The organism is Scytonema millei VB511283 (assembly GCF_000817735.3).
GTDB lineage: Bacteria > Cyanobacteriota > Cyanobacteriia > Cyanobacteriales > Chroococcidiopsidaceae > Chroococcidiopsis > Chroococcidiopsis millei_B.
Map to the genome: position 1 here is coordinate 1 of NZ_JTJC03000010.1, position 57,671 is coordinate 57,671.

At 44.2% G+C, this 57,671-nt stretch carries 47 protein-coding genes, 1 tRNA gene and 1 riboswitch (1 of these 49 running past the window's edge); of the genes, 23 read left to right on the plus strand and 25 right to left on the minus strand.

What is annotated here, in order from left to right:
- Positions 1–162 precede the first annotated feature (162 nt).
- Positions 163–1,332, minus strand: coding sequence for a glycoside hydrolase family 10-like protein (locus tag QH73_RS23860; protein WP_201278323.1), 1,170 nt, complete (start codon positions 1,330–1,332; stop codon positions 163–165).
- A gap of 246 nt (positions 1,333–1,578) precedes the next feature.
- Here QH73_RS23860 and QH73_RS23865 point away from each other — a divergent pair, with 246 nt between their 5' ends.
- The 3 genes from QH73_RS23865 to moeB all read left to right on the plus strand — a co-directional run bounded on the left by QH73_RS23865 (position 1,579) and on the right by moeB (position 4,407).
- Positions 1,579–2,559, plus strand: coding sequence for a 3'(2'),5'-bisphosphate nucleotidase (locus QH73_RS23865; RefSeq protein WP_039713093.1), 981 nt, complete (start codon positions 1,579–1,581; stop codon positions 2,557–2,559).
- Between the two features lie 15 nt (positions 2,560–2,574).
- Positions 2,575–3,054, plus strand: a complete 480-nt coding sequence (locus QH73_RS23870) for a M67 family metallopeptidase (protein WP_039713092.1) — start codon at positions 2,575–2,577, stop codon at positions 3,052–3,054.
- A 180-nt stretch (positions 3,055–3,234) separates the two neighbouring features.
- The gene (moeB, locus tag QH73_RS23875) at positions 3,235–4,407 is read left to right on the plus strand and encodes a molybdopterin-synthase adenylyltransferase MoeB (protein ID WP_039713091.1); all 1,173 of its coding nucleotides are present in this window, start codon (positions 3,235–3,237) and stop codon (positions 4,405–4,407) included.
- A gap of 169 nt (positions 4,408–4,576) precedes the next feature.
- On the opposite strand, the gene metK is transcribed toward moeB, so the two are convergent.
- The 5 genes from metK to QH73_RS23900 form a co-directional block, all read right to left on the minus strand.
- On the minus strand, positions 4,577–5,836 hold the full coding sequence (gene metK / locus QH73_RS23880) for a methionine adenosyltransferase (RefSeq protein WP_039713090.1): 1,260 nt from the start codon (positions 5,834–5,836) through the stop codon (positions 4,577–4,579).
- Positions 5,837–6,097: 261 nt separating this feature from the next.
- Positions 6,098–7,465: an aldehyde dehydrogenase gene (locus QH73_RS23885; protein WP_039713089.1), complete on the minus strand. Its 1,368-nt coding sequence runs from the start codon at positions 7,463–7,465 to the stop codon at positions 6,098–6,100.
- 273 nt (positions 7,466–7,738) lie between these two features.
- Positions 7,739–8,833, minus strand: a complete 1,095-nt coding sequence (locus tag QH73_RS23890; RefSeq protein ID WP_039713088.1) for an ATP-binding response regulator — start codon at positions 8,831–8,833, stop codon at positions 7,739–7,741.
- A gap of 261 nt (positions 8,834–9,094) precedes the next feature.
- A complete protein-coding gene (gene ureC / locus QH73_RS23895; protein ID WP_201278324.1) occupies positions 9,095–10,813 on the minus strand; it encodes an urease subunit alpha in 1,719 nt (572 codons plus the stop codon).
- Positions 10,814–10,908: 95 nt separating this feature from the next.
- The gene (locus tag QH73_RS23900) at positions 10,909–11,220 is read right to left on the minus strand and encodes an urease subunit beta (protein ID WP_039713087.1); all 312 of its coding nucleotides are present in this window, start codon (positions 11,218–11,220) and stop codon (positions 10,909–10,911) included.
- Positions 11,221–11,467: 247 nt separating this feature from the next.
- On the opposite strand from QH73_RS23900, the gene QH73_RS23905 reads away from it, so the two are divergent.
- Positions 11,468–17,392: an EAL domain-containing protein gene (locus tag QH73_RS23905; RefSeq protein WP_052289708.1), complete on the plus strand. Its 5,925-nt coding sequence runs from the start codon at positions 11,468–11,470 to the stop codon at positions 17,390–17,392.
- Between the two features lie 123 nt (positions 17,393–17,515).
- On the opposite strand, the gene QH73_RS23910 is transcribed toward QH73_RS23905, so the two are convergent.
- Positions 17,516–18,562, minus strand: a complete 1,047-nt coding sequence (locus QH73_RS23910; protein ID WP_039713086.1) for a M42 family metallopeptidase — start codon at positions 18,560–18,562, stop codon at positions 17,516–17,518.
- A gap of 99 nt (positions 18,563–18,661) precedes the next feature.
- Positions 18,662–19,669 (minus strand): SGNH/GDSL hydrolase family protein, encoded by a 1,008-nt coding sequence (locus QH73_RS23915; RefSeq protein WP_052289707.1) that lies wholly within the window; start codon positions 19,667–19,669, stop codon positions 18,662–18,664.
- 331 nt (positions 19,670–20,000) lie between these two features.
- On the opposite strand from QH73_RS23915, the gene QH73_RS23920 reads away from it, so the two are divergent.
- Together QH73_RS23920 and QH73_RS23925 are read left to right on the plus strand one after the other, a co-directional pair.
- Positions 20,001–20,939: an ABC transporter ATP-binding protein gene (locus QH73_RS23920; RefSeq protein WP_039713085.1), complete on the plus strand. Its 939-nt coding sequence runs from the start codon at positions 20,001–20,003 to the stop codon at positions 20,937–20,939.
- Positions 20,936–21,715 carry an ABC transporter permease gene (locus QH73_RS23925; protein ID WP_039713084.1) on the plus strand — a complete coding sequence of 260 codons (780 nt, stop codon included), beginning with the start codon at positions 20,936–20,938 and terminating at the stop codon, positions 21,713–21,715. Before QH73_RS23920 ends, QH73_RS23925 begins: the two co-directional genes overlap by 4 nt.
- Positions 21,716–21,772: 57 nt before the next feature.
- Here QH73_RS23925 and QH73_RS23930 read toward each other — a convergent pair.
- The 4 genes from QH73_RS23930 to purE form a co-directional block, all read right to left on the minus strand.
- Positions 21,773–21,846, minus strand: a tRNA-Pro gene (locus QH73_RS23930).
- Positions 21,847–22,663: 817 nt separating this feature from the next.
- Positions 22,664–24,070 carry an ammonium transporter gene (locus tag QH73_RS23935; protein ID WP_039713083.1) on the minus strand — a complete coding sequence of 469 codons (1,407 nt, stop codon included), beginning with the start codon at positions 24,068–24,070 and terminating at the stop codon, positions 22,664–22,666.
- A 233-nt stretch (positions 24,071–24,303) separates the two neighbouring features.
- On the minus strand, positions 24,304–25,863 hold the full coding sequence (locus QH73_RS23940; protein ID WP_286194179.1) for an ammonium transporter: 1,560 nt from the start codon (positions 25,861–25,863) through the stop codon (positions 24,304–24,306).
- Positions 25,864–26,768: 905 nt separating this feature from the next.
- Entirely contained in the window at positions 26,769–27,287 is a 519-nt protein-coding gene (gene purE, locus QH73_RS23945; RefSeq protein WP_039713081.1) for a 5-(carboxyamino)imidazole ribonucleotide mutase, read from the minus strand.
- 138 nt (positions 27,288–27,425) lie between these two features.
- On the opposite strand from purE, the gene nagA reads away from it, so the two are divergent.
- From nagA to QH73_RS23970, 5 genes are all read left to right on the plus strand, one after another.
- Positions 27,426–28,631 carry an N-acetylglucosamine-6-phosphate deacetylase gene (nagA, locus tag QH73_RS23950; RefSeq protein ID WP_039713080.1) on the plus strand — a complete coding sequence of 402 codons (1,206 nt, stop codon included), beginning with the start codon at positions 27,426–27,428 and terminating at the stop codon, positions 28,629–28,631.
- Positions 28,632–28,827: 196 nt separating this feature from the next.
- Positions 28,828–29,520, plus strand: coding sequence for a magnesium protoporphyrin IX methyltransferase (bchM, locus tag QH73_RS23955; protein WP_039713079.1), 693 nt, complete (start codon positions 28,828–28,830; stop codon positions 29,518–29,520).
- Positions 29,521–29,609: 89 nt separating this feature from the next.
- Complete coding sequence (locus QH73_RS23960; protein ID WP_039713078.1) at positions 29,610–29,993, plus strand: DUF423 domain-containing protein; 384 nt, start codon at positions 29,610–29,612, stop codon at positions 29,991–29,993.
- Positions 29,994–30,205: 212 nt separating this feature from the next.
- Positions 30,206–30,661, plus strand: coding sequence for an orange carotenoid protein N-terminal domain-containing protein (locus QH73_RS23965; RefSeq protein WP_039713077.1), 456 nt, complete (start codon positions 30,206–30,208; stop codon positions 30,659–30,661).
- A 124-nt stretch (positions 30,662–30,785) separates the two neighbouring features.
- Positions 30,786–32,264, plus strand: coding sequence for a CoA-acylating methylmalonate-semialdehyde dehydrogenase (locus QH73_RS23970; RefSeq protein ID WP_039713076.1), 1,479 nt, complete (start codon positions 30,786–30,788; stop codon positions 32,262–32,264).
- A 121-nt stretch (positions 32,265–32,385) separates the two neighbouring features.
- Here the strand turns inward: QH73_RS23970 and petE are convergent, their stop codons facing one another.
- Entirely contained in the window at positions 32,386–32,805 is a 420-nt protein-coding gene (gene petE, locus QH73_RS23975) for a plastocyanin (RefSeq protein ID WP_015157412.1), read from the minus strand.
- Between the two features lie 537 nt (positions 32,806–33,342).
- On the opposite strand from petE, the gene QH73_RS23980 reads away from it, so the two are divergent.
- Entirely contained in the window at positions 33,343–33,867 is a 525-nt protein-coding gene (locus QH73_RS23980; RefSeq protein WP_039713075.1) for a retropepsin-like aspartic protease family protein, read from the plus strand.
- Here QH73_RS23980 and QH73_RS23985 read toward each other — a convergent pair.
- Both QH73_RS23985 and QH73_RS23990 read right to left on the minus strand, forming a co-directional pair.
- Positions 33,864–35,510 (minus strand): bifunctional pantoate--beta-alanine ligase/(d)CMP kinase, encoded by a 1,647-nt coding sequence (locus QH73_RS23985; RefSeq protein ID WP_039713074.1) that lies wholly within the window; start codon positions 35,508–35,510, stop codon positions 33,864–33,866. The two genes, QH73_RS23980 and QH73_RS23985, sit on opposite strands and share 4 nt — an antisense overlap.
- 158 nt (positions 35,511–35,668) lie before the next feature.
- Positions 35,669–36,727, minus strand: a complete 1,059-nt coding sequence (locus QH73_RS23990; protein WP_039713073.1) for a septal ring lytic transglycosylase RlpA family protein — start codon at positions 36,725–36,727, stop codon at positions 35,669–35,671.
- A 485-nt stretch (positions 36,728–37,212) separates the two neighbouring features.
- Between QH73_RS23990 and purM the strand changes: the two genes are divergently transcribed.
- Positions 37,213–38,244, plus strand: a complete 1,032-nt coding sequence (gene purM / locus QH73_RS23995) for a phosphoribosylformylglycinamidine cyclo-ligase (RefSeq protein ID WP_039713072.1) — start codon at positions 37,213–37,215, stop codon at positions 38,242–38,244.
- 213 nt (positions 38,245–38,457) lie between these two features.
- Positions 38,458–39,717, plus strand: coding sequence for an MFS transporter (locus QH73_RS24000; protein WP_039713071.1), 1,260 nt, complete (start codon positions 38,458–38,460; stop codon positions 39,715–39,717).
- A 29-nt stretch (positions 39,718–39,746) separates the two neighbouring features.
- Here the strand turns inward: QH73_RS24000 and QH73_RS24005 are convergent, their stop codons facing one another.
- Both QH73_RS24005 and QH73_RS27925 read right to left on the minus strand, forming a co-directional pair.
- Positions 39,747–40,019 carry a hypothetical protein gene (locus QH73_RS24005; RefSeq protein ID WP_039713070.1) on the minus strand — a complete coding sequence of 91 codons (273 nt, stop codon included), beginning with the start codon at positions 40,017–40,019 and terminating at the stop codon, positions 39,747–39,749.
- Entirely contained in the window at positions 40,016–40,348 is a 333-nt protein-coding gene (locus tag QH73_RS27925; protein WP_201278333.1) for a hypothetical protein, read from the minus strand. The genes QH73_RS24005 and QH73_RS27925 overlap by 4 nt, the downstream gene beginning before the upstream one ends.
- Here QH73_RS27925 and QH73_RS24015 point away from each other — a divergent pair.
- The gene (locus QH73_RS24015) at positions 40,340–42,091 is read left to right on the plus strand and encodes an ABC transporter ATP-binding protein (RefSeq protein WP_039713069.1); all 1,752 of its coding nucleotides are present in this window, start codon (positions 40,340–40,342) and stop codon (positions 42,089–42,091) included. The genes QH73_RS27925 and QH73_RS24015 overlap by 9 nt on opposite strands.
- A gap of 98 nt (positions 42,092–42,189) precedes the next feature.
- On the opposite strand, the gene QH73_RS24020 is transcribed toward QH73_RS24015, so the two are convergent.
- Positions 42,190–42,384, minus strand: coding sequence for a hypothetical protein (locus QH73_RS24020; RefSeq protein WP_039713068.1), 195 nt, complete (start codon positions 42,382–42,384; stop codon positions 42,190–42,192).
- Between the two features lie 223 nt (positions 42,385–42,607).
- A riboswitch (cobalamin riboswitch) is annotated at positions 42,608–42,820 on the plus strand.
- A 22-nt stretch (positions 42,821–42,842) separates the two neighbouring features.
- Here QH73_RS24020 and QH73_RS24025 point away from each other — a divergent pair.
- From QH73_RS24025 to QH73_RS24050, 6 genes are all read left to right on the plus strand, one after another.
- Positions 42,843–43,511, plus strand: a complete 669-nt coding sequence (locus QH73_RS24025) for a HupE/UreJ family protein (protein ID WP_201278326.1) — start codon at positions 42,843–42,845, stop codon at positions 43,509–43,511.
- Positions 43,512–43,762: 251 nt separating this feature from the next.
- A complete protein-coding gene (locus tag QH73_RS24030; protein WP_039713067.1) occupies positions 43,763–43,996 on the plus strand; it encodes a hypothetical protein in 234 nt (77 codons plus the stop codon).
- A gap of 33 nt (positions 43,997–44,029) precedes the next feature.
- Positions 44,030–45,085, plus strand: coding sequence for a cobalamin biosynthesis protein CobW (gene cobW, locus QH73_RS24035; protein WP_039713066.1), 1,056 nt, complete (start codon positions 44,030–44,032; stop codon positions 45,083–45,085).
- Positions 45,086–45,321: 236 nt separating this feature from the next.
- Positions 45,322–47,637: an ATP-binding protein gene (locus QH73_RS24040; RefSeq protein ID WP_052289706.1), complete on the plus strand. Its 2,316-nt coding sequence runs from the start codon at positions 45,322–45,324 to the stop codon at positions 47,635–47,637.
- 138 nt (positions 47,638–47,775) lie between these two features.
- Positions 47,776–48,228 carry a response regulator gene (locus QH73_RS24045; RefSeq protein ID WP_039714408.1) on the plus strand — a complete coding sequence of 151 codons (453 nt, stop codon included), beginning with the start codon at positions 47,776–47,778 and terminating at the stop codon, positions 48,226–48,228.
- A gap of 2 nt (positions 48,229–48,230) precedes the next feature.
- Positions 48,231–50,246, plus strand: coding sequence for a hybrid sensor histidine kinase/response regulator (locus QH73_RS24050; protein WP_132867512.1), 2,016 nt, complete (start codon positions 48,231–48,233; stop codon positions 50,244–50,246).
- Here QH73_RS24050 and QH73_RS24055 read toward each other — a convergent pair.
- The 7 genes from QH73_RS24055 to QH73_RS24080 form a co-directional block, all read right to left on the minus strand.
- Positions 50,212–51,192 (minus strand): ribokinase, encoded by a 981-nt coding sequence (locus tag QH73_RS24055; protein WP_039714407.1) that lies wholly within the window; start codon positions 51,190–51,192, stop codon positions 50,212–50,214. The genes QH73_RS24050 and QH73_RS24055 overlap by 35 nt on opposite strands.
- A gap of 142 nt (positions 51,193–51,334) precedes the next feature.
- Positions 51,335–52,087: an amino acid ABC transporter ATP-binding protein gene (locus tag QH73_RS24060; RefSeq protein WP_039713064.1), complete on the minus strand. Its 753-nt coding sequence runs from the start codon at positions 52,085–52,087 to the stop codon at positions 51,335–51,337.
- 76 nt (positions 52,088–52,163) lie between these two features.
- Complete coding sequence (locus tag QH73_RS24065) at positions 52,164–53,354, minus strand: amino acid ABC transporter permease (RefSeq protein ID WP_132867513.1); 1,191 nt, start codon at positions 53,352–53,354, stop codon at positions 52,164–52,166.
- Positions 53,355–53,358: 4 nt separating this feature from the next.
- Positions 53,359–54,453: an amino acid ABC transporter permease gene (locus QH73_RS24070; RefSeq protein ID WP_309476528.1), complete on the minus strand. Its 1,095-nt coding sequence runs from the start codon at positions 54,451–54,453 to the stop codon at positions 53,359–53,361.
- Complete coding sequence (locus QH73_RS29245) at positions 54,416–54,613, minus strand: hypothetical protein (RefSeq protein ID WP_309476527.1); 198 nt, start codon at positions 54,611–54,613, stop codon at positions 54,416–54,418. The genes QH73_RS24070 and QH73_RS29245 overlap by 38 nt, the downstream gene beginning before the upstream one ends.
- A gap of 44 nt (positions 54,614–54,657) precedes the next feature.
- Positions 54,658–55,743: an amino acid ABC transporter substrate-binding protein gene (locus QH73_RS24075; RefSeq protein ID WP_039713062.1), complete on the minus strand. Its 1,086-nt coding sequence runs from the start codon at positions 55,741–55,743 to the stop codon at positions 54,658–54,660.
- Positions 55,744–55,915: 172 nt separating this feature from the next.
- Complete coding sequence (locus QH73_RS24080; protein ID WP_132867514.1) at positions 55,916–56,149, minus strand: hypothetical protein; 234 nt, start codon at positions 56,147–56,149, stop codon at positions 55,916–55,918.
- Positions 56,150–56,396: 247 nt separating this feature from the next.
- Here QH73_RS24080 and QH73_RS24085 point away from each other — a divergent pair, with 247 nt between their 5' ends.
- Both QH73_RS24085 and uvsE read left to right on the plus strand, forming a co-directional pair.
- Complete coding sequence (locus tag QH73_RS24085; protein ID WP_039713061.1) at positions 56,397–56,909, plus strand: YdcF family protein; 513 nt, start codon at positions 56,397–56,399, stop codon at positions 56,907–56,909.
- 233 nt (positions 56,910–57,142) lie between these two features.
- Positions 57,143–57,671 carry the 5' portion of a UV DNA damage repair endonuclease UvsE gene (gene uvsE, locus QH73_RS24090; protein WP_039713060.1) on the plus strand. 401 nt of this gene lie beyond the right edge of the window, so the window shows 529 of its 930 coding nt (coding positions 1–529); its start codon is at positions 57,143–57,145; its stop codon lies off the right edge, out of view.

A 57,671-nucleotide genomic window follows, 5' to 3' on the forward strand; every position in this document is an offset into this window, starting at 1 on the left:
TCTAGGTTCGGTCGCCTTGCAGGACTGCTTTTTAGCTCGTCTCTCTTCCGGCGCTTTATTAATCTAACTAATCCCTCTCGCTCTTGTCAACTACTTGAGCAAAAAAAATTTCGGCATTTTCTGAATCCACCACTCTGCAAGGGGTTGAAGAATTATTGCGCGTTACTGCTTGACTCCCTGAGTAGTCCCTGCCCAACCGTGGGAGATTTGCGGTCGCGCTACAGTGCTAGGAAACATGGACTGGAAAGCAGAATCGCGATCGCCCAAACTTTCGTAGAAGAAGAAAGATACTCCCGCAAATCCTCGATTACGGACTGCTTGAACCTGCTGTTCAATCCGCTTCATAGGAGTAGGACGCTTTTTCAAACCTGCCAATATACCAATACTGACAGGAATACGGCTACTGACTGCTTTGATTTCTGGATGCTCTATTTCTTTAAGAAAAGTTTTCAAGTCGTCTCGATAGACTTGTAAGACAACTTCCTCTACCAAACCCTTTTTTTCCCAAGTACGCCAATCTTGTAGAGACGTGTTGTAAGCGTATTCGTGAGCATTTGGCGCTAGAGTCACGAGACAATCAGGTCTGCGAGTTTTGACCGCTTGATAAATTTGGGTCATTAACTGCGTAATTTTATTAGCACGCCAGCGCATCCACTGCGGATGACGAGGATTGGCAGGCGGCTTCTTACCGCCATTTTCCCGCTGGTAGAGTCGGGTAGTAAATGTGTCATAGCCCAAGTCAATAGGCAAACTGAAGTGATCGTCGATTTGGATACCGTCTATGTCGTACTTCAAGACAATCTCGGCAACTAAGTTGACGATAAATCGTTGCACCATTGGATGAAAGGGATTAAGCCAAACTTGGTTATATTTATTTCCTTTAGAAATTTGGCGGGAGTTGCGGCGATAGGTGATCCAGTCTGGATGACGGCGGATGAGATCGGAATTGGCGGGTGCTTTTAACCCAAATTCAAACCAGGGAATAACGCTCAGTCCTTGCTGGTGACTCTGTTGGACGATTTCGGCTAAAACATCTCTTCCTTTCAACTTCGGATTGGGATCGAGCGATCTCCCAATTGTACGTTCTGCTACAGAGCTGGGATAGAGAGTATAGCCGCGATTCCAAACGGTAGGATAAACTGTGTTGAAGTTTAATTTTGCCAATCGTTGTAAAGCTTTGCTCAAGCGATCGCGGGAAAACAGAACATCGCTGTCAATATTGGTCAACCACACTCCCCGCACTTCAGTTTCTACAGGGTGAGGCTGAGATGCTACTTGTAGCGGTAGGTGTAGTAGCAAGACGATCGCCATACATAGACTGAATAAAGCCATAAACCAAGCTCGACGCTTACCCTTCACCAGTAATCCGTCCTTTTGAGAATTTGTTGGCAGTGGATTCGATCGTCGCACATCTCATCTGTTAGCGGGAAATTATCAAATTTCATATAGACTCGCAACCGATTGTAAAGAGTTAAGTTAACGAGTTTATCGTAAGGGCGCACAGCCGTACACCTCTACCACTCCTTCTATGCTATGTGTCATAATCCAGCCTGGAGGTTATGTCTGAGGAAATGGCTGATGCCATATGAATTAGAAAAACAGGTGGCGATCGCATCTGTTATCCAGGCAGCAAAACTTTGTGTGCAGATTCAGCAAGATCGCCTTGCTGCTGCTATAGAAAAGCCAGATTTCAGTCCGGTGACAATTGCAGATTTAGGCGCTCAGGCAATTATATGTCAAGCGATCGCGGCAGCTTTTCCTCAAGATGTAGTTGTGGGAGAAGAAGATGCAAAGTTGCTGCGACAACCACAAATGTCTGAGCAACTGGAACAAATAACAGCTTACGTGAGGATACATGTATCAGAAGCATCTGCCGATCGCGTATTGGATTGGATCGATCGCGGTAACGGTAAAGTTGGCGATCGCTTTTGGACTTTAGATCCGATTGATGGTACGAAAGGATTTTTACGCGGCGACCGATACGCGATCGCCCTAGCTTTAATTGAGAATGGAGAAGTCAAGCTAGGGGTGATGGGTTGTCCGACATTACCACTAGATCTGAACCAGCCACAAGGTGAACGGGGAGTTTTGTTTGTGGCTGTCAAGGGACAAGGAGCAACTCAAATCGCTTTAAAAACTGGTGCAACTCAGCCAATTTTGGGGGCGAGAACCGCCAACAAAAGCAATTTTCGTTCGACGGAGAGTGTAGAGTCAAGACATGGTAATTTGCCCCTACAACGAGCGATCGCGCAAGCAGTTGGCATGACTGCCGAGCCACTCTCGATCGATAGCATGGCAAAATATGCTGTAGTTGCCAGGGGTGAAGCTGCTCTTTATTTACGACTACCTTGGGCAGAATATCCCGATTACCGCGAAAATATTTGGGATCATGCCGCAGGAGCAATCGTTTTAGAAGAGGCTGGCGGTCGTGTTTCAGATATGTACGGTAAGCCTTTGGAGTTTGCGACCAATGCTAAGATGCTAAACAATCGGGGCATTATTGCTAGCAGTAGCGATATCTATGATGCCGTGTTGGCTGCACTGCAAGAAAAAGTCTAAGTCGATTTAAAGCTTGTGAGTATTAAGTTAACGGTCGAACATTTGCGGCTGATTTGTACCCATGCAGAAAGTACCTATCCACATGAGTGCTGTGGCTTATTATTGGGTAAGTTGAGTCAGAATGACAAAATTTTAGTCGAGGCGATCGCCACGGAAAATGTTTGGAATCCAACAGCTGCCGCAGATTTTCAAGCGATCGATCCAAATCTGAATTTAGGCACGGAGAAAAATACTTACTACACGATCGCGCCAGAAGTGATGTTGAAAGTGCAAAAAGAGGCACGCGATCGCCAACTTGATATTATTGGGATTTATCATTCCCACCCCAACCATCCCGCCATCCCCTCGGAATTCGATCGCCTCTGTGGGTGGCAGACCTATTCGTATATCATTGTTTCAGTTCTCCAAGGCAAGGCTGGAGACGTATTGAGTTGGAGCCTTGACGATAACCATCAGTTCCAACCAGAAGAGATTGTCGTAGAAAGATTGATTTAGCGATCGCAAATTTAAGCACCAAAATTTAAGAATTGTATCGCGATCGTATCGAGTGTTTTTCCATTTAAGATACGATGTAGGGTCTGTCTGTATTCAAGATAGATTCCATCTCCCCATCACCCCCTCATGATGGTAATTAACCGGAGACGATGTTAATCCGCTCCTTTCCATCAAACTGTTATGCTCAATCCCAATTTGGATGAAATCCAACTCTCACAAGAAGAATACGAACGTTTTTCCCGCCATTTGATTTTGCCAGAAGTCGGACTGGAAGGACAAAAGCGTTTGAAAGCCGCCAGCGTACTGTGTATCGGTACGGGAGGTTTAGGCGCGCCCCTGTTGTTATACTTAGCAGCAGCCGGAATCGGACGCATCGGAATTGTCGATTTTGATATCGTCGATCGCTCCAATTTACAACGTCAGGTGATTCACGGTACGTCTTGGGTTGGTAAACCGAAGATTGAATCTGCCAAAGAGCGAATTCTAGAGATTAACCCTCATTGTCAGGTTGACCTTTATGAAACACGCTTGAGTTCGGAAAATGCGCTGGAAATCCTCAAACCATACGATATCGTCGCTGATGGAACTGACAACTTTCCTACGCGGTATTTGGTAAACGATGCTTGCGTGTTGTTAGATAAGCCCAACGTTTACGGTTCCATTTTCCGATTTGAAGGACAAGCGACTGTATTTAACTATAAGGGTGGTCCCAACTACCGCGATTTATATCCCGAACCCCCACCGCCAGGGATGGTTCCTTCCTGCGCTGAAGGTGGGGTACTGGGAGTGCTGTGTGGCATCATTGGTACAATTCAGGCAACGGAAACTGTCAAAATCATTTTGGGTAAAGGAACGAGTTTGAGCGGGCGTTTGTTACTATACAATGCCCTCGATATGAAGTTCCGCGAGTTGAAGTTGCGTCCCAATCCCGTGCGTCCGGTAATTGAAAAGTTGGTAGATTACGAACAATTCTGTGGGATTCCCCAAGCGAAAGCAGAGGAGGCAAAACAGCAGATGGATATTCAAGAAATGACGGTACAGGAGTTGAAGCAGTTACTCGATAGTGGCGCTGATGATTTCGTGCTGCTAGACGTGCGTAACCCGCACGAGTATGAAATTGCGAAGATTCCTGGTTCGGTATTAGTGCCTTTGCCAGATATTGAGAATGGCGAAGGTGTGGAAAAGGTAAAAGAAATACTCAACGGTCATCGCTTAATTGCTCATTGTAAAGCAGGACTGCGATCGGCTAAGGCTTTAGGTATTTTGAAGCAAGCTGGGATTGAAGGGACGAATGTGAAGGGTGGAATTACTGCCTGGAGTCAGGAAATCGATCCTTCCGTGCCTCAGTATTAGATCCCCCCTGTCCCCTTAAAAAGGGGGGCGTAAGGCGGACATTCCTTAAATATTAGGTGAAAAACAATGTAGTAGGGGCGCACAGCCGTGCGCCCCTACAAATTTGGGTACAAAAAATGTAGAGACATTTACGTGCCATATCTCTACATGAAGAACTACCTATGTTTGGTTAGACTGTCGCTGAAACGGGTTGATTTAGTGCTTGTTTTAAGATGTCTGCTTTGTCGGTTTTTTCCCAAGGCAAGTCTAAGTCGTTGCGTCCCAAATGACCGTAGGCAGCAACATCTTGATAGAAGCGACCACCTCTTTCCGCTGGTAGGTTACGCAAATTAAAGGCGTGGATAATGCCAGCTGGACGGAGTTCAAAATTTTGTTGGACTAACTCCAGCAAAAGGTCTTCGTCAATTTTGCCCGTGCCGAATGTTTCTACTAAAATGCTAACGGGTCGCGCTACACCGATCGCATAACTTAGTTGTACTTCGCACTTGTCAGCTAGCCCAGCAGCTACAATATTTTTTGCCACGTAGCGGCACGCATAAGCTGCACTGCGGTCTACTTTAGTGGGGTCTTTACCGGAAAAAGCACCGCCACCATGCCGTGAGTACCCACCATAGGTATCGACGATAATTTTACGTCCAGTTAAGCCGGAATCGCCTTGAGGACCGCCAATGACAAACTTGCCCGTAGGGTTGACTAGAAAGCGAGTTTGTGCGTCTGGTTTGACCTCAATATCGGCAAAAACTGGTTCTACAACCGCAGACCAAAGATCTTCTTTAATCTTGGCTTGCACTGCTTTTTCATCGGTGATGTCACCAATCGTTGGTGCGTGCTGAGTCGAGATTAATATTGTATCAATTCCTACAGGTCGTCCGTCTTCATAGGCAATGGTGACTTGAGTTTTGCCATCAGGACGCAAGTACGCCAATTGACCAGTTTTCCGTACTGCGGCTAGACGGCGAGAAATGCGGTGGGCAAGACTGATAGGTAGAGGCATCAGTTCGGGGGTTTCGTTACAAGCGAAACCAAACATGATCCCTTGGTCGCCCGCACCAGTAGAATCAAATAATTCTTCGCTCGACTGTTCGCGGGTTTCTTGAGCTGTATTTACCCCTTGAGCAATATCAGCCGACTGTTCGTCTAGGGCAACTAGTACGGAACAGCTATTAGAACAGAAGCCGTTAACAGCATCCGTATAGCCAATTTCAGCGATTTTTTGTCTGGCTAAGTTAACATAGTTAACTTGAGCTTTGCTAGTAATTTCACCAGTAATTAATACTAGTCCAGTGTTAACGACTACTTCTGCTGCGACTCGGCTGCTGGGGTCTTGTGCCAATAATGCATCTAAGATAGTATCAGAAATTTGATCGCAGATTTTATCGGGATGACCTTCGGTAACTGATTCTGAGGAAAATAGGTAGCGACGAGACAAAGGCAGTTCCTCCTTGGAGTTGCTGAATATTGAGTAAGTTTGCTTTGAGTGTAGCTATGTCAGTCGGCGATCGCCGCCGTTTTACCACTATTTACAATTAGTTATTGTGTGGACGCTATCCCCTCAGCGATTAAAAGCTAGATAGACGGTGTGTATTTTAGCCTATCTTAAACAAGTCGGTTTGTAAAAATTCTAGTAGGAAATTTGCCATCTTAACGCAACAGGTGTATTAAGTCTGTGTAAAGTTCGATCGTTTCACAGCTAACCTAAAATGCGCTTAAGTAAGGGTAATTTTCCGCGATAGGGAGGATAGCGTAAATTAATCTCGATCGCCAGAGAACGGTGCAGTACGCTCTTGTAGTGCGAAAATGTGTCAAAACTAGCTTTGCCATGATATTTTCCCATGCCACTACTACCCACTCCACCAAAGGGTAACGTGGGAACGACGAATTGCAATACGGTGTCGTTGACGCAGGCGCTACCAGAGGAAGTTTCTGCTAGAACGCGCTTTTGCAGGTTTCTGTCACGGGAAAAGAGGTATAAAGCCAACGGTTTCGGTCTTTGATTAACAATCGCGATCGCCTCAGATATATCTTGGTACGTCACGACTGGTAAAATGGGACCAAAAATTTCTGACTGCATTGCTGGTACGTCTAGGGAGGCTAACTCAATGACAGTGGGTGCAATGTAGCGTGACTCGGCATCGGTTTCTCCTCCAAAAACTATCTTGCCATCCGCTAGCAAGGCAGCCAAGCGGTCGAATTGTTTGCGATCGATAATTCTGCCATAATCGGGGCTATTTGCGGGTTGCGTGCCGTAAAATTCTGCGATGCATTTTTGAATTTTCTCGATGAATTGTTGTTTAATTGCTTCAGGGACTAAAAGATAGTCGGGGGCAATACAACTTTGTCCAGCATTGATAAATTTTCCCCAAGTAATTCGCTTGGCAGCATACTCAAGATGAATATCGGCATCAACAATACAAGGACTTTTACCACCTAGTTCTAAAGTCACTGGAGTTAAATACTTTGCTGCCGCTTCCATCACAATTCTACCTACGTTTGTCCCACCTGTAAAAAAGATATGGTCAAATTTTTCTGCTAATAGTTTTTGACTCGTTTCGGCTCCACCTTCCACAACTGAAATATAGGCAGGATCGAAATAGTTCTGTAACATTTTAGCTAAGACCTCAGTGGCGTGAGTCGCGATTTCTGATGGTTTAACAATCGCACAGTTACCCGCTGCGATCGCACCTACAAGTGGAGTAATAGCTAACTGCAATGGATAATTCCACGGACTAATAATTAAAACAATTCCTAGCGGTTCTGGATAGATTCTGCCAGCACCAGGTTGTTGCTCTATAGGAACGGCAGCTTTATGAGGTTTTATCCACTTTTTTAGATATTTGACGGCGTAGTCGATCTCTTTCTTGACTACGGTAATTTCTGTTAAGTATATTTCAACACCTGGTTTATGGAGATCTGCTTGTAATGCCTCGTTAATAGCGATTTCGTACTCAGCTATTGCCTGTTTGAGGGTTTTAAGCTGGGCAAGCCGAAAGTCTATCGATTTCGTTTTACCAGTTTGAAAAAATTCTCTTTGTTGGCGTAGCAGCTCGGAGTAATTCATAGTTTTCAATTATTTCACTACACTTTGATAGTGAAGTGCTTGCAGTAGCGCCTACGATCTTGATACAATTTACTTCACAATGGAAATATTATAATTTTTTTTAATTTAAGTTATATTCTGATTATTAAACAGAAATACTCTACTACAAGTAGCTTTTTAAAGCAAGTCGCAACAGCGATCGCCTCTCATAAAATCAATTGCAGAAAAGTCTAGTTCAAGGCGAGCGATCGCCCTTACAAATGACAAATGACGAATGACAAATAACAAGCGAATCTACTTCATCATAGGTAAGCAAACGCTAAAAGTACTACCTTTTCCAAGTTCGGAATCAACTTGTAGCGTACCTTGATGGGCTTCGACAATGCGGCGTGATAAATACAGCCCTAAGCCACTACCAGAACGCCTATGGCTACCTTGACGAAATCGTTGAAACAAAGTCTGTCTATCTTCAAAGGAAATACCAGAACCCGTATCGATCACGTCTACTTGTAAATCCGAGTCAGGATTGGTAGACATGCGAACGGTAACAGAGCCTTTATCGGTAAATTTGAGTGCATTGCCCACCAGATTAGTGAAGAGACGATGCAATTCCAAGCGATCGCCGGAAACTTTCACAGATGGAATGGGTTGCTGTTGTTGTAACTGGAGCGATACACCTTTATCTTGCGCTAGAGGAGATAGTTCTTTTACGATATCTTCTAGCAAATTTTGCAAGTCTACTGGAAAAAATGCCAAGGTCTTGCGCCCAGCCTCAAAACGATAGACTTCCAACAGCGTATTGACCATTTGCAGCAGATTTTGATTGCTGCGGATCATCGTTGCGATCGCTTCATGGATCGGCGGCGATAGTTCTCCTAATGCCCCTTGCGCCAGAAGTACGAGCATTCGATCGGCGGCAACCAGGGGAGTGCGAAGGTCGTGCGTTAAACGAGAGACAAAATCTTCTCTTTGACGGGCAATTTCATCCCGTTCGTCTACGCTGTGCTTCAACCGCAACAGCGATCGCACTCTTGCCAAAAGTTCTTCGACTTCGACAGGCTTGCGGATAAAATCGTCTGCGCCCGTGTCTAACCCTTTAGCAACACTAGGTTGGTCGTAAGCAGTAATCAGTAAAATTGGAATGAAAGGTAGTTTGGCATTTTGCCGGAGGCGCTGAGTCACCTCAAACCCATCCATTCCTGGCATCATGACATCAAGCAGAACGAGATGAGGCGGTGATTTTTCAACTTCTGCTAGTGCAGTGGGACCGTCTTCTGCCGTAGTAATGGTGTATCCTTCTTCCTCCAAAATCGTTTGAATTAGGAACACATTATCGGGAGAGTCGTCAACCACGAGGATTCGATCGGCTTTGGAGGATGGGATAGTCATGAAATCCGCACGCTGCTCAATAAATTAAGATTTTATATTTTCTAAATATCTATTCGTTGGTATCATTCTTCCTTGTCGTTACAAAATTAACCTCTTACCCAAGAGAGAATGTTTCTCCAACTACAGACCGTTACATTTTTCGGCAATGTTCGATCGCGGTAGCAAATTCATCTGCCGATCGAGCAATTGATGCAAATAGTTAGCTTCGGCAGATAGATAACAATCTGAAATAGTTAACATCAGCGATCGCGATGAAAGAGTTTAAAACAAAAAATATCTTTGTGCCATTGGTAGAATTGTAGCTGGTTCGCAAGTGAGAAGGTCTCCATCTGCCCTAACTTCATAGGTTTCAGGATCGACTTCGATGCGAGGTAGGGCATCGTTTAATTTTAAATCCTGCTTGCCGATTTGACGGGTTTGTGAGACAGCAACAGCAGGTTTTTGTAAACCTAACTGAGAAGGAATTTCTCGTTCTAAGGCAAGTTGAGAAACAAAAGTCAAGGATGTTGTCGCGATCGCACCACCGTAACTCGCGAACATGGGACGCATGTGAACTGGTTGGGGAGTGGGAATACTAGCGTTAGCATCACCCATTTGCGACCAAGCAATTAATCCGCCTTTCAACACAATTTCCGGCTTCACGCCAAAAAATGCCGGTCGCCAGAGACACAAATCGGCAAGTTTCCCCACTTCCACAGAACCGACATAATTAGCAATACCGTGGGTAATGGCAGGGTTGATCGTGTACTTGGCAACGTACCTTTTAGCGCGGAAATTGTCATTTTCTATAGATCCCCCATCGGGAGAAGATAAATGCCCCCTTTGCACTTTCATTTTATGTGCCGTCTGCCAAGTACGGATAATCACTTCCCCTACTCTTCCCATCGCTTGAGAGTCGGAGGAAATCATGCTGAACGCCCCTAAGTCGTGCAAAATATCTTCCGCGGCGATCGTTTCGCGACGAATGCGCGACTCGGCAAAGGCGACATCTTCGGCAATACTTGGATCGAGGTGATGGCACACCATCAACATGTCTAAGTGTTCGTCCAGGGTATTGAGAGTGTATGGGCGCGTAGGATTGGTAGAAGATGGTAAAACATTGACTTCACCACAGACTTTAATAATATCTGGGGCGTGACCGCCGCCAGCCCCTTCTGTATGGTATGTATGAATTGCCCGTCCTTTAAAAGCACCGATGGTAGTTTCAACAAACCCAGCTTCGTTAAGGGTATCGGTGTGAATCGCGACTTGGACATCATGTCGATCGGCGACATCCAAACAAGTATCGATCGCGGCGGGAGTCGTTCCCCAATCTTCGTGCAATTTCAAACCCATTGCCCCAGCTGCAATCTGTTCGACTAAGGCTTGGGGTTGACTGCTGTTACCCTTACCGAGAAATCCCAAATTGACGGGAAAAGCATCGGCAGCTTGCAACATCCGGTAAATGTTCCAGGGTCCAGGAGTGCAAGTCGTGGCATTCGTACCTGTAGCGGGTCCCGTACCCCCACCAATCATTGTTGTCACACCAGAGGCGATCGCTGTTTCAATTTGCTGGGGACAGATAAAGTGAATGTGACTGTCAATTCCCCCAGCCGTGACGATCGCGCCTTCTCCCGCCAAGACTTCCGTACCAGGACCGATGATAATATCTACGTTGTCTTGAATGTAGGGATTGCCAGCTTTGCCAATTTTGTAAATCTTGCCGTCTTTAATCCCGATATCAGCTTTGACAATCCCCCACCAATCGAGGATCAAGGCGTTGGTAATAACTAAATCGACAGCACCATCAGCATTAGCAATGGGAGATTGTCCCATCCCATCGCGGATGACTTTACCACCGCCAAACTTGACTTCATCGCCGTAGGTGGTAAAGTCTCGTTCGACTTCAATAAATAATTCTGTATCGGCGAGGCGGATGCGATCGCCTGTTGTAGGACCGAAGGTTTCGGCGTAGGCGCGGCGATCCATGCGATAGCTCATAGATATTCCTTGTCAGAGTCTATAGGAGATTGAACCATACAGATACAGAAAATATCGAGAAAAAATTTATATAGGTTTCACAAACTCTACGAAAACTATCCCTCCAGCGCCCCATTGACGCTACCGTTGAAGCCATAGACTTGTCGAGTTCCAGCTAAGGGGATAATGGTAACTTCCCGTTCGTCTCCTGGTTCAAACCGGACAGCCGTACCTGCGGGGATATCTAAACGCATCCCTTTTGCCCGTTCTCGATCGAATTCTAAGGCAGGATTGACTTCAAAAAAATGATAGTGAGAACCAACTTGGATCGGGCGATCGCCTGTATTTGCTACTCGTAAAACAGTTGTAGGACGACCTGCATTTAATTCGATTTCCCCCGACTGGACGATCGTTTCACCTGGAATCATTGCCTATTCCTCGTCTTGCTATTTACTGATGAAATAAAGATATTGTAGCGATCGCTGACATCGAGCGCGTTCGCACGCCAAACTATAATCTGTTTAGTGTCAACTATTTCTAGCCACCCAATTTTATTCACAAAATGTTAATTAGTGCAAACTTGTTTGAAGCTAATTATGAACTTACTCCAAAAAATTGCCTACAGCAATTTTTTGGAGTGTTATTTAGAATACACTTATTTAAGCAAAAGCGAGTATGATCGCTATTTCTGGCTATGAGATTGTTAACAAAATTTACGAAAGCGATCGCTCGGTGGTTTACCGAGCGTGGCGAATCCGCGATCGTCAACCAATTATTTTGAAAATTTTAAAAGCAGAGCAACCTAGCTTAGAAGAACTGATTCGGTACAAGCAAGAATATGAGATTACTCATTCTTTAAATTTATCTGGAGTCGTAAAAGCTTACAGTTTAGAAAATTTTCATAACACTGTATTAATTACTTTAGAAGATTTTGGCGGTGAGTCTTTAGAAATTCTCAGCCAAGTTAAAAAGCTTAGTCTCAAAGATTTTCTCGAAATTGCGATTCTCATAGTAGAGAGTTTGAGCAAAATTCATGCAGCAAATATAATTCATAAGGATATTAGTCCAGCTAATATAGTTTTTAATTCCGCTACCAAGCAGCTCAAAATTATTGACTTTGGAATTTCTACTCTTGTATCTAAAGAAAATCCTAATTTCGGTCATCCCAGTATTTTAGAAGGAACTCTGAGTTACATCTCTCCAGAACAAACTGGTAGAATGAACCGCAATGTTGATTATCGAACAGATTTTTATTCTTTAGGAGCAACTTTCTATCAATTACTCACCCACCAACTACCATTTGATACTGACGATCCTTTAGAACTCATTCATTGTCACCTTGCTAAGCAGCCAATTCCGCCCCACCAAATCGATCCTAGTATCCCTCTAACTCTTTCACAAATAGTAATAAAACTATTGGCAAAAACCGCTGAAGAACGCTATCAAAGTGCATGGGGAATCAGCGCCGACTTAAAAAAATGTTGGCAGCAATTAGAGAACGATCGTACTATTACTGAATTTGAATTAGGCAAAGAAGATATTTCTGACAAATTACAAATTCCTCAAAAACTTTATGGTAGAGAACGAGAGATAGAGATTCTATTAGCGGCTTTTGAGAGAATTGGTGAAGAAGGACAAGGAAGACAAGGAGGACAAGGGGAACAAAGGAGAAATATACCAACTACCAACCACGAATTCAAACCTGAATTAGTCTTAGTCCGTGGATATGCTGGCATTGGTAAATCATCTCTCGTACAGGAAGCTTTTAAATTAGTTACTCAAAGAAGAGGATATTTTGTTCAAGGAAAATACGAGCAATATCAACGACATATTCCTTATTTTGGCTTAATTAAAGCACTACAAGAATTAGTTCGTCAACTCTTATTAGAAGACTCAGATCGATTAGCAAAGTGGCGCGATCGCATTCTCGCTGCTTGCGGAGAGAATATCGGAGTTCTGATTGATGTTGTTCCCGATTTATCATTACTTTTAGGTCAGCATTCAGCAAGCGCAATTTTAAATCCAACAGCAGCAGAACATCGGTTTAAATTAGTATTTCAAAAATTGATTCAAGTATTTGCCCAGGCAGAACATCCACTCATAATTTTTTTAGACGATCTTCAGTGGGTAGATAGTGCTTCTTTACAACTAATTCGGGTTTTAGTCACGGAAAGAAACAAGTATTTATTTTTAATTGGGGCATATCGAGACAATGAAGTGAATGCCTTTCATCCTCTCAGTTTAAGTTTAGAGGAGTTAACTAAACTTGGAGTTGCAATTCATTATATCTCTTTAATACCTCTGAATATATCTCACATTAATCAGCTACTTTCTGAAACTCTCAAGTGCGATCGCGACGTGACAGAACCTTTAGCAAAACTGATTTTAGAGACAACTCACGGTAATCCATTTTTTATTAATGAGTTTATAGCTTATTTGGCAGCAGAGAACTTATTAAAGTTTGAACGAGCGAGACAAATTTGGTACTGGGATTCAACAGAAATTCAACTAGCTCAAGTAACTCATAATAATCTTACCGAGCTTCTTGTTAAGAAAATTCAAAAGCTCGATGACAATACACAGCAAATTTTAAAACTAGCAGCATGTATTGGTAGTTCGTTTGAGTTATCTACTTTAGTTGGCTGTATGACAAAACCTACTGAAGTCATAGTGGCACTACTACAACCAGCGATCGCTGCTAGTTTAATTATCCCTATTGACAACGATCGCACGGGAATTGAGTTAGGTATTTCTCTAAGACGAATATTAACAGTGAGATATAAATTCGCTCACGATCGCATTCAACAAGCCGCCTACTCATCGCTCCCAGAAGGTACAAAACAAACTTTGCATCAAATAATTGGTCGAACCCTACTACAAAATACTCCATTAGATAAGCAAGAAGAAAAAATTTTTGATATTGTCAATCATCTAAATTTCAGCAGCTCTCTATTACAGAATCAAACGGAAAAAGATGAATTAGCAGCATTAAACTTAACTGCTGCCAAGAAAGCTAAAGAATCTATCGCTTATGAGTCAGCACTGAGTTATGCAAGTTTGGGTATTAAACTTATCGAAGAAAACAGCTGGCGACGACACTACGAGCTTTCACTTGCCTTATTTTTAGAAGCAGCGGAAGCAGCATATTTGTGTGGCAAATTTACTTCAACAGAAAATTATACAGATATCGTACTACAACAAGCAAAAAATTTATTAGATAAAGTTAAAGTCTATGAAATTAAAATTCTCGCTCATGTTGCTCAAGGAAAACCACTTGCAGCCGTCAACATAGCAATATACGCCTTGCGGCTTTTAGGAGTTAATCTACCTCACAAAGTGAGTAAGTTTAAGATTTCACTAGCGGCGATCGCCACCAAATTTATCTTATGTAATAAACACTTTGAGGCACTAGTTAACCTACCAGCTATGAGCAATCCCCACACATTAGCTGCCATGAAAATTATGGGGATAGCAGGTTCGCCTACATATAATGCTGCGCCACAATTCGCTCCCTTATTAGCATTTGCTGGAGTCAATCTATCGCTAAAATATGGCAATACAGCAATGTCTGCTTATGGTTATGCCAGTTATGGAGTGATGTTATGTGGCGTGTTGGGAAATATTGATACTGGCTATCAATTTGGTAAACTTGCTTTAGACCTATTAGAAAAGTTTCAGGCAAAGGAATTAAAAGCTAGAACTTTCCTGGTGTTTAATAATTTTATTCGACACTGGAAGGAACATGTTAGAGAAGGGTTACCGTCCCTTTTAGAAGCTTATCAAAGTGGATTAGATACGGGTGACATTGAATTTGCTGCCTATTGCGGGTTTATTTATTGCTATCATTCCTATTTTGTCGGTAAGGAATTGACAGCACTCGCACAAGAAATGGAAACGTATTTGCAAGCAAGCGATCGCCTGAAACAAGAGACAGCCTTGCATTTACTACAACTCTACAGACAATCTGTTGCAAACTTGTTAGGAACAACAGAAAATTCGTGTTTTTTTAGTGGTGAGTACTATGATGAAAAAAAAATATTGCCATTACTATTAGCAGTGAATCATAAAACTGCTTTATTTCACTTCTATTGTCAGAAACTTGCACTCAATTATCTATTCGAGGCATACGATCGCGCTGCGGAAAATGCATTGCAAGCCAAAAAATATATTGATGGTGTCATTGCTTCTCTATCTTTACCTGTCTTTAATTTTTATCATTCTTTAACTTTAATATCAACTTATAACTCTGCTTCAGCTTGGCAAAAAAAACAGATTTCAAGTCTTGTCAAGACGAATCAAAGGCAAATGCAAAAATGGGCTGATTCTGCACCTATGAATTATTTGCATAAATATTATTTAGTTGAAGCCGAGAAAAATCGAGTTCTTGGCAATTCTGTTCGAGCAATAGATGACTACGATCGTGCCATTTCTTTAGCTAAAAAATATGCATATTTACAAGAAGAAGCATTAGCAAACGAACTAGCAGCCAAATTTTATTTAGAATTAGGCAAAAATACGATTGCTCGCATTCATCTTTTAAATGCTAGATCCTGTTATTTAGTCTGGGGTGCGACAGCTAAAGTAAAGGCTTTAGATACTAAATATGCTCAATTACTTTTTACTTTGACAAATCAGTCTCATAAATTAACTGCGAGTCATAGCACTAAAATTCATACATCCGATCGCTTGCTCGATTTAAATACATTCATTAAAGCCGCGCAAATCATTTCTGGCGAAATTGTTTTTCAAGATTTAATTCATAAAATCATGCAAACTGCGATCGAGAATGCAGGCGCAGAGTTAGGTTGTTTATTATTAGTTCGAGATCGACAGCTAGTCATAGAAGCAGCTATATCTATCATGTCAGCCGAGCAGACGATCTCTTTTCCGATACCAGTGACAAACGATATACTACCAATTTCTTTAATTAACTATGTAGCCGAGCATAAACTTGATGTGGTTCTGCAAAACACTATTGATAGCTACAATTTTGCCCGCGATCCTTACGTTCAATTACACAAACCTAAATCGGTATTGTGCGCCCCAATTTTGAATCAAAATCAACTCATAGGCATTTTCTATTTAGAAAATAATCTTGTCATAGGCGCATTTACGAGCGATCGATTAGAAACTTTGCGGCTGCTGTGTTCTCAAGCTGCAATTTCCTTAAAAAATGCCCAACTGTACCAAGACTTAAAGCGATCGGAAATGAAAGAGCGAGAAAAAGCGAGTCAATTAGAAAAATCATTACAAGAACTGCAAATCGCTCAAAATAACCTCGTACAAGTACAAGAACAACTACTGCATGATGCCTTTCACGATCCCCTCACCGATTTACCCAATCGTGCTTGGTTGATCGAGCGTTTAGAACAAGCAATCAAAATGCACAAACGCTATCCAGATTATCTCTATGCTTTACTATTTATCGACCTAGACCGCTTTAAAGTTGTGAATGATAGTTTGGGGCATTTGGTAGGAGATGAGTTGATTAAAAGTGTTGCTAGCAGGTTAAAACTGACTTTACGTGCCTCAGATACAGTAGCGCGACTCGGAGGCGATGAATTTGTAATTCTACTAGAAAACATTCACGATCTTGAAGAAGCGACTGTGGTAGCAGACAGAATTCAAGCACGCTTAAAACAACCATATCGGCTGCTGGAATATGAAGTTGTTACCAGCGCGAGTATTGGCATCACGTTCAGCACGATGAATTACGAACGAGCCAGCGATGTTCTCAGAGATGCGGATGCAGCCATGTATCATGCTAAAGAGCAACATAAAGGACGATATCAAATCTTTGCCCCCGCAATGCAAGCCCGAGCGATCGCCCGTTTGCAATTGGAAAGCGATTTACGACGGGCGATCGCTCAACAAGAACTCTCCCTGCATTATCAACCGATCGTTCAACTATCTAGCGGCTGTCTGACTGGATTTGAAGCTTTGATCCGCTGGTCTCATCCCCAGCAAGGTTGGATCGCACCAACAGAATTCATTCCAGTTGCAGAAGAAACTGGATTAATCGATTCTTTGGGTTGGTGGGTATTGCATCAAGCTTGTCTACAATTACAAACTTGGCGCGAACGATTTCCTAAATATCATAGCCTTGCAGTCAACGTTAATTTGTCAGTGCAACAACTCAAACAAGCAGATGCAGCCGAACGGATCGAGCAAATTTTACAAACAACTCAACTACCAGGAGAATGTTTGAAACTCGAAATTACCGAAAGCTGCTTGTTAGAAACAGTAGACTTAGCGCCACAGTTATTAGAACGTCTCCAAGCTTTAGGAGTTCAACTGTGTATCGATGATTTTGGTACGGGTTATTCTTCTCTCAGTCGCTTGCACGATTTACCCATCGATACGCTGAAAATCGATCGCTCTTTTGTCAACCATCTCGGATCTAGCCGCCACACCGCAATTGTACAAACAATCGTTACGCTAGCACGCAGCTTGGGCATAGATGCAGTAGCAGAAGGCATAGAAACTCAATTGCAGTTGGAAAAACTCCAGCAATTGGGCTGCAATTTAGGACAAGGATATTTATTTTCTCAACCTGTAGACAGTCAGAAGGCGGAAGAATGGTTGACAGTTGACAGTTAACAGTTGTCAGTTGTCAGTTATCAGGGTGTGGGGTGTGGGAAGTGTGGGGTGTAGTGGAGCTAACTGGTCGCTGGTCGCTGGTCACTGGTCACTGATAACTGCTCCCTGCTCCCTAATAACTGACTAACTATCAAATTGTGTTTCGCAAAAACATTGGAGAATTTCAATACAGTTAGCGATCGCGCCTAAATGAGCAATCTCATATCCGTGAGTATTTTGCGTGGGAAATGCCAAACACGCAGCACGCGCAACGTGTCCGAATTTCATGGCGATCGAAGCGTCGCTACCAAACCCGCTGAGGGTTGCTAACTGCAAGGGAATATTTCTTGCTTCTGCTGCATGACGCAGTTGTTGGTTTAATCCCTCATCGTAAATTCCATAACCATCTTGAGACAAAATTACGGGCGCTTCCCCAGACTGAATCGGATACTCTGAGGAAAGGGGACAGATTTCTAAGGCGATTAATCCATCCAAGCGTTGCTGCTGCGTGAAATATAGCGCCCCAATTGCTCCCACTTCTTCTTTTGCCGAAGCTACCAAATAGATATCTACTGCTGGTTGTTGAATTCTCTCAGCTAAAGCTAGCAAGATCGCGACGGAAGCTTTGTTATCTAAAGTGTAGCTGGCAATATGGTCTTTTAATCGGATCGGGCGCTTGCGATGCTTGCCAATCGCCATCCGCGTACCCGCACGAACTCCCGCAGCTGCGAGTTCTTCAGGAGTAAGCATAGTTTCAATCCAGGCATCTTCCCATCTGACAGGCGTATCTTCTTGTTGCACTTTTTGGGGTGACTCGTGGGAAACGTGGCGGGAACCAAAGCTGAGAACGCCGCTAATCGTTTCGTTGTCTCCCAGTAAATCTACAACTCCTTCGCCATATACCCAAGGGAAAGCACCACCTAGTTTTCTGACTTCTACGCACCCATCATCGCCTACATGCTTGACAATTGCGCCAATTTCATCTTTATGAGCAGTAATCGCGATCGCGCCTTGAGCATCTCGCCCAGGAATTTTGGCAATAATATTATCGGCACGATCCAGCCACACTTCTACCCCCAAGGCAGAGAAGCGATCGAGCAGAAATTGATTAATCTCTGCCTCGACTCCACTGGGAGAGTGATGCATGACTAATTCTTCGATAGTGGTAAATAGGCGATCGTAGTTAGACACGAAGGATGAATGAGAATGAGGTGTAGAGATGTTGTCTGCAATGTCTCTACAGTAACAAGAGGTGAGCGATCGACTCCATCGATCTTCGATAATTGTTCCTCATCTCTTCTTGTATAGCGATACCGTAGTCCCTGCCGCAGTCCCAAGGGTAGCCAACACAAATGCATTTAATCCAGCAGTTGATGATTCAGAAGTTGATTTAGCAGTAGATCTAGATTTGAGGCTAGATAAAGCTAATTCTCCTACTAACGCATGGACTCCAGTTGTGGGGTGCAAATTGTCCCAGAAGAGATATTCGTTAGGATTGCTGCATACGCTTGTTTGAGTCAAGCAAGTATCGGTAACGTTGGTCAGTCCAAACTCAGATGGATTGGCGATCGCGCGTCTGAATAAAGAATTCACGTCCACTGAGACAATATTAGTATTGGTTCTCTTATTCAAGACTTGCAAAGTTGCTGCTAAGCCAGTGTTATGAAATTGAGTCAAAGCATTCAGGTTGTTAGCAATTTCTTCATTATTCCTAGTAGCGGGGATGCGTCCCAAATCCGGTAGATTTACCACTAAAATATGTCTTGCTCCACGCTCTGCAAGAGTACTGACTGCTGATGTAATGTTGTTAACTGGTACGAACGGATCGGTGACTCCGCCTCCTAAATAGTCATTTGCTCCCACCCAAATCACGTAAAGCGCTCTACGATCGGCTTTAGTGTTCTTAGCTTTAAAATTCTCTAGCTGCTGCTGCAATCCTGGTAAAGGAGGCGTGTTGGGAGGTAGTGGGGCAGTAGTATTATTCTTGCCAGTCGTGGCTCCACCAAAAGCATAATTCGTGCGGCGATCGCTACTCAAACCTAAACTGTCTGCCAGATAATCGATCCATACTGGACCGTTAGAGAAACGTCCTTCAAAGTACGGTGGACTCGGAGGAATGGGCGGACTCGGAGGAATGTCTGTAGCTTGAAATGTATTACCCGTATCGGAAAGGCTATCGCCAAACACGACGATCTGACTGAAAGGAGTTTTTGCTTGCGCCTGTAACGGCACAATACACGAACCGATCGCCAGTCCTGTAGCAAAAATTTTGATTCTAACGTTCTTTTTTTTTGCCATCTAGTTTTACCAGGGAGTAGAGAGCAGGGAGCAGGGAGCAGTTATCAGTGACCAGTGACCAGCGATCGATTAATTCCGAATTCTCTCCACTACACCCCACACCCTGATAACTGAGAACTGATAACTTTGTACAGACGTTACATGTAACGTCTCTACACTGACAACTGACAACTGACAACTGACAACTGACAAAAAATTCTACCATTAGTTAGAATCATCTCCCCTGCCAGACATACAACCATCCTTGGTATACTACAATGTATTACAAAGGGAATAGCATGATTTTTTCGAGCTATTTGCCAACAACAGCCCTAAGTCAGTGCAACAATTCATGACTAGCATTGCCAGATCGTCGCAAACTGAAGTTGTAGCGCTCGCAGCCTACGACTTGTGGAAATCCTATCGCGATCGCCCAGTCGTGCAGGGAGTCAACTTCACGCTCAATCCAGGGGAGATTTTAGGCTTGCTCGGTCCCAACGGTGCGGGAAAAACGACAATTGTGAGAATGCTTTATGGCTCTGTCAGACCCGATCGCGGCTTCGTCCAGTTAGGGCAAAATAAAATTCAGTTGCAGGGACGAGCAGCTAGAGCAAAAATGGGAATTGTCACCCAAGAAGACAATCTCGACCCTGACTTTACAGTTTGGGAAAACTTAACATATTTCGCTCACCACTATCGAATTACTGGAGCGGCAGCACGTCAACGTGCCGGAGAATTGCTGGCTCTGGTAGGATTAGAAGACCGTGGCAGTTCCTTAGTTGACGAACTTTCAGGCGGGATGAAACGGCGGTTGGTACTAGCACGCGCGTTAATTAACCACCCTCAAGTTGTATTTCTCGACGAGCCGACAACAGGACTTGACCCAAATGCACGCCAAGATTTTTGGCGTTTGGTACTGCAATTGAAACAAAACGGTTGCGGAGTGCTGTTGACAACTCATTATATGGATGAAGCGCAACGACTGTGCGATCGCTTGTTGTTACTCCAGCAGGGCAAAATTCTCGATCGCGGTACGCCCGCAGAATTAATCGAACGTACAGTAGGTTTAGAAGTGGTGGAAATTATCGGGGTTCCTGAACCTACGATTCAACAGCTCGCCCAACAAGCAGGTACTTGGTATCACCCATTTGGCAATAGCTATTTACTTGGGCTACCAGCAAATCCCCAATTTTGGCAGCAACTTCAAACTATAACTCCAACTCCGCCCATTCGTCGTCCCACTAATCTCGAAGATGTTTTCTTACGACTGACAGGAACAGCACTGGCATGAAACGGATTTCAGTCACAGCTTGGGGTATATATTCTGTCTGGCATCGTCATGCCAAGGTGTATCAAAAAACTTGGTTAGTTAACAGTTTGCCACCATTATCCGAACCTTTGATCTATTTAATTGCATTCGGCTACGGTTTGACCCCTCTGATTGGCGATGTAACTTATCAAGGGCAAACCGTTAGCTACTTGCAATTTATTGCCCCCGGCATGATTGCAGTAGGGATACTCTTCCAATCTTTTTTTGAAGGTGCTTTCGGTAGTTTTATCCGCCTGAGTTATCAAAAAACATGGCAAGCACTCCTCACCGCTCCCTTAAGTTTTACGGAAGTCTTCTTAGGCGATTGGTTGTGGGCAACGACGAAAGGCTCAATGGCAGGAATATTGACTGGTCTAGTTGCAATGAGTTTAGGGCTGTACTCGGGTTGGCATTTGCTGGGATCTCTGCCTCTCATTATCTTGGGTAGTATGCTATTTGGTGCGTTAGGGCTGTTTACTGCGGGTACGGTGCGGACTGTGGATCAAATTAACGTGCCAATCTTTTTATTCGTCGTTCCCATGTTTACTCTGTGCGGCACTTATTTCCCGCGCGATACCCTGCCACCACTGCTGGGTTATGTTGCTAGTATCCTACCCTTATCAGCACTAGTTGACCTGCTACGTTGGTCGCTAGGCTTACCTCAATTCTGGTATTTGCAGGTTGTATGGTTACTATTGTGGTTGAGCGTTTTTACTGTATTGGCTTGGCGACAGATTTATCCGCAGTTAGTTCAATAGTTGAACTGAACCATCTCAAAATACCTCTAGCGATCGCACCAGATTGCATTGATAAAATCGGGATGACTGGATTCGAACCAGCGGCCCCTTCGTCCCGAACGAAGTGCGCTACCAAGCTGCGCTACATCCCGCGATCGTTTTGAGTCATCTGATGACTCAACATCAAAGCATTGTAACATACCTGTCTACCTGCTGAAATTTCGCTTTTGGGTCAGACAGGGGATGAGGTACATAGATCTGTAGGGGCGCTTTCTCTGTGCGCCCCTACGCATGTATTACACCTGCATGGAAAACGCTATATAGCGAGCCTAAATGATTTGTGAATCTGGGATATTGCTGGTTGACGGTTGACGGTTAACGGTTAACTGTCAACTGTTAACCGTCAACCACCACAACCACCACAACGAGCGGTTCATGACTCAAATAGAATCGCTATCGAATTTCAATTTTTCGGTAAAGTTTGAAATTTTATATATCAAGCAGCACATGGATCGGCTAAAATAAGTAAAAGTTTTCACAGAGAGAACGGCTTACTGTTTGCGCGATGAAATAGCAAGAGTGGCTCTCAGGAAAACTTGATTATACATATCTTTCTACGCGAGAAACCGAGAAGAAATCGCCTGAGCTTTTTTGGCTCAGGCAACTTATAACCTGGTCCACTTCTTCAGACTACTTCACGCTCATTTAGATCGATAACAGTAAATTTCCCTAAAACCAATAGAGGAGTTACCAATAAAATCAGTATAAATATGGTAGCTATCTAATTCGCAAAGCTTTTCCTAGCTTTTCAATGACAAACGATCCGGATTCATGCAGATTTTGTGCAGCAAAAAATAGGGATATGGCATAACTAAATCCCTATACGCATGTTAGGCAGTGATAGATCGAACTGTGATGCTAGCTCAATCGAGGCTAAAAAAAGATTCAATCTGCGCTCTGAATAATTTGTTACTTTGGCTCGTTAAATGATAGTCGCTCGCCAAACTCTTCATTGTAGCCTTCTTCACCGTGTTCGCTAATATCCATACCTTGAAGTTCTGCTTCTGGTTTGAGTCGCAGTCCTACGGTCACATCCAAAATTTTCATTAAGATAAAAGTTCCAATTGCCGCGATCGCGTAAGCAATTAAAACTGCAACAATTTGAACGATAAACTGGTTGAAATTTCCCCGCAACAAACCATCTTTACCAGCTGAATTAACTTCCGTAGTAGCGAAGATACCCGTGAGAATTGCGCCCACTGTTCCGCCCACACCATGCACGGGAAAAGTATCGAGGGAATCGTCAAACTGCAACTTTGCTTTAAAAGTGACGGCATAGAAGCAGACTAAAGCGGTGATACTACCAATCAGAATTGCTGCTAAAGGCGTAACAAATCCCGCAGCAGGCGTAATACCTACTAAACCAGCTACAGCACCAGTAGCCGCACCAACAGCGGTAGGTTTGCCTCGCAACACCTTTTCTAGAATCAACCAAGTGAGCGCTCCCGCTGCCGCACTTGTATTTGTCGCCACAAATGCCACTGTCGCCAAGCCACCGGAAGCTAGCGCACTGCCAGCATTAAACCCAAACCAACCAAACCAGAGTAAACCCGCACCGAGCAAAATGAATGGGACGTTGTGGGGAGGAGCAATTCGGTCGGGATAGCTTTTGCGCGATCCCAAAACATAAGCTGCAACGACGGCGGAGACTCCAGAACTGATATGCACGACCGTACCACCAGCAAAGTCGAGCGCACCCATCCCACCATATAAACCCAGCAAACCGCCCTTTGCCCAGACCATGTGAGCGAGTGGGGTATAAATTAGGGTTGACCATAGCAGTACGAACAGAGCGTAAGCCGTGAAACTCATCCGCTCCACGATCGCCCCAGAAATCAGTGCGGGAGTGATAATGGCAAACATGGCTTGATAAATCATGAATGCCTGATGGGGAATCGTTGGGGCATAGGACAGCACTTCTGCGGGGTTTGTCCCTTTGAGGTAGTCGGTGGTTTCTAACCCGACACCATTTAACCCAAACCACTGCAACCCACCAATAAAAGGTAGTCCAGGGGCAAAAGACAGGCTGTAACCCCAAAGTATCCAAGTCACGCCAACGATCGCCATTAGCAAGAAGCTCATCATCAGCGTATTTAGGATGTTACGCGATCGCACGAATCCACCATAGAAAAAGGCTAGTCCTGGTGTCATCAACAAGACTAAAGCAGCCGACATCAGCATAAATGCCGTATCTGCTGCGGTTTGCGCGTTGGCGATCGCTGCATTTACGTCGCTCGGTGCAGCAATTGCCTGCCCCGCGAGGGAGAAGATTAACCCAAAGACAATCGCGATCGCGATCGAAACTTTTTGCAACACTGTTTTTTCCTTAGACTTCCAACAGTTGTAGAACAATTCCACCTATGATGCGTGGATACCATTCCATCAATATCCCAGCCATGATTCTGTGTTTAGAAATACATTTTACCTGCTGTCATCCCCCTTGCGATAGAGCAATAAAAAATCTGCTATGAGTTTCAATTCAGTTGAAACTGACAGCAGATTATTTTTACTCAACTAGCAACGAACTAGAAAAAGCTCAGTCAAAAAGTTTAGTAAGGATTGCTGGATACATCGCCAGTCCGCTTACCCATATTAGTAGTACTACTATCAGCAAACCCAGTCACATCAGTTTCTTTGAGGAAACCACTGTATGCCTCCATACCGTGTTCGCCGATATCCAAGCCTTCAAATTCCTCTTCGGGAGTCACGCGAATTCCCAAAGTTGCCTTCAGCGCCAGCCAGAAGATAGTAGATAACAGGACGGTTATACCGCCAACAGTAATGACACCAATGAACTGCGCCCATAGTTGCGAGAAACCACCACCGAGCAGCAATCCTCTCGCAGGTCCCAATCCATCTTCATACAAGTTCAGCGCTCCACCTGGACCTTCAGCAAATAAACCCACACACAGAGTCCCGAATATGCCACAGACAAGGTGAACGGAGGTTGCACCTACAGGGTCATCAATTTTGATTTTGTCGAAGAAGGTAACGGAGAAGACAACAATAATACCAGCAATCAAACCGATGACCGCCGACCAAGGCACGCTCACGAAAGCACAAGGAGCAGTAATTGCCACTAGACCCGCCAGAATTCCATTGATAATCATGGACAAGTCAGGTTTACCCAAGTAAAGCCAAGCAACGATAGTGGCAGCAATACCACCCATAGACCCAGCTAGGTTAGTCGTGACTGCAATATGAGCAATACTAGGGTTAACTGCCATCGTAGAACCAGGGTTGAAACCGAACCAGCCCAACCACAGAATTAAACAGCCTAGAGTAGCAATACTCATGTTATGCCCAGGCATGGCGACTGAAGAACCATTTTGGTATTTCCCGATTCTCGGTCCTAAGAACGCCGCACCCATCAAAGCTGCCCAACCACCTACAGAGTGGACTACAGTGGAACCTGCAAAATCCCAGAATCCAGCTTTTGCCAACCAACCGCCACCCCAAATCCAATGACCTGTAATTGGGTACGCAATTCCGACTAACAATACGCTAAAGATTAAGAAGTCTACAAACTTGATCCGTTCCGCTACTGCACCCGAAACAATCGTAGCAGCAGTACCAGCAAATACAAGTTGGAATAAGAACTTGGCAAGTAATGGTACTCCTGCCCAGTTGAGCGCACCAAACACGCCTTTGTACGCATCTGCGGTTGCCGGACTGTTATCTGCTCCCGCCAAGAACCAGCCAGTCGTACCAACGAAGGGATTGCCATCGCCGAACATTAAACCAAATCCGATCGCCCAAAACGCCACGGTAGAAAGGGCAAATACGATCAGGTTTTTCGACAAGACGTTAACAGCGTTTTTCTGACGGCAAAAGCCAGTTTCTAACATACAGAAACCAGCATTCATGAAAAACACTAAAAAGGCAGCAATACACACCCAAAGAGTATCTATTCCTACCTTGAGATTTTGTAATTCCTCCGCTACTTTATCTTGACTTGCAGGTGCGGCATCTTGGGCAACTGCGGCATAACCCCACGCCAGCACAATAACTACTGTTAGGGGAATGCAAGCCTGCCAAGAAGGAGACAATCGCTTCACCGCTAACTTCAGGTGCGCGAATAGAGATGTATGCTGAGATAAACGCTTCATTCCAGCAGCAGGTAGCCGCTTTCTATTTATTCTGCGTTTATTTTTGGGTCTTAGTTTTAACATCATCACTTGTAACTATCCTCAAGCGGGCAAAAACTCTATAAAGTGGCTGATTAGCTACCAATTCTCGATTCAGAAGCGGCTATCATTTAAACTCAATAACCTAATGCTGTCGATCTTGTGGTGTTTTTTCAGTTGTAAGCTAACTACCACAAAACTTGGCGCTACTCATAGCTGTAGGTTTAAATCTACAAAAAAGTATGCATACACCAGTATGGGCAGATTGAAGTCAACACTTTTACCCGTGAAAACCATTAGCTTGTTGTGTATTAGAATTAAGATTTTGTATTTTTTCTATTTTTGATTCTGTATCATTAGTTACATTAAATCAAGATTTCCTGACAAATCTAAATACAGCAAAATACAGCCCAGAAAATTCAAACAATGCAACTAGGGCAGAAGTATTGCCAGTAATGAGATTGAGTCAAGCTGAGTGCTTGGACTGATGCACCCTCAGTAACTTGGCTTCAGATCGCTACATATCCGTCCAATCCCTTGATTTTCAGTATATTTTATTGCATATTACTAAGTATATTTAGGTAAGCAAGCAATTTGGTTGCACTTACCTTTGCATCATAGACATCACTCGTGCTTAACTAGAATGTCCGTGGGTTCAATTGATAGTTAGCCCTTGTCGATCGCCATAAGTATTGAACAGAGCTACGAGCCATTCGGATTCAATTTATCGCTTATCTGGCTTAACGTAAAGCAACGAACAAGGCAAGCGATCGCCCTTTGAACAGAATATTACCTGTTATTTGATACCAACTGTTTAATACCAATTTTTGTAGGCAGGGTGAGATGACTGTTCTTCAGGCTTTTAGAACCAACTCGTAGATGATGGACTACAAATTAGCAATGTATTTTTGATAACCTATCTGTTCTAACTTTGCCTGCTTTTCCATCACGGTATTTGCCAAGCTTTGGCGATATTGTTGTACCTTTGTCAATAACTCTGGTTGATGAGTTGCCAGAATTTGTACGGCTAACAAGCCAGCATTTTTCGCATTACCAATCGCTACTGTAGCCACAGGAATTCCCGCAGGCATTTGTACGATTGAGTAAAGGGAATCTAGCCCCTGTAAGTGGCGGCTAGCTACGGGAACGCCAATCACAGGTAGGGGTGTGAGAGCAGCAACCATACCTGGTAAATGGGCAGCACCACCAGCACCAGCAATAATGACTTTGAGTCCGCGTTGGTGAGCAGATTGGGCATACTCTACCATTCGTTCTGGGGTACGGTGGGCAGAGACAATCGCCACTTCTACAGCCAGAGCAAATTCTTCGCAAACTGCGATCGCATCTTGCATCGTCGGTAGATCGGAATCGCTACCCATAATAATGCCAATTTGGGGTTGAGTCATAAGAGAAGTGAGGAGTGAGGGATGAGGAGTGAGGAAGGCATTGGTTCGACTTGGCGAGAAATAGAGAGATAGGGTTAGTTATAAACTAAATTGGCACTGGAATTTAGATAGATTTTTTGGATAAGGGTGGCTAGATCGATGACTCATGCAGTAGATATTATCAATGCTCGCGTGCCTGGTTACGCGCAATTGCAGGGAATTCGGATCGATCTACACGGGCAAATTTCCGCAATTGAACCGATGGATCGATTTATTAAAAAAATTCCGCCAGCCGATTTGCAAATTATCAATTTAGCAGCAGATCGGATATCTTTAGGCGCAGTCGATTTGCAGATTAACGGGGCGCTAGGATTAGCATTTACAGATTTGCGAGCGACAGATATCTATAAACTGCAAAAAATATCTGAATACTTGTGGCAACAAGGCATAGATGCTTATTTACCCACACTCGTGACGACTTCTGGAGAAAATATACAGCGATCGCTAGCCGTTATTGCTGACTATATGCAGCGACAAACCACATCTCTACCAACTGCCCAAGTTTTAGGAGTCCACCTGGAAGGACCATTTTTAAACGCACAAAAGCGCGGCGCTCATCCAGCAGAATATTTATTACCGCTGACAATCCCACACATTCAGCAACTTTTAGGCGAATACGCTCGCATAGTCAAGGTTATCACCCTTGCCCCAGAATTAGATCCCAATGGCGAAGCCATAACCTATTTGCGTTCTCTCGGTATAACAATCAGCCTCGGTCATTCCCTCGCCACGGCAATTCAGGCGGAACAAGCATTTAAACTAGGGGCAACAATGGTAACTCATGCTTTTAATGCCATGCCGGGACTCCACCACAGAGAACCTGGATTGTTAGGTGCTGCCTTGGTACATCCTCAAGTGAAATGTGGGTTAATTGCTGACGGACAACATATTTGTCCCACAATGATTCAAGTATTGCTCCGCGCTGGCTGTTATCAACAAGGAATCTTTCTTGTCAGCGATGCCTTAGCACCTTTGGGGCTTCCAGACGGTGTTTACCCTTGGGATACGCGGCAAATAGACGTAAAAAACGGCACGGCTAGACTGTGTGATGGTACGCTAGCTGGTACGACTCTACCACTACTTGTAGGAGTCCAGAACCTAGTTCGCTGGAACCTTTGTGACGTAGATACAGCGATTGCACTTGCCACTACCGCACCACGACAGGCGATCGATCTTCCCACAATTCAACTCGGGACTCCCTTTCACCAACTCCTACACTGGCAGATCAAACCAGACAGCAAAGAACTGACGTGGAAGAGATTGTCTTTATCAGGGAGCAGGGAGCGCACGAGCAGGGAGCAGTGAAGAAAGGGAAAGGGTCTAGGGTGTAGTGAGTGGCTAGCGGCTGGTGGCTAGTGGCTAGTGACCAGAGTTGGTAAATTTTGAATTTTGAATTTTGAGTTGCTCCCCCAGCTCTCTTCCCCGACTCCCGACTCCCGACTCTCGACTGCCATATGGTGATAAATTTAAGGTTTGTGAACCAAAGTAATAATCTATCTATATGACTGCAACAGACGATAAAACAATTGTTAAAGAATATTTCAATACAACAGGATTTGACCGCTGGCGACGGATTTATGGTATTAGCAATGACGTTAACAAAGTCCAACTCGATATTCGCAACGGACACCAACAAACTGTAGATACTGTTATTGGTTGGTTGCAGGCAGATGGTAATTTATCGGAAATCTCTATTTGCGATGCAGGATGTGGAGTAGGTAGCCTCAGCATTCCCTTGGCGCAGGCAGGTGCTAGGGTGTACGCTAGCGATCTATCAGAAATGATGGTGGCAGAAGCCAAAGAAAAAGCCAGATCGGAATTAGGAGATTTGGTCAATAATCTGACTCTGACCGTGCAAGATTTAGAAACACTCAGCGATCGCTATCATACTGTTATTTGTCTTGATGTTTTAATCCATTATCCCCAAGAACAAGTAGAGCAAATGATTTCTCATCTTTGTTCTTTGGCACAGACGCGCTTAATTTTGAGTTTTGCCCCAAAAACTTTTGCTCTTAGTTTGCTGAAAAAAGTTGGTAGTTTCTTCCCTGGTGCAAGTAAGGCTACCCGTGCTTATTTACACCCAGCATCAGAAGTCATCAAAATTTTAGAAAAAAATGGTTTTTCCGTACAGCGTCAAGCAATGACAAAGACTCGCTTCTATTTTTCTCGTTTAATAGAAGCAACTCGAAAATGATTCCCAAATTGGAATTAATTATAAAGTCCGCAAGTCCTTGAATCAAGAGATGAAATAATAGAAAAGTCTGGAATATAGGTTATTGGCTGATGGGTCAATTCTTTCTGGCGATCGCTGCTATATTTGGTGGTTTATCTGTTGGTGTAGGAGCCTTTGGCGCTCATGCTCTAAAAGAAAAATTAACTGAGCGATCGCTAGAAATTTTTGAAACTGGTGCTAGGTATCAAATGTATCATGCTCTAGCACTTTTACTCGTGGCTTTATTAATTAGAACCAGTGGCGAAGAATTTGCTCAGCCTGCATTAATAGCCGCCGGCTGGAATTTTATGATTGGAATTCTAATTTTTTCTGGCAGTTTGTACGCCTTAAGTTTAACAGGAATTAAGGTCATCGGTGCAATTACTCCACTGGGAGGAGCAGCTTTTATTGCTGGGTGGGGTGCATTGGCGATCGCAGCTTTAAATAATAAGTAAGTCGTGAGGAGTGGCTAGTGGCTAGTGACTGGTGGCTAGCTACTCACAAATGACAAATGACAAATGACAAATTCATCTGTCGTAAGTTGAAATCTCTATATCTGTCTTTAGCAAGGTTAAGTGAGGCGATCGCTGCACTAAAACTGTGAGAGAGGTTACAAAAGTTTACCTCGTCAGCTAGCAAGCAGCAATTATTGCAATCGGAGAGTTTTATGACTTACGCAACTGATGAAAGTACAAAGCGATCGCTAGAGCAGTTTAGCCGTTATGATGCCGATACTCAACTTGGATTGTTGTGGTTTGGGTATCTCGATCTTAAAGATAAGCTAACACCTGCAAACGAGACTTCCACACAGGATACCGCAGCAGCAGTATTCGATCAATTTGTTGCACTGTCACCTGAAGAACAGCTGCAAGCACAGCGCGATATTGTTAATCGTGCTGACACAGATCTTAGCCGTGCCTACAGTGCTTTGGCTTCTAGTGGCAAATTAGATCTTTGGTTGCGCTTAGCACAAGGAATGGAAGACGGCAGAATTATTGGCGTACCCTCTGATTACGAACCACCCGCAGAGACAAATGAGTTTGTAGAGCAAATCAAGCAGCTTGAATTTGAACAGCGACTGAATTTTATGCGTAGCGCTGTTGTCGAGATGGGCGCTAAATAAGCGATCGCCATTTTCACCACGATAATACACGGGTAGGGGCGCACAGAGAAAGCGCCCCTACTTATTATGTAGAATATGGTTGAGCGATCGCAGGTAATAACCAGGTAATAACTAGGTAACAACTATGAGTTCCGCCACAATTCTCCAAAACTACATCAATGGCGAGTGGTGCGACTCTAGTGCAACTGAATATCTAGATATCGTCAATCCTGCCACAACCGAGGTACTAGCTCAAGTTGCCTTGGGGACATCCGCAGACGTAGATCGAGCTGCTATCGCTGCTGCTAATGCTTTTGGTAGTTGGCGACGCACGCCAGCCACGGAGCGAATCCAATACTTATTTAAACTCAAAGCTCTATTAGACGAAAATTTTGAAGACATAGCTCGGACAATTACCCAAGAATGCGGTAAGACTTTGGAAGAGTCAAAAGGGGAAATGCAACGAGCAATTGAGAATGTGGAAGTTGCCTGCGGTATCCCAATTTTGATGCAGGGACAGTACTCGGAAGATATTGCTAAAGGAATTGACGAATTTGTCATTCGCCAACCTGTAGGAGTTGCCGCAGTTATTGCACCATTTAATTTCCCTGGAATGATTCCGTTTTGGTTTTTACCCTATGCGATCGCCTGTGGTAATACATATATCATCAAACCTTCGGAGAAAGTCCCGCTGACGATGCAAAAAGTCATGCACCTCATAGAACAAACGGGACTGCCAAAGGGTGTTGTCAATTTAGTTAATGGTGCAAAAGAAGTTGTCGATGCAATTTTAGATCATGCAGCGATTCGGGCGATTAGTTTTGTCGGTTCCACACCTGTGGCTCGATACGTATACAGTCGTGCCACTGCAAACGGCAAACGCGCTCAATGTCAAGGAGGAGCAAAAAATCCAGTCATCGTGTTGCCGGATGCAGACATAGAAATGACAACTCGGATTGTTGCTGATAGTGCTTTCGGTTGTGCGGGACAGCGTTGTTTAGCAGCTTCCTTAGCTGTGACAGTAGGAGAAGCAGGAAAAACATTCACAGAGGCGATCGCCCAAGCTGCAACTTCTCGCGTTGTCGGTTATGGTTTAGATTCAGGCGTACAGATGGGACCCGTAATTACGGCTGAAAGTCAGTCGAGAATTAAGCACTTAGTAGAGCAAGGTATCGCCACAGGTGCGAAACCACTCGTAGACGGTCGAGAACCGCTAATTTCTGATTATCCTGACGGTTATTTTATTAAACCAACAATCTTACAAGATATCGATCCAGCAAGTGCGATCGCCCGTACTGAAATTTTTGGTCCCGTTTTAGGACTCATTCACCTCGACACTATAGATGCTGCGATTCAGTTTATCAATAGTGGTCAGTATGGTAACATGGCTTGCCTATTTACCTCATCTGGCGCAGCTGCAAGAAAATTTCGCTACGAAGCCGAAGTTGGTAATATCGGGATTAATATTGGTGTTGCCGCACCGATGGCATTTTTTCCCTTTAGCGGTTGGAAGGAAAGCTTTTTTGGGGACTTGCACGGACAAGGACACCATGCCGTTGAATTTTTCACCCAGACTAAAGTTGTTGTAGAGCGCTGGCGACAAAATTGGTCGAGACAGTTTTAGTTGAAATTTAAGTTGAAATGCCTCGCAAACCAACGATCGTGGCTCTCTGAGGCATTTCATTTCTAATTGCTATGCAATTTATAGATGGCTGTGCTAGCCAAAGCGAATTGCAGCTAAATTTCTAGCTAGCAACCGTAACTTTACCAATCATTCCAGCACCGCGATGAGGTTCGCAGTAGAAGGTGTAGTCCCCAGCAGGAGCATCAGCGGGAATAGTGGTTGAAACTGATTGACCTGGGGTCATCAGTAGTTGCTTGTGGGACAGGGATTTTGCCAAATCTGCACTCTTGTTGGGAGTGCCAGCCGTATCGAAGACAACATTGTGGGGAGGCACTTTGTTGTTGACGAACTCAATGGTGTCCCCTGGCTTCACAGTCAGCTTGGATGGCTCAAACGCCAGCATCCCTTTATCTGTACCTAACTTAACTTGAAAAGTTTCAGCAGCGGCAGGGGCAGAAAAGAATGCAAAGCTACTAGCAACCAAAACGATGGTTAAAACAGCTAAACCCAAGCGCCGCAAAGTTGCAGCAAATAGTTTCATGACCTTCTCCAAACAGGTTTGACAATTTGTCATACTTAATTTTATCAACTATGGATGTTAATTCTTCATTCTCTTTCTAGCTAATTTATTCTCACTCTCACGATATAGGGAGAACGGCAGAAGTCAGCAGTCGGAAGTAGTCCATAGCTGGTTGTTGTAAGGCGATCGCCTGTGCTTTTGGTCTCAATAGGTGAAACCCGAAGCCACAGCTTCTAATCAATCTGTAATATCTTCATAATTGAGCTAGCAGAAACACGGAAGAATTTCCAAAATTTTAAGCTTATTTTAATAAATAGAGATGCGCTCCTAGAACTATAAGTAGCCACTTTATTTTATAAGTCGTAAGTTCTTAGCCACATAGCATCGTCAGTAATAACCCACGATCGAACTCAGAGGATTGAAAGCTCGATGCTACGCATTGTTTTGCGATCCAGAGTGTGGATCGGGGACTTGCACCATTCCTGTTTCTTAAACTTACGAGTTATGACTTACGACTTACTTTGGTCAGCTTTATCTAAAATTTCTATTTGACAATATATGAAACAATTACTGAGGCTATTTCTTCCCCTAGCTGGAATCGCTCTATTTCAGACAACCGCGATCGCTCAAGAAGCAGACGGGTGTTTTATGCTTGACTCTAGCGGACAGACAATTGACTTATCTACCGTTTGCGGTCAACAAAAAAAAAATTCGGCTCATGCAAGCGAATTTCAAGCAAAAATCAAGCGCCGCGAAAGTGGAATACCAGTTATTGACGTAACTTTTAACGGTCAACAAAAATTTGAAATGCTTTTAGACACGGGAGCTTCTCAAACCACCATCACAACTGAGATGGCGCAGGCGTTAGGAGTCGTTCCAATTGGTATGCACAAAGCACAAATTGCCAATGGCGATATTGTAGAATTCCCCATTGGACAGGTCGCTTCGATGAGTGTCGGCAAGGCTATAGTTCGCGAGCCAAAAGTTTCGATTACTGAAGGAGATCCACTATTAGGACAGAACTTCTTTGAAGATTATGACGTAGTCATTAGGCGAGATATGGTGGAATTTCAGCCGCGTTAATCGGTTCTCGCAAAAACTCGGTCGTACTGCAAGACAATTTCTGCAATGACTTGAGTAATACTCTTAGCATCAGTAATAATCTCGACTGCCCCAGCAGCTTTTTTCAATGGTGCAACCTCGCGATTGCTATCCTGCCAATCTCGCGCAGCGATATCCCGTTCTAGTTGTTCCAAGCTTATCTGTGGCTGACCTTGAGCTAAAAAGTCTTGCTGTCGCCGTTTAGCTCTTTCTTGCACGGAAGCCGTTAAGAAAATTTTCAGGTCGGCATCGGGAAAAACTTGCGTGCCGATGTCTCTTCCTTCCGCCACCAAGCCGCCTTTTTGTCCCCACTGCTGCTGCTGCTTGACTAAGACTTGCCGCACTTCTGGAATTGCCGCGATCGCAGATACATTTGCCGTGACATCCAAACTGCGGATCGCTGAAGTCACTTCGCGATCGTTAATCCAAACTCTGACGGGTTGTGCTGCATCTACGCTAGCAGCTAGTTGAATTTCGCACCGATTTGCTAGTTCTGCGATCGCGCACCGATCCGTGACTGAAATTCCCGACTCTAAAACCAACCACGTTAAGGCGCGGTACATGGCTCCCGTATCGAGGTAAACTAACCCCAACTCCCGGGCTACCGACCGCGATACAGTTGATTTGCCGACTCCTGCTGGACCATCAATGGCGACAATCGGCTGGCGATCGCGCAAAATTATGTTGTCGATTAACCGCGTCGTTCCTACTCGTGCGGCAACCGCGATCGTGCCTGCTTCCTCTACTCTATTCACTGGTCGTAACGTATCAGGATGTACTAACTCCAGATACTCTACTGCCACTCCCTCAGCCAGCGCAAGTACTTGCTCTACAGTTGTTAATAAAGTTTGGCGATCGCGCTCTCCGGCAATAAAAGCTGCTTGAGCGTGCTGCAAACTGCGATATATATATGATGCTTGTTCTCTTTGTTCTAGAGTTAAATACTGATTGCGAGAACTCATTGCCAAGCCCGATGCTTCCCGCACTGTAGGACAGCCAACAATCTCAACCGACAAACTTAAATCTCGCACCAACCGCCGAATAATGGCTAACTGCTGTCCGTCTTTCTGACCAAAATACGCTCGGCTCGGCTGGACAATATTTAACAATTTAGTCACGATCGTCGCCACACCCTGAAAATGCCCTGGACGGGACTTCCCGCATAATACAGAGGTCATTTCTTCCGGTGGGACAACTTGAGTCAGTTGGTAATTGGTAATTGGTAATTGCTTGTCAGTTGACGGTTGACGGTTGAAAATTGCTCCCTCAGCTCCCTCAGCTCCCTCAGCTCTCTTCCCAATCCCCAGATCCTCGGCAGTGGGGGCAAAGATAACGTCAACACCAGCTCGATCGCAGAGCTGGCGATCGCTCTCTAGTTGGCGCGGGTATTGTTGATAATCTTCTGTGGGACCAAATTGCAGTGGGTTGACAAAAATACTGACTACCACAATGTCATTTTCCTGCCGCGCCCGTTGCATCAAGCTTAAATGTCCGGCGTGTAAAGCACCCATCGTCGGCACTAAACCGATGCTAATCTCAGCTGAAGCGGCTAGATTTCGCTTAGCTTCTGCTTTCAACACGCTTAAGTAACAGCGTAACGCTGCAACCGTTGCAAACAGACGCACCAATACCCCCTCTGTTTTATTCCAACCACACCCTATTGTAGAGCAGGATAAGAAAGCTGAGGGGGCGTAAGAGAAGTCTTAAGCCGTAAGTGTTTTTACTTATGACTTTTGACGAGCAGCCACTAGCCACTAGCCACTAGCCACTAGTCACTGTTTCACTACCTCCCCAAGACTTCAACTCGCACGGAGGCAACACCCGAACCAGCCATACCGAGGACGCGAGCGGCGGCGGCGGAGAGATCGATAATTCGACCGCCAATGTAGGGACCGCGATCGTTGATGCGGACTACAATTGAGCGACCCGTTCCCGTGTGGGTGACTCGTACCCGCGTCCCAAAGGGTAAGCTTTTGTGGGCAGCGGTAAGGGCATTTTGGTTGTAAGTTTCGCCGTTAGCGGTGCGATTTCCGTGGAAACCAGGACCGTACCAAGAGGCAACTCCATTCAGGACGGCGCGCACTGGTGCGAAAGCAATATTTTGTGGCTGCGATCGCTTGGGTTCTGGCATTCCTGCCACTTCTTTGAGGGGTGGGGCATTTCCTAAGAGTCGCCGCAAGCGGTTAGTGGCTTGTAATGCCTCGTCTGATAGTTTTTTCTTGTTCTGTTCTGGTAGCCTGGTATCCGCATCAACTGCTACCAGTTTTTTGCCGTCAATTGCAATTTCATAGCGTTCTGATGCTTTTTTGGCATTAGATTTGCCATTCTCTTTCCATTTGACCGTAATCTTGCTGGCATCGACACCATCTGCACTCATTTGGTTCAGTCTAGCTGCTACTGCTGCTGCTTGCCAAATGGGGGCGTTATTTGCTGAAGTTGGCTCGACGCTGGGTAACTTGCCTGTGGTTGCTACTTGGGTTGATTTGTCAGCAGCATTTTCGGCACTTTGGGTTTGTCCGACTTTGGTAGCGTTTGCTGTCTGTTTGTCGCCTAAAAATGTCAGTACGGGTATGTTACGCACGTACAGCGTCACTGCTTGGCGATCGCCCCTTTCGTGGGGTTGGATTCTGGCGATCGTTGCTTCTTTAGCTTTGGATTCGCCTCTGGATTGGGTTTCGCCTACTTTCTCAACATTCTGCGGTTGAGCCTGCACTGCTGAGGAGATCTCCTGTCTGTTGTCTTTTGAAGAATCTGCATTCAGCGATTCTGCATGACATGACAGGGGTACGCCTACGGCAGTAGTAAGCAGAGCAACGGTTGTTAATAAAATTTGCTTTTTCATGCTTCCGTTGTGAATTGCACTCCTCGACTTCGGCAAGAGCTGTGTAGGGATACCACTGAATGGTCTCAAATTAACCCACCAACTCGTACTCATTACGCTTTTATGTTGAAGTTTCAACTGCAACAGACTATCACGAAGTTTTTGCATTGAGGATCGGTAATGTCAAGGGGAAATTGTGAATTTTAATAAAAAGATTTTGTAAAGCAATGCATAACATCTTTGCACAGAGGCAAATTCAGCTTTTCTGTGTCTCTAACGAGTAAATTTATTTTTTTAATAAAATTAATATTACTTAAAATACTTAAAAAAGAGTAAAAGTAAATAAATCTTGGTTTAAAACTTAACTTTTTAGCTATAAAGCGATATTTAAACTAGCGATCGCACTCCAGCAACACGTAGAATGCTAATGCTGTGGCGCAGCAAAATTAAGATAAAATGCTGATGCGTGAAGCGGAGCTATCTGCCGCATTGAGGAAACTGGCAGCATGGATTATCAAGCAGCAGGGGTTAATGTTGAAGCTGGTAGAGCATTTGTTGAAGGCATTCGCCAGCTAGTGCATCGCACCCATCGCCCAGAAGTGATTGGGGGATTGGGAGGTTTCGGCGGTTATTTTCAACTCCCTAGCGGTTACACGGAGCCAGTTTTAGTCTCTGGGACAGATGGAGTCGGCACAAAATTGAAACTTTCTCACGCGCTCAACCGTCACGACACGGTAGGAATCGATTTAGTGGCGATGTGCGTGAATGATGTACTGACTTCTGGAGCAGAACCGCTGTTTTTCTTGGATTATTTAGCAACGGGAAAGCTCAACTCGGAGCAACTGACACAGGTAGTTAGCGGCATCAGTTTAGGATGTCAAAAGGCGGGGTGTGCGCTGTTGGGGGGTGAAACCGCTGAAATGCCTGGTTTTTATCAGGCAGGAGAGTACGATCTGGCGGGTTTTTGTGTGGGAATTGTGGAAAAGAGCAAGTTGCTGGATGGTTCTAGGGTACAAATAGGGGATGTGGCGATCGCGCTTGCCAGTCAAGGTGTCCACAGTAACGGTTACAGCTTGGTACGGAAAATTGTTGAGGTGGGGGGATATGCTTGGAGCGATCGCCCAGAGGAGTTTTCCGGTCAAAGTTTGGGAGAAGTTTTCCTAACACCAACGCGGATTTATGTCAGGCCCGTACTGGGGGCGATCGCATCTGGGATAGAAATTCACGCGATGGCACATATCACGGGTGGGGGAATACCGGAAAATTTACCCCGTTGTCTGGGTGAAGGGCAATCGATTCGCGTGGACGTGGACAGATGGACGATTCCCCCAGTGTTTCAGTGGCTGGCGAAAGTTGGTGGAGTCACTCAGAAGGAGATGTTCAATACTTTTAATATGGGGATTGGCTACGTGGCGATCGTTCCTCCCCAAGCTGTAGAAGAGACCCTGCGATGGTTTGACTCTCAGGATGTCGAGGCGTTTGTCATTGGAGAAGTCATTGCTGGTAGTGGAACCGTTGAGGGTATACCTAAAGACTGAAATTCTGAAGATAGAAAAGTAGTTAAGGGTATGCCTTAAGACTGAAATTTTCAAGATCGAAAAGCGAGCGATGGTAACATAACTGTCATGAAACTTTAACTTTTGTGACGAACGTTGCTCCACCAGTTTCTGGCTTTGACTCTCTAAGCTAGGTACTAAAAACTTAGCATTTAGTTCTTTAGGGTGGGCAGCGAGTTGAAATACTCAAAACCCATGTCAAACCGCAAAGAACATCTTGAGCATTTACCTCACGCTGAAGCAGCCAATCGCACAATTCGTTTCAAGCAGCACGATCGCCTGTTTGCTTTACTTTCGCTGGCTGCGGGTCTAATTTTTCTGCAAGGATACACGATTGCTCCCCTGATTCCGCGTTTGGCGGAAGCCTTTAACGTTCCAGTTCAAGAAATTGGCATTATTGTTCCAGCCTACATGTTGGCTTACGCGCTGATGGCATTGTTTTACGGCGTGCTGTCAGATCGATTTGGCAGATGGTCGGTGATTCGCATCTCGCTCATCATTTTTGTCATCTGTACGGCTTTGACTGCAACAGCTCAAACAGCTTTGCAAATGGTAATCTGGCGACTGCTGACAGGACTGGGAGCTAGTGGAGTGATTCCACTCACGTTTGCCTTGATTGGCGATTTGTTTCCATTCGACCAGCGAGGTAGTAAATTAGGGCTTGTTTTCGCAGCTATGGAAGGGGGAATGGCAGCGGGTTCTGCGGGTGGCGCGATTCTCGAACCATTTGTTGGGTGGCGATCGCTGTTTATCGGGACGGCTGTTCTTGCTGCTTTAGTCCTTTGGCGGCTGCATCTTTACGGCGCTTTATTTGATACAGCTAAAGTAGAAAAATTACCGACGATTCGCCAGGTATTTCGGGGATACAGTCAGATTTTAAGCAGTTTTCGCGGTAAACGGACTTATGCCTATGTTTTGTGGAACGGCATTTATCACTCTGGCGTGTATACATGGCTGGGGTTGTACTTGTCGCAACGCTACAACATGGATGCATTGAGCATTGGTCTGACTATTCTCGGCTACGGCATTCCTGGGTTGCTACTAAGTTCTCTAATTGGTCGAGCCGTGGATCGTTGGGGACGGCGTTGGTTAGTTCCGGCAGGATTAATTATGGCAGCCTTAGCGGGAATTGCGATGATTTTTGAGATTCCTCCCATTGGAACGACGATCGCGGTGCTTGTCTTATCTTTAGGGTACGACCTGACGCAACCTTTATTCGTAGGTATCGTGACTGACTTGGGAGATGGTAATAGTTTAGGTCAAACAATGGGACTGAAAGTGTTTGTCCTGTTTACTGGATTTGGTATTGGCAGCTTGATATTCGGGGAACTGTTGCGGTTTGGATTTGGAGCGTCACTTGCCATTTTTGGTGGCATTCAGTTGATTTGTGGTGCGATCGCAATTCGGCTATTCTGGCAGGAAGTTCCATCACGGCTGCGATCGAAATCGCCTTAGTATTGAAGAATGCTCAGTCTGTTGATTATTCATGGCAGATTTTCATTTTTTGCTTCAAGTACAGGTACTTTCCAAACCCGTCCTTGACAGTGAACTTCATCAGCAATTACACGAGTACCAGCTAGCAGTCGCATTAATTTTACTAACTCTTCCCTTTCTGCTGCTGTGAGAAAATCTTCACCAGGAAGACCACTATGAGTGCGTTTTGGTTCCCCTCCTGCTGCTAAATAACGTTGGTGAGATATGTCCAGCAGTTCTTTAACCCGTGCGTACTGCTGTTTTTCTGTTTCTGTAGATTTCATGACTCTAAAAACCATGTAATAGGAACGATTTCACCATTTGGTAGTAAAAAAGCGATTGGTAACACGGAACTAGGCGTTTCAATTATCCAAAAGCCTTGTTCTGGATCGTAAACCCTTCTTTGTAGTAGCTCTAGCGTTTCCAGCGCATTCAGAATGAGATATTGGGTTTCTGTAGGTTCCACTCTAATTTTATGCTGACAGATTGCTTCTAGGGATTTTACACTGTTAAGCCGCTTGCTTAGTCCAACTTCCTCCAGCAGCAAGAAGACAACTATAGCTGCAATAATTCTAGAATCAGCAAAGTCCTTCACGCGGCGGTCATGGCTCAACGTTCTCGCTTTTCTAAACTCCTCAGTTACCTACGTCCCCACTGGAAACAAGTTCTCATAGGGGTTGTGGCTTTATTTGTAGTTAACGCCGTCGGGGTATACATTCCACTACTAATTCGCGACATTATCGAGCGACTTCAAGGAGAATTTAGGTTCGAGCAAGTCTTACAGTTTGTCGGATTGATAATTGTTTTAAGTTCTGTCATGTGGGTAATCCGTATGGTATCGCGGATTGCCCTGTTTGGTGCGGGGCGACAAGTCGAATTTGACTTGAAACAGAAGCTATTTCAACATCTTTTGAAGCTGGAACCTACCTATTTCAACACAAATACAGCGGGAGATTTGATCAACCGCGCTACGAGTGATGTCGAAAATATTCGGCGATTGGTGGGTTTTGCAGTACTGAGTATTGTCAACACGATCTTTGCTTATGCGTTGACGCTACCTTTCATGTTGCAAATTAATGTCGAACTGACTCTTGCTGCTGTAGCAATTTATCCGGTGATGTTGATCGTAGTACAGTTATTTAGCGATCGCCTCCGTAACGAACAAGCAGAAGTCCAAGAGGAACTATCTGACCTGAGCGAATTAATTCAAGAAGATATGAGCGGGATGGCATTAATTAAAATCTACGCTCAAGAAACAAACGAACGCCTAGCTTTTCGGCAAAATAATTCTAGGTTATTAGGGGCAAATTTAAAACTCGCCAAAACTCGTAATACTTTGTTTCCCCTAGTTGGAGGTTTTTCTTATGTTAGTCTACTCTTATTATTGTGGTTTGGAGCAGGACGAATTGCTGCTGGGAATTTAAGTGTTGGTGATTTTATCGCCCTCATACTTTATGTCGAAAGACTCGTTTTTCCCACCGCTTTACTTGGGTTTACAATTACAGCTTATCAAAGAGGAGAAGTCAGTATCGATCGCGTAGAATCCATTCTGGCTGTCAAACCTCAGATTTACGATAAACCTGACGCGATTTCATTACCAAAAGAAGAGATAAAAGGAGAGTTAACAGCACGCAATTTGAGCTATACATATGTTGGTTCTAGTACACCGTCATTACAAAATGTCAGCTTTTCCATTCAGCCAGGAGAGACAGTCGCAATTGTAGGACCAATTGGTTCGGGAAAATCTACATTAGCAAATGCTTTACCTCATCTTTTAGAAATTGACCCAGGACAATTATTTTTAGATGGGCAAGATATTACTCAAATTACATTGAAAGATTTACGCCGCGCGATCGCCTACGTACCACAAGATAGTTTTCTCTTCAGCACCACGATTAAAAATAATATTCGCTATGGCGATCCGCTCGCAGAACAATCTGATGTAGAATATTGCGCCAAGCAAGCTCAAATTCACCCTGAAATTCTCAATTTTCCGCAGCAATACGAAACAATTGTGGGCGAAAGAGGGATTACCCTTTCCGGTGGTCAAAGACAGCGTACAGCGCTTGCTAGAGCTTTGCTTGTAGATGCTCCGGTACTGATTTTAGACGATGCCTTATCGAGCGTTGACAATCAGACTGCAACAGCAATTTTAGATAATCTTTCCACAGGAACCGATCGCAAAACTGTGATATTTATCTCTCATCAGCTCTCAGCGGCGGCTACTGCCGATCGAATTTTGGTGATGGATGGGGGTGCGATCGTCCAATCTGGCACGCATGAAGAATTGGTTCAACAACCAGGGTTATACCAAAATTTGTGGAACCAGCACCAATTACAAGAGATTTTGCAATAACTCCGAACTATTACAGCACGACAGAAATAAATAGTGAGGAACAGCTTGCTAACGTTTTTTACTTACGACTTACGGCTTACGACTTACGACTTCGTATACTAGTTGTAGTAGAACGCGCCAAAAGCAAGTGCAATGATGATGGGGATAACAATTGGTAGAGCAACTAACAGCCCCCATTTACCCAAGCGAATTTCTTGACCGTCAGATTTTAGCAATGCGATTACACCCGCAGTTCCCATCACAACCCAGATGCATCCAAAGATGATAAAAATAATAAATTGAGAGTCTTCCATTTCTTTCAATTAATTGCTGTTTAATGCAAGTTTTATGCTGATAGCAACAGTATAATATTTCCGTTCCTGATAGCTTTAGCGAATAGGACTCGCGTTTACACAAGCAAAGTCCGCCTGCACGGACTAATTGCTAGATAATTGTGCCGTTTCACCTAATTTTTTTAGTTGAGCAAAATTAAGAACAATTATCCTTCTCTCTCAGGATGCAATCTGGTGGTATGATAATCTCCTCAATCTAATCGGTTCTAGCAGGGAACAGCTGCTAGAGGTAACGGGGAAAGTTCGGTGCAAGTCCGGCGCTGTCCCGCAACTGTAATTGGTAGTTGGTCATTGGTCATTGGTAGTTGGTAATTTTTGCTCAGAATTTCCCGACTCCCGACTCCCGATTCCCAACTCCCGCATGAGTCAGAATACCCACCGATAAAAATTGTTTAACTCACATCCTTCGCGAGGTACGGATGATGTCTAAAGATTTGATGTCTAAAATTTTGCAGCGATCTCTGCGCTGTGTAGGGGCGATCGCAACTGCTTTAACGATCGCATTTTTTGCCATACCCCAACCAGCTTATGCCCATCACGCGATTGGTGGCAAGACTCCAGTAAATTTATTTGAAGGATTCTTGTCAGGATTAGCTCACCCTGTTATCGGTTTAGATCATTTAGCTTTTGTCGTGGCAATTGGATTACTTGCAGTCGGACAACGGCGTGGTGCTTTAATTCCGGCTGGGTTTGTCGTGGCGGCGATGTTGGGGACAGTTATTCACGTCTTTCAAATCGATTTATCTGCGGCTGAGATCGCGATCGCAGTTTCTGTAATTATCTTTGGGGCAATGCTGTTGTGGCAAAATCGTCCTCACTGGTTGGTAACATTGGGGTTAGGCGCGATCGCGGGATTGTTTCACGGTTACGCTTATGGAGAGTCTATTGTAGGGGCGCAAATGTTTCCTCTATTTGCTTACTTGTTGGGTTTTACTCTAATCCAATATGGTGTTGCCTTAGTTGCCTTTTTAGCAGGGAATTTAGCATTACAGAAATCTGCTAACTCTAGTCCTTCTTGGTTAAGATTATCTGGTTTAGCAATCTGCGCGATCGGTGTAGTGTTCTTGACTTCCTCGGTGATGGGTTAAAAGTTAAGTAGTCACCCAGCACTCAATACAACTGGCAAACTAGAACTCCAGGGGCTTCAGTCATACCATAAACTGACCCTGGAAGTTTACTACATTTACGTGTTTCTTAACATCTGTCTGAATGGATCTTTTAAAACAAGATAAAGTGGTATTGTCAGTTATTAAAACTATGCAAGAGATGGGGCTAACAGCGATTAGCACCGCAACAGAACTTAGAACCAACTCCATTCACATCAGAGGTAGGCGGAACGATGGAGTTGAAATTATTGCTATTGTTAGTTCAGAAGGGAGAACGTATGATGGAATCTTGGATTGACCTAAGTTCTCTAAGCAATAGTGAGTTAACTGCGCTAGAGCAACAAATTTTACAGGAACAATCTCGACGGGTCATGAACGATCCCGAACTTATAGTAGTTGAACCAGATGCATCAGAAGAATCTCATCGAGAAGCGCTTGCAAAGTTGCTGCAACGCAAAAAGCAATAGCTATTATCCTTAATATTGAATGCGATAAATCCAATGGCTACAAAACTTCCTGTTACAGTCGTTACTGGTTTCTTAGGCAGTGGTAAAACAACTCTCATCCGTCATTTACTGCAAAATAATCAGGGACGGCGGATTGCTGTTTTAGTCAATGAGTTTGGCGAGTTAGGGATAGACGGAGAATTACTGAAATCTTGTCAGATTTGTCCAGAAGAGGCGAAAGGTGAAGATAGCTTACCTCAGATTGTGGAATTAACAAATGGTTGTCTGTGTTGTACGGTACAAGAAGAATTCTTGCCGACGATGCAAGAGTTGTTGAAACGCCGAGACAGTCTCGATGGAATTGTCATTGAAACTTCTGGATTAGCTTTACCAAAACCATTAGTGAAAGCTTTTCGCTGGCACGAGATCCGCAATGCTGCTACGGTGGATGCAGTGGTGACTGTGGTAGATTGTGCTGCTGTTGCCGCAGGAACGTTTGCTAGCGATCCGCAAGCGGTTGAGACGCAAAGACAGACAGATGAGAGTTTAGAACACGAAACTCCATTACAGGAATTATTTGAAGACCAGTTGGCTTGTGCAGATTTGGTTATATTGAATAAAACCGACTTAATTGATGCAACAACGCAAGCCGAAGTTTTAAATTTGGTGAAACAAGAATTACCGCGACAGGTAAAAATGGTAACAAGCGATCGCGGTCAAATTGACCCTACAATTTTGTTAGGTTTTCAAGCTGCGGCTGAAGACGATTTGTCTAATCGTCCTAGCCATCACGACACGGAAGAAGACCACAAACACGAAGAGGAAATTACTTCAACCCATGTTGTTTTAAATCGTACATTTGAACCTCATGCTTTACAAAACCAATTGCAAGCATTAGCAAAAGAACAAGATATTTATCGGATTAAAGGTTTTGTCGCTGTTGCTAATAAACCAATGCGTCTAGTTTTACAAGGGGTAGGAACGCGATTTGACCAATTTTACGATCGCTTGTGGCAACCTGAAGAAATGCCGCAAACTCGATTGGTTTTTATCGGTCGCAGCCTCAATCCTACTACAATTGAATCTCAATTAGTAGCTTTGCCGAACTAAAATTGCACTCTTGTTAGGGTGGATCGATCGCGCACCCTAACAAACCATGTATTTCGTCTAATCTTCAAGAACAATAACGATTTATCTATAGTTAAAAGAATTAAGAATATCTTAATTTTGTATCCTAAATAACCATTGTATAGAGGATGATACAATAAGCTGAGCTATTACTCTATGCTTATAGAAATAATCCTATAGTATGGGATTGTAGCAGCCTAACTATCAGGTTGAATTGTATGGATTGGTCATTACAATCGCTAGATCGAGACAACGCCAGTGCTTCACAGTCGGAGGAGTTGACGATCGCCGAAACGGTTGATTTGACGAATTGCGATCGCGAACCGATTCATATTCCTGGTTCTATCCAGCCTCACGGTGTACTTTTTGTCCTACAAGAACCTGACTTAATCGTTGTACAAGTTAGCAAGAATGTTTCCGATATCATTAAAGTTTCAGCTCAAGAATTACTGGATAAACCATTAAGTAAATTACTTAATTTAAAGCATATTAATTCGATAAAACAATGTTTATCGCAGGAATTTGATAGTGTAAATCCATTAAAAGTAGCCATAAAAGCTCAAAACAAAACTCTAGTTTTTGATGGAACTCTTCATCGCAATATAGATAATTTACTTGTTCTAGAACTAGAGCCAAGAAGAACGAATAAAAGTAGAGACTTTTTTGATTTTTATCATTTAGTCAAAAACCCGATCGATCGGATGCAAAAGGTACATACTTTAGCAGAGATGTGCCAAATTGTTGTGAAAGAAGTCAGAAAACTGACTAACTTCGATCGCGTCATGGTTTATCGTTTTAATTCTGAGGGTGCTGGTACGGTTATAGCGGAAGATAAACGCGAAGATTTGAATTCTTATCTTGGCTTGCACTACCCTGCTTCCGATATTCCTAAGCAAGCCAAGCATCTTTATATCCTAAATCTCCTCCGGCTCGTTCCCGATATCAATTACCAACCTGTAGAAATTATTTCTACTGATTCAGATAACAATAAGTCTTTAGATTTGAGTCTTAGTATTTTACGTAGCGTTTCTCCGATCCATATTGAGTATTTAAAAAATATGGGAGTCGGCGCTTCTATGTCCATTTCTTTGATTAAAAATAAAAAATTATGGGGATTGATTGCCTGCCATCATTCCTCAGCTAATTATCTCACTTGTGAAGTCCGTACGGCTTGCGAGTTTTTGGGTCAAGTCATGTCTTTGGAACTGGCTGCTAAAGAAGATAATGAAGGCATGGAATACAAGATTAGACTCAATTCAATTTTATCAAAATTTGTTGAAATTATTCCTCAAGACGAAAATTTTGTTGAAAGTTTACTCCAAGATCGAATCAATTTATTAGAGTTGACTGCTAGCGAGGGAGCTGCTATTTGTGCAGACAGTAAAGTATGGCTAGTTGGTAAAACACCTAGTGAAACAGAAATTCAAGAATTAATTGAATGGCTCGAACCTCAAATTAATAATGACGTATACTGCACGGACTCGCTGCCAAAAGCTTATCAACCAGCAACAAAATTTAAAGATAGTGCGAGTGGTTTGTTAGCAACGGCTATCTCCAAAAGTCAAAATGACTACATTCTTTGGTTTCGTCCTGAAGTCATTCAAACTGTTAATTGGGGTGGTAATCCTCATAAACCAGTTGAAGTACAACAGGATGGAAGCTTGCGCCTATCCCCGCGCAAATCTTTTGAATTGTGGCAAGAAACAGTAAAATTAAAATCTCTACCTTGGCAACAATGCGAAATTGATGTAGCAGTAGAACTGAGAAGTGCCATTGTGGGTATTGTGCTGCGTCAAGCAGCGGAACTAGCACGAATTAATAGTGAGTTAGAACGGAGTAATAGCGAACTCGATGCCTTTGCATATATTGCTTCCCACGATTTAAAAGAGCCATTACGAGGGATTCATAACTACTCCAGCTTTTTACTTGAAGATTATGCAGATATTCTGAATGAAGACGGCGCGCTTAAACTACAAACTTTGGTACGTTTGACGCAGCGAATGGAGGATTTGATTGAATCTCTACTTCACTTCTCGCGGTTGGGAAGGGTAGAGCTTTCTTTCCAAACCACGAATTTAAATGAATTAGTTAATAACGTCATTGAGGTCTTAAATATCAGCTTGAAAGAAGACAAAGCTAATATTCGCATTTCTCAAATTTTACCAGCTATTGAATGCGATCGCGTCCAAGTTAGTGAAGTTTTTAGTAATCTAATTAGCAATGCAATTAAATACAACAACAAAGTAGATAAATTTGTGGAAATTGGTTATTTAGACCCCGAACATAAATCTGACAATAGCCAAACCAATTCCTTTATTTTCTATGTTAGAGATAACGGTATTGGAATTAGAGAAAAACATTTAGAGACGATTTTCCGCATATTTAAGCGACTACATGCACCGAATCGATATGGAGGTGGAACTGGCGCTGGTTTAACTATTGCCAAGAAAATTGTAGAACGTCATGGCGGGAAAATTTGGGTGGAATCAACTTATGGAGAAGGTAGTACGTTTTATTTTACATTGCCCGGTTAATACTACGTATTTCAGTTATCAGTTATCAGTTATCAGTTATCAGATGCCAGTGACAAATGACAAATGACAAATGACAAATGACAAAAATGGTACGAAATAATGCTCAATTCTTTCAAATTAGTAACTCAAGTTGAGCGTATGGCTAGTATATCGACCCAACCATTGTTGTTAATTGAAGATAGCGATGAAGATTTTGAAGCTTTCTGGCGGATAATGCGGAAGTTATCTGTTACCACTCCTATTCATCGCTGTACTGATGGTGACGATGCATTAGACTACTTATATCATGATGGCGAGTACGCCGATCTAGAGCAAGTACTCCGTCCAGCCTTTATTGTTCTTGACTTAAATCTACCAGGTACAGATGGGCGGGAAGTACTGGAACAGATCAAGCAAGACGAGGAGTTAAAAATAATTCCTATTGTAGTATTTACAACATCTTCTAATCCAAAAGACGTGGAGGTTTGTTATCGCTATGGCGTGAATGGCTACATCATTAAACCAATGGATGTGAAAAAATTAATGCATACGATTCAAATTCTCATTCAATACTGGTTTGAAGTTGTGATTCTACCTAATAGTAGGAGGTAGTGATGAGTTTTGAGAGAACAGTTCTCATCGTTGATGATTCCCCTGAAGATCGAGAAACATACCGTCGCTTCTTACTTACTGACGATCGCTACCATTACATATTTTTAGAAGCAGATTATGGTGAGAATGGACTAGAAGTATGCAAACTAGTACAGCCAGATGCTATTTTGTTAGACTTTCACCTCCCTGATATTGACGGTATTGAGTTTTTATGCGAGTTAAAAACTCAATTCGGTAAAATGCAATTACCTGTAATTATGTTGACAGGACGAGGAAATGAAGATGTTGCCGTGCAAGCAATGAAAAGCGGTGCGGCTGACTATTTGGTAAAAGGAAAAACTACGTCAGAAAATCTCCGTTTAGCAATTCATAATATTTTAGAGCGCGATCGCTTAAAACAGCAATTAGAGCAAAGTGAAGACAGATTTCGCACATCAATTGAAAACATGCTCGATTGCTTCGGAATTTATAAAAGCCTGCGGGACGATTCAGGCAAAATTGTCGATTTTGTTGTCGAGTACGTGAATACAGCAGCATGTGCTAATAACCGCATGACAGCAGCAGCACAAATTGGTAAAAAACTCTGTGAAATTTTGCCTTTTCATCGAGAGAATGGATTATTTAATGAATATTGTCGGGTGGTAGAGACAGGCGCACCTCTGACAAAAGAAGACTTAATTTACTCGGATAGATTTAACCAAGAATATTTAACCAGAGCCTTTGATATCCGAGCAAATAAATTGGGCGATGGTTTTGTGGCTTCCTGGCGGGATATCACCGATCGCAAACGTTCTTCAGAGCGTTTGCGATTACTAGAATCTGTCGTTGTCAATGCTAACGATGCCGTCATCATAACCGCGATCGCCCCTATCGAGGAGCCAGCACCGCGAATCATATATGTCAATCAAGCCTTCACTAACTTAACTGGTTATACCTGTGAAGAAGTTGTAGGCAGATCGCCGCGTTTTCTCCAAGGTGCTAAAACCAATAAAGCAGCTCTCCAACGTATTCGGGATGCCTTACAAGCCAGACAAGCAGTACAAGAAGAACTGATTAATTATCGTAAGGATGGCTCGGAATTTTGGGTAGACATTAGCATTGCACCTGTAGCTGATGCCGCAGGGCAATACACTCATTTTGTTGCCATTCAACGCGATATCAGCGATCGCAAACAGAGCGAAATCGAAAACGCTCGGATGCTGGAACTAGCTCAGCAAGGACAGAGAGAAGCTGAAGCCGCTAACCGTGCCAAAGATGAGTTTGTGGCAATGGTGTCTCACGATTTGCGCTCTCCCCTGAATGCGATTCTGGGTTGGGCAAAACTGCTCAAGACTCGTGAGGTGAATGTGGAAATCGCTGCCCGTGCCTTAGACGCGATCGAACGTAACGCCCAATCTCAAGCCAAGTTGCTCGAAGATCTGTTAGATGTGTCGCGCATGATTCGCGGCAAACTAGAACTGCAAGAGACTCAGTTCAATTTAGCTGCCCTTGTAGAAGAGTCGGTTGAAACTACTTTTCTTGCTGCTAGCGCCAAGCAGATTCATTTAGAACTCCGAATTCAAAATTCAGCAGTTGGAATTATTGTTTCTGGCGATCGCGATCGCTTGCAACAAGTTTTGGATAATTTACTTTCAAACGCAATTAAATTTACCCCAGAAGGCGGAAGAGTTGAGGTGCGGCTGACTCAAGGGATTGGGGAGCAGAGGAGCAGAGGAGCAGAGGAGCAGGGGAGACTAGAAGCAACCCCCGACTCCCGACTCCCGATTCCCGACTCCCTCTCTTACGCTCAAATTCAAATTATCGACACGGGCAATGGTATTAGTCCTGAGTTTTTACCCCACGTCTTCGATCGCTTTTGTCAAGCCCAGAGTCCTAATAAGCAAGGAGGATTGGGACTGGGATTGGCGATCGCCCGTCACATAGTAGAATTGCATGGTGGGACAATTCACGCCGCAAGTCTTGGTGTAGGACAAGGGGCAACGTTTACGATCCAGTTGCCATTAATGCCTCCAAAGTAGGGCGATCGCACATTGCCGACTGCGCCCCTGGCTTGGTTGCAGCCAAAGCACCCGCCGCCGCACCCCATACTACTGCTTGTCTCAAGGGTAGTCCTTCTACTAGTGCCGCAGCTAAACCACCATTGAAAGCATCTCCTGCGGCTACCGTGTCTACAGCCTTGACAGAAAAGGCTGGGGTAAAAAATGTTTCTGCTTGAGTAGCACAAACGACACCCTTAGCACCAAGTTTGACGATCGCGTTCCCCACTCCTTTTTGTAACAAAGCCTGCGCTGCTTCGGTTGCCGCTTCTCGTCCATCTACAGTAAAACCAACTAATCGCCCCGCTTCTGTTTCGTTTGGGGTGATGATATCGACCAAGGGATAAAGTTCGTCTGGTAAGTTTTGGGCTGGTGCAGGATCGAGAATGACTTTGATTCCGGCTGCTTTTGCAACTTGGGCGGCTGCAATAACGGCGCTGAGGGGAATTTCGAGTTGGAGGAGTAGTATCGATCCCCCTAACCCCCCTTGAAACGGGGGGCTATTTGTTCCCCCCTTGTGGGAAGGGGGGTTAGGGGGGATCTTTAATAAACTCTGGAGACGTTCTACATCCGTCTCATCAACTCGTCCATTTGCCCCAGGAGTGATAATAATTTGATTTTCGCCATTATCGGCAACTGCGATCGCAGCTACCCCAGAACTGATACTTTCATCGACTAATACATTCTCAGTCTTGACTCCCGCCGCTTGCAGACTTGCTAATAATTCTCGACCGAAATTATCTCCGCCAATGCGCCCTACCATGTAGGAGGGAACGCCCAATTTTGCGATCGCAACTGCCTGATTCGCGCCTTTTCCCCCGGGTGCGGTAGCAAAACTATGTCCCGTCAATGTTTCCCCAGGTAAAGGTAATCTGGGTGTTTTGCTAACTAGATCGATATTGATACTACCGAATACGATTGCAACCATGAGCAGAAAGTCAAAAGTCAAAAGTCAAAGGTCAAAATCTACCTTTCATCTCTTACCCTACTCCTGTACGGGCGGGTTTAACTGCCGAACTATTTGTTCTGGTACAAGTAGCGTCAAAAACCCGCCCCTACGATTCCCGCATTCACAAAATTTGCGATAAAAATTTGCGCGTCCGTTCTTCTTTGGGGTTTTGAAAAAATTCTTGGGGAGGGGCTTGTTCGACTAACATTCCACTATCCATTAATACAATGCGATCGGCAACTTCGCGGGCAAACCCAACTTCGTGCGTCACGACTACCATTGTCATCCCCGATCGCGCTAAACTCCTCATCACATCTAACACTTCTCGTACCATTTCTGGGTCAAGCGCTGATGTAGGTTCGTCAAATAACATAATTTTAGGCTGCATTGCCAACGCCCGGGCGATCGCTACCCGTTGTTGTTGTCCGCCAGAAAGTTGTCCTGGGTACTTTTGCGCTTGTTCTAAAATTCCTACCCTTTCCAACAGTTGCATGGCGACTTCTTCCGCTTTTTGTCTTTTCCAACGCCGTACCCAAATCGGTGACAGAGTTACGTTTTGTAGTACGGTAAGGTGAGGAAACAAGTTAAATTGCTGAAACACCATTCCCACTTCTCTACGAATTGCATCGATGTTGCGCAAGTCGTGAGTCAGGGCAATTCCATCAATTTCAATTCGCCCTTGTTGATAATCTTCTAAAGCATTAAACGTGCGAATAAACGTAGATTTACCCGAACCAGAGGGACCCATCACCACCACCACCTCCCCCCGATTCACGGTAAGGCTAACCCCACGCAGGACGTAAAATTTGTTGCTGCTATACCACTTATGGACGTTCTCAGCAATAATCATTGGTTGTGGATTGTCATTTGTCATTTGTCATTTTTAATTGATAGTTGACGGTTGACGGTTGACGGTTGACGGCTGACTGTTAACTGTCAACTGTTAACTGTCAACCATTTACATTTAATTTCCGTTCCAAATAACGACTGGCTGTAGACATACCGTAGCAAAAGAGCCAGTAGAGTAAGCCAATGAATAAATAAACTTCGGCATAACGTCCGAGGAATTGGGGTTGTGCCAAAATTGAGCGAGAAATTCCAGTTAATTCTAGTAAACCAAATAGGGCGAGTAGAGATGTATCTTTAAATAAACCAATAAATTGACCGACGATCGCGGGAATTACGGCTTTAAGTGCTTGGGGTAATACGATCAATAACACAACTAAAGGCGAACTTAAACCCAAAGCTTTAGCAGCTTCGTATTGTCCTCTAGGAATAGCTTGCAATCCACCACGGATATTTTCTGCTAAATACGCTGCACTAAATAATACGAGTCCGGCGATCGCCCGTAGTACGCGATCTAAATTGCGGAAGTTAGGCGGGAGAAATAACGGTAACATTACCTGGGCTAAGAATAAAATGCCAATGAGTGGTAACCCGCGAATCACTTCAATGTAGAGGATCGATAAGATCCGGACTATAGGTAATGGACTTTGGCGACCGAGGGCGAGTAACACGCCAAAGGGAAACGACAGTACGATCCCGCAAATTGCTGTGAGTAGGGTTAGTAATAGCCCCGACCATACATTGGTTGGGACGGAAGTTAAACCCAAACCACCTCCAATTAACCAAATGTTGACGATAAATACTAATCCCCAAGCTGGGGTGAGCCAAGGGCTAATACTAGTAGGTAATTTGCGTCCAACTGCGTAGCCAACTATGGCAACAATGGCGATCGCTAATATCCACAAACGCGCACTCAGTTCTAAAGGTAGCAGTACAATAGCTGCAATAATTACCCCTAAAACAAATAAAATTGTCCGGCTAAATATGGGAGAGTTTCTGACAATATAACCCCAACAAAGCCCTGCTAAACCGATAATCAGCCCCAGTGCCGTCCACACTCGCCAATACAATTCAGGAGGAAATCGACCGACAAAAAAGAGCCGCAAGTTTGCACCTACGACTCTCCACTGTGCCGTAGTTAATGCCCAACTAATAAAGCTACTCAGTCCCCAAATAATGACTGTTAGACAAATTATTGTCAGGATACTGTTGTACCAAGTACTGAACAAATTTTTCTGTACCCAGTTAAGGGGAGATGTGGGTGGGTTAGGAGGCGCAGACGATTGGATTTGCAAGGGTCTATCTCTCCTTAATTTGCACGGTGCGGTTGTATAAATTCATGATGAGAGAGATGGTTAAGCTTGTGGTTAGATAGGTAATCATAATCAGCAACATCACTTCCACAGCCCGTCCCGTCTGATTAAATGTTGTGGAAGCAACGAAATAGACATCGGGGAAACCGACTGCGATCGCCAAACTAGAATTTTTGGCTAAGTTGAGATAGTGACTCGTTAAAGGTGGTATAATCACGCGCAATGCTTGTGGTAAAATCACCATTTGCATGATCCGATTTGGCTTCAGTCCCAAAGCACGGGCTGCTTCCCACTGCCCTTTTGGTACGGCTAAAATCCCCGCCCTCACAATTTCAGCAATATAACTACTCGTATAAATCACCAGTCCAGCGAGTAGGGCGCAAAACTCTGGCGACAGACGCAATCCACCCTCAATCTGTCCCTGCGTAACTTGCGGAATACTCAACCAAAAGGGAATACTGCGGGTCAAGATAAAAGCCACGATCGCCGCCCCTAAAATAGAACCCAAAGCATACCAAATTTGGTTTCCTACCTGTCCTCGTTCTACCATGACGCGCCCCCGCCAGCGCCACAAGGCGATCGCTCCAACAATTCCCGCCAGCAGTAACACCAACCAAATGCCTCCCCCCGAACCAATTTCCAGCCACGGGAAAAATACGCCTTGTCCCGTCAAGTAAGTAGAACCAAGAAGAGTAATAGGATTTTCAATTCCTGGTAGATTGATAAAAACGGCAAAGTACCAAAAAAATAGTTGCAATAGTAGAGGTACGTTGCGGAAGATTTCTACATAAGCAACAGCGATGCGTCGTACCAACCAGTTATCTGAAAGTTGGGCAATGCCAAAGATTAATCCAAAAATAGTAGCTAAAACAAGACCGATTGCTACCACGCGCAATGAATTGAGCAACCCGACAAAAATTGCCCGACTATAACTATTAGACGGATCGTAAGGAATTATACTTTCGCCAATATCAAAGGAGGCTTGGACTCCCAAAAAATCAAATCCTAACTGAATGCCTAATTGCCGCAGATTGTAGGTAAGATTATCCCAAATCAGGGCAATAAAAATTACCACCAACAAAACCGCGATCGCCTGTCCGGCAATCTGCCAGAAGCGATCGTCTCGTAATAGTTTTTGCAATTTCATGTAGCGGTAATGGGTAAGTCGTAAGTCGTAAGTCGTAAGTCGTAAGTGGCTGGCGGTTAGCGGCTAGTGGATAGATTATTTCCGGTCTAGCCACTAGCCACTAGTCACTAGTCACTCTCTACTGAGAACTGATAACTGTTACCTGAACGGTGGAGCATAATGTAAGCCACCTTTCTCCCAGATATCGTTCTGACCGCGTGGTAAATTGAATGGCGTGCCAGGTCCAAGATTACGGTTGTAAATCTCGCCGTAGTTGCCGACTTTCCTCACCGCACGGGCAACAAAATCATTCGGTAAACCCGCACCTTGACCTAAATTTCCTTCCGTGCCTAGCAATCTTTTGACAACTGGGTCTTGGCTTTTGGCGAATTGGTCGATGTTTTGAGAATTAATCCCCAGTTCTTCGGCTTCAATTAAACCAAAGATCGTCCACTTAACTGCATCAAACCAGCGAGAGTCTCCGTTTTTCACGGCTGGCGTGAGTGGTTCTTTGGATAAAAGCGCATCTAGAATAATATTATCTTGCGGATTTTTCAGTGTTGTTCGACGGGATACCAATCCAGAGCGATCGGTACTCACAGCCTGACACCGACCCTGTTCGTATGCTGCGTAAACGGCATTAGCATCTTCAAATACTAGGGGGGTGTATTTCACTCCAATTTTACGCATCTGATCGGCGAAGTTTTGCTCGGTAGTGGTTCCCGTCTCCATGCAAACAGCTTTACCCTGCAAACCCTTCAAGTCTTTTGTCCCAGCAGATTTCTTCACCATTACGCCCTGACCGTCATAAAACGTCACGGGAAGAAACTCCAGCCCTACCGAAGTATCGCGACTCATCGTCCAAGTCGTATTACGGCTGAGGATATCGACTTCTCCCGCTTGCAGGGCAGTGAATCTCTCTTTTGCGTTCAGATTGCGGAAATCGACAGCATTCGGATCGTCAAATAAAGCCGCTGCGATCGCCCGACAGATATCCACGTCGAGTCCAGAATACTTACCTGCTTGGTCTACGTAGCTAAATCCTGGTAAAGTACCACTGACACCGCACGCCAGCCTGCCGCGAGACTTAGCTGCATCTAATGTACCCCCTCCCCCCCCTGCGGCTGGGCTGCCTGTTTGGGCGGTTCCCTGTGGCTGTGGTGACTGAGAATAAAATTGGCTGCAAGCAGCTAAAGGAGTTGCTACCAGCGCAACACCCACTAGCAGTACACTCCTTTTGAACATAAATAAATTTGTCCTACTCTTCTCTGTTTTTTTACGATGCACGCTCATACTAAGTGGTATCAATTGCCACAAAAGCGAGTGTTTCTCTGTAAATTTGATTAGTTAAACTCTACAGCATACCTGTGGGGCGCACAGATGTGCGCCCCTACTAAAATACGTAAAAATTGCACCGTTAATTCTGATACGAACGACCGCGCCTATAAAGAGTTACTCCTAGAGCAATTCCAGGAATAGTCAAAACTGCTACCCAAGGAGAACGCCACCAATCAATTGTTTGCGTCGTGTAGCTGTTCCGATATCTACTGCAAGGATAAGATTGAGCTGGATCGACAGAAGAAAATAAAACTCCACCCGCGATCGCAGTTGTGGATAAGATAGCCGCCAACGATAATTTTGCTGCTTTCATTGTGCATAACTCCCTTAGCTATTACCAGTTCAACTCAAGTCGCCTGACAGAAGCATTAATTTTTATAAATTGTAATTTTCTTCCCAATAATTTTCCAAAATTTCTTTTGACCTCAGCCACCCTACACTATTGCCTGCTACCCTAGATATTCGTGTTGTTGCGCTGAAGCTCTGTTAAAGTTCTGAAAAAGCGACGTTACCGACGGGTCAAGCCGCGAAAATCTGGGCGTATGGGTTGGTGTTGTCTGATGCTACTACTGCCTACCTTATTGTGGCTGGGATACAAAGAGGTGAAAAGCCAGTTGGAGCCATATCAAGCAATTCTCGTCCTCGGCGGTTCAGTCCAACGAGAGAAGTTTGCGATTGAATTTGCACGGAACAAGCCAGATTTACCAATTTGGGTTTCTGGTGGAAGTCCGAAAGAATACGCCCGTAATTTATTTACCCAAGCTGGTGTCGATCGCAGTCGCTTGCATTTAGACTACCAGGCAGTCGATACGGTCACAAACTTTACTACTTTAGTCGGCGAGTTTCAAAAGCGGGGCATCAAGAAGATCTACCTGATCACGTCTGATTATCATATGCGCCGTGCCGAAACAATCGGTCAAATTGTCTTAGGTAGTCGTGGGATTGATTTTACCCCGATTTCCGTTCCCTCCAAGCGATCGCCAGAACCCTACAACAAAACCATCCGCGACGGAGGTAGAGCTTTGCTCTGGGTGCTGACAGGACGCACGGGTTCGACATTGACGAAAAGATAAGTCAGAAGTCGGGCGTCGGTGAAGAGAGCTGAGAGAGCTGGGGAAGCTGGGGCAGAAAAAACAACTGTTAACCGTCAACTGTCAGCCGTCAACTAACAATCAATTACCAATTACCCGTTACCTCTCACCTCTTGATAGATGTGATTTTAGATTTGACAGATTAAATTTATGTTGATTACCCATGTTTGTTTGTGGTGGCGATCGCGGTTCGATGAGCCACTGTTTATGTATCTATGATTATCGATTCAAGCAGTACAAAATTATTATCTCGCGCCAGCGATCGCTCTAAATTGGGTTTAGTTTGTATCACCGTTTCTAAAGCAGTCCGCTATCGTACCATGACGCGGACGCGCTACCTCAAGTTGAGTGCAGCAGAACGGGAAACTGTCTTGCGAGAACTGTATCTAAGCAATTTAACTCGCTTGGATGCGGCAATATCTTTTTGTCAAACAAACCAAATCTTCCTCTATCGAATGCCTTCGGGTTTGTTTCCCCTGAGTGACATGGAAGACGGCATCGGACAAGCTATCTTAGCAGAAATGGCTGCCGATTTAGCCGCAGTGGGAACGCGATCGCAACTACTGGGCATCCGAATGGTACTCCATCCCGATCAATTTGTGGTACTAAGTTCTGACTCGCCACAAGTCGTGGAAAACAGTATCAAAATTTTGACACAACATGCCCAAATTATGGACTTGCTCAGTTTACCGCGATCGGCTTGGGCGTGTATGAATATTCACGGAGGCAAAGCTCAGAGAACTG

Coding starts and splice junctions, on each gene's coding strand:
- QH73_RS23860 (WP_201278323.1), bottom strand. CDS start 1,332: ATGGCTTTATTCAGTCTATGTATGGCGATCGTCTTGCTACTACACCTA.
- QH73_RS23865 (WP_039713093.1), top strand. CDS start 1,579: ATGCCATATGAATTAGAAAAACAGGTGGCGATCGCATCTGTTATCCAG.
- moeB (WP_039713091.1), top strand. CDS start 3,235: ATGCTCAATCCCAATTTGGATGAAATCCAACTCTCACAAGAAGAATAC.
- QH73_RS23885 (WP_039713089.1), bottom strand. CDS start 7,465: ATGAATTACTCCGAGCTGCTACGCCAACAAAGAGAATTTTTTCAAACT.
- QH73_RS23890 (WP_039713088.1), bottom strand. CDS start 8,833: ATGACTATCCCATCCTCCAAAGCCGATCGAATCCTCGTGGTTGACGAC.
- ureC (WP_201278324.1), bottom strand. CDS start 10,813: ATGAGCTATCGCATGGATCGCCGCGCCTACGCCGAAACCTTCGGTCCT.
- QH73_RS23900 (WP_039713087.1), bottom strand. CDS start 11,220: ATGATTCCAGGTGAAACGATCGTCCAGTCGGGGGAAATCGAATTAAAT.
- QH73_RS23905 (WP_052289708.1), top strand. CDS start 11,468: ATGATCGCTATTTCTGGCTATGAGATTGTTAACAAAATTTACGAAAGC.
- QH73_RS23915 (WP_052289707.1), bottom strand. CDS start 19,669: ATGGCAAAAAAAAAGAACGTTAGAATCAAAATTTTTGCTACAGGACTG.
- QH73_RS23920 (WP_039713085.1), top strand. CDS start 20,001: ATGACTAGCATTGCCAGATCGTCGCAAACTGAAGTTGTAGCGCTCGCA.
- QH73_RS23925 (WP_039713084.1), top strand. CDS start 20,936: ATGAAACGGATTTCAGTCACAGCTTGGGGTATATATTCTGTCTGGCAT.
- QH73_RS23940 (WP_286194179.1), bottom strand. CDS start 25,863: ATGAAGCGTTTATCTCAGCATACATCTCTATTCGCGCACCTGAAGTTA.
- purE (WP_039713081.1), bottom strand. CDS start 27,287: ATGACTCAACCCCAAATTGGCATTATTATGGGTAGCGATTCCGATCTA.
- nagA (WP_039713080.1), top strand. CDS start 27,426: ATGACTCATGCAGTAGATATTATCAATGCTCGCGTGCCTGGTTACGCG.
- bchM (WP_039713079.1), top strand. CDS start 28,828: ATGACTGCAACAGACGATAAAACAATTGTTAAAGAATATTTCAATACA.
- QH73_RS23960 (WP_039713078.1), top strand. CDS start 29,610: ATGGGTCAATTCTTTCTGGCGATCGCTGCTATATTTGGTGGTTTATCT.
- QH73_RS23965 (WP_039713077.1), top strand. CDS start 30,206: ATGACTTACGCAACTGATGAAAGTACAAAGCGATCGCTAGAGCAGTTT.
- QH73_RS23970 (WP_039713076.1), top strand. CDS start 30,786: ATGAGTTCCGCCACAATTCTCCAAAACTACATCAATGGCGAGTGGTGC.
- petE (WP_015157412.1), bottom strand. CDS start 32,805: ATGAAACTATTTGCTGCAACTTTGCGGCGCTTGGGTTTAGCTGTTTTA.
- QH73_RS23980 (WP_039713075.1), top strand. CDS start 33,343: ATGAAACAATTACTGAGGCTATTTCTTCCCCTAGCTGGAATCGCTCTA.
- QH73_RS23990 (WP_039713073.1), bottom strand. CDS start 36,727: ATGAAAAAGCAAATTTTATTAACAACCGTTGCTCTGCTTACTACTGCC.
- purM (WP_039713072.1), top strand. CDS start 37,213: ATGGATTATCAAGCAGCAGGGGTTAATGTTGAAGCTGGTAGAGCATTT.
- QH73_RS24000 (WP_039713071.1), top strand. CDS start 38,458: ATGTCAAACCGCAAAGAACATCTTGAGCATTTACCTCACGCTGAAGCA.
- QH73_RS24005 (WP_039713070.1), bottom strand. CDS start 40,019: ATGAAATCTACAGAAACAGAAAAACAGCAGTACGCACGGGTTAAAGAA.
- QH73_RS24015 (WP_039713069.1), top strand. CDS start 40,340: ATGGCTCAACGTTCTCGCTTTTCTAAACTCCTCAGTTACCTACGTCCC.
- QH73_RS24020 (WP_039713068.1), bottom strand. CDS start 42,384: ATGGAAGACTCTCAATTTATTATTTTTATCATCTTTGGATGCATCTGG.
- QH73_RS24025 (WP_201278326.1), top strand. CDS start 42,843: ATGATGTCTAAAGATTTGATGTCTAAAATTTTGCAGCGATCTCTGCGC.
- QH73_RS24030 (WP_039713067.1), top strand. CDS start 43,763: ATGGAGTTGAAATTATTGCTATTGTTAGTTCAGAAGGGAGAACGTATG.
- cobW (WP_039713066.1), top strand. CDS start 44,030: ATGGCTACAAAACTTCCTGTTACAGTCGTTACTGGTTTCTTAGGCAGT.
- QH73_RS24040 (WP_052289706.1), top strand. CDS start 45,322: ATGGATTGGTCATTACAATCGCTAGATCGAGACAACGCCAGTGCTTCA.
- QH73_RS24045 (WP_039714408.1), top strand. CDS start 47,776: ATGGCTAGTATATCGACCCAACCATTGTTGTTAATTGAAGATAGCGAT.
- QH73_RS24050 (WP_132867512.1), top strand. CDS start 48,231: ATGAGTTTTGAGAGAACAGTTCTCATCGTTGATGATTCCCCTGAAGAT.
- QH73_RS24055 (WP_039714407.1), bottom strand. CDS start 51,192: ATGGTTGCAATCGTATTCGGTAGTATCAATATCGATCTAGTTAGCAAA.
- QH73_RS24060 (WP_039713064.1), bottom strand. CDS start 52,087: ATGACAAATGACAATCCACAACCAATGATTATTGCTGAGAACGTCCAT.
- QH73_RS24075 (WP_039713062.1), bottom strand. CDS start 55,743: ATGTTCAAAAGGAGTGTACTGCTAGTGGGTGTTGCGCTGGTAGCAACT.
- QH73_RS24080 (WP_132867514.1), bottom strand. CDS start 56,149: ATGAAAGCAGCAAAATTATCGTTGGCGGCTATCTTATCCACAACTGCG.
- QH73_RS24085 (WP_039713061.1), top strand. CDS start 56,397: ATGCTACTACTGCCTACCTTATTGTGGCTGGGATACAAAGAGGTGAAA.